This is a genomic window from Odoribacter lunatus (assembly GCF_943193135.1).
In the GTDB taxonomy this organism is placed as follows: Bacteria; Bacteroidota; Bacteroidia; order Bacteroidales; family Marinifilaceae; genus Culturomica; species Culturomica lunata.
In genome coordinates, this window is the sequence record NZ_CALPCZ010000002.1 from 57,672 (window position 1) to 115,342 (window position 57,671).

A 57,671-nucleotide genomic window follows, 5' to 3' on the forward strand; every position below is an offset into this window, starting at 1 on the left:
ACATTGTCCAGGGAAAAACGCCCGATGTCGATTTGTCCCGCCTGGCAATTGCTGACGGCGATTCCGTCATACGCCACTGCCGTGTGATGCGCTCCCAGACTGCGCACCGATACTGTTTTCAATCCGCCGATGCCGCCATAGTCCTTCACGGTCACTCCACTGAAACGCCGTACGGCATCCGCCAGGCTCTGATAACCCAGGCGTTCTATTTCCGCACCGCTTACTACCTGTAACGGTGCCACGGAACGCACCACCGAAGGGCGTCGTACTCCCGACACATCCACCTGCTGTAATTGATGTACCCGAGCCGTATCTGCCGTCTGCGCGGCACTCCGGCAAAAAATGCCGACCAGTCCCCAAACGCAAAGTCCACACCGATAAAAAAACAAACGCATCAAACTCGTTTCCTTTAAACAATTATTACTATGCTTTGAAGAAAACGGGAAGGAAACCTATACCCGAAAACACGACGGAAACACTTTCCGTATGTCCTGTAAAACCCAAAATGTAAAACGTGCTAAAAACGCATACCTGATGTTTTCTACAGCTAATTCCTCGAAAGCCATTGAAAAAAATCGTTTTGCAGGTCTTCTGACTTACCCGGTCCAGGCGCCTTCTCATCTCCGGAGAGACAATGGCTAAAGTATGCCTGACCCATTATAGGCTTACAGCAGCGGGACTGTTCAGGATTCTCACCTGATTCCCATTTAATCCTTGCCGTCGAAGAACGGTTCGGAACAAAACGAAGGCAAATATACGCTTTATTTGAAAAACACAACTTCAAAACCCAAAAAATATATTCCGGAATATAAAAATACGGTCCGGGTACTCTTTGAAAGAGCCCGGACCGTATCTTATTTTCTCTATTTTATAACTACTTCTTCAATTCAAATCCCAACAACAGACCGTCGTAGTTTCCGGCCAGTGAAGCTATCGCAGAAGACTCTTTTGAAGTTACGCTCGTCAATATTTTCAAAGCTGCCATCAGTTTATCTGCCTTAAACAACAGATACATCGTCTTGCCTGTCACAATGACATTGGCTTTCATCGACAAACCCAATTTATTCGTCATGGTAAGTGTCTTTTCCTCCTTATCGAATACATACGTACCGTTTGAAGTTTTCTTTTTTAATGTCAGGCTGTATGTGCCATCTTCATTAAATACAAACACACTGTTTTCCAAGCCGAGTTTCTGATATATCGGCTCCATTTTACTTTCAATCCGGGAAGAAATTGTCTCGCTACCCGCTTGTGCCAAAAAATTTTCACTTTCAAAACGACATTCGGGCGCCGAATAATTCCATGTTCCGATAATTGTTTCGGCTGTCGTTATTTTATCTCCAAGCGCTGATTTCACGACTCCGGTCAAAACCGATTTCAAATCTTGTGCGGAAAGCGTCAAAGAGAATGCATACACAACCGCAACCAATAGTAATTTTTTCATAAACTTTTTTTCAGACTTACCTGCTCCAAGCGCCTTCCTATCTCTACTGCCGAAAAGCGAATCGGAACAAAATACAAACAAAAGTATAATTTATTTTAAAACTACGGAATTTGTTGAAAATTTTTTCCCGTGTTATTTGGATACACCAGTTCTGTGCAATCTTTCATTGAGACGGAGACGGATGGTGTTGATGGCGTTTTTTTGCTTAATCCAAAAAAGAATTTCTTCTGTGTCTCCGTTTTTCTGGAGTTCCAGAATTTTATCGTCGGCTTCCTGGGTGAGGATGTCTACCCGCCTCATTTTGTAATTGTCCAGGATTTTAGGAAGTAATTCGGACAATATTTTTTCCTCTGAAGCGATGGTGTCTTCCTGGGATTTCCACATTTTGCTCAGTTCATAAGGTTCGCTCAGGATGTTGGCAGCGATGCTGCTGATGGCAGGGTCGATGTGTCCAATAAAAAATTTAGCAGGGATAAAACCTGTGGTTTTATAGTTTTGTTGATATTCGTGCAGTATTTTGTTGAATTCCGGATGAAGCAGGTCTAAATCGTCATCGTTTAATTCGTGTATGATATATTCTCCGACGCTTACGGAACAAGTTCCGCTTTCGTTTTCTTCTTCGTAGAGCTCCGTGTCACCGAATAGCAATAGATAACGGATAATGACCATTTCTTCTATTTCGCACAGTTTTTCACTATTGTAAGTCGCATCAGGTTCATGGACTACTTTTACCGGAGGCGTTTCAGGGTGTTTCTTGTATTCGTTCTGAGGTGCTTTTTCATGGCGGATGCGGGCGATTTCATTGTAGAGTATGTTTTCCTCTACTTTCATCGTATTAGCGGTTTCCCTTACATATACCGAGCGGGTAATGGCGTCGGGAATCAGTGAAATGCTGTGAACGATGTCGCTGATTAATTTGGCTTTTTCGATGGGGTCATCTCCGGCTTGCCCCAACAGCAGCTTCGTCTTAAAATTAATGAAGTCTGTTTCGTGTTCCTGTATATATGCAAGAAGTTCTTCCGGAGTATGTGCCAAGGCAAAGGAATCGGGGTCTTCTCCGTCGGGTAGGGAAACAACCCGGACGTTTAAGCCTTCTTCCAGGACTAAATCTATTCCCCGCAAAGAGGCTTTTATACCTGCGGCATCGCCGTCATATATAATCGTGACGTTAGGAGTAAGTCTTCGGATTAACCGGATTTGTTCTATAGTCAATGAGGTGCCCGAAGAGGCAACGGTGTTTTCGATTCCTTTGCGATGAAAGGAAATGACATCCAGGTAGCCTTCGACCAAATAGCAGCGGTTTTGCTGGATAATGCTTTTTTTAGCGAAGTATATGCCGTAAAGGGTGCGGCTTTTATGATATATTTCCGATTCGGGTGAATTCAGGTATTTGGCACTTTTCTTATCATTAGTCATGATACGTCCGCCGAAAGCGATGATTTTTCCGGCAATGTCCCGTATCGGAAATATGACTCTTGCCCGAAACCGGTCGAAAAGTCCTCTGTCAGACTCGATGGTGAGTCCCGTTTTTATCAGAAATTCTTTTTTGTATCCTTTTTCAAGGGCGGATTTGGTGAAAGCGTCCCAGGCTTCGGGATTGTATCCTAAGCCAAATTTGCGGATAGTTTCTTCATCCAGCCCGCGTCGTTTGAAATAGCTTATTCCCACGGATTTTCCTTCGTCGGTATTGAATAGTTGGTCTACAAAGAAATCTTCCGCATAGTTGGTGACAATCAACATACTTTCCCGCTCGCTTTTCTCTTTTTTCTCCTCTTCGCTGAGTTCTTTTTCTTCAATCAGTATGTTATAACGGGCAGCGAGATAACGCAGGGCTTCAACATAAGACATTTGTTCGTGTTCCATGATGAAATTCACGACATTTCCCCCTTTGCCGCATCCGAAACATTTATATATGCCTTTGGCGGGAGATACGGTGAAAGAACCGGTCTTTTCATTGTGGAAAGGGCAGCAACCGACATAGTTAATGCCTCTTTTTTTCAGACTGACAAAGTCGGAGACAACTTCATAGATGTCTGCCGTATCAAATATCTTTTGTATGGTAGCCTGATCAATCATGTCACAAAGATAGATATTTTTCCGTATAGATAGCGGCTCGTGTTTTTTTACATCGTGATAAAACCATGATATAAAATTTTTTATATATTTGCGCCGCATTAAAGGAAACGATTTAAACAATAAACGTTTCCGTGTGATAAAGTTTTTCACAGACGATTATGAATGAAAATACTCATTTAAACGAAGAATTGGTATCGGCAATCTCGGAATTGTTTTTGACGTACGGTTTGAGGAGTACTTCAATGGATGATATTGCCACTCATTTGAAGATGTCGAAGAAGACGCTTTATCAGTTTTTTGAAAATAAGGACGATGTAGTAGAGCAGGTGGTTACGTATCGTATTGAAAAAGGCAGGGAGAAGCATACTTCCGATGAACTTTTGAAGATGACGCCGATACAGTTTCTATACAATATCAAGACACATATTTTAGAGAGTCTGAATACGCAATTGCCAGCGAACTATTTCGATATAAAGAAATATCATCCGGATGTGCATCAGCGGGTTTTAGCGGAGGAATCGACATTTATGGAGACCCTAATGGATACTGTGTTACAGAGAGGAGTTGCCGAAGGCTTCTTGCGGGAAGATACCGATATGAAATTGCAGGTGTATTTGCTGACGAGGCAGTTTTGTTTTTTCAGGGAGCAGGAATTTGAGAACAGCGGGGAGTATCCGATAGGGGATGTTATGTCGATGATTATAGAAAATTTCATTTTGGCTTTGGTAACGGAGAAAGGACGGCAGGAGTTTGAAAGAATAAAAAAAGAAATGATTAATAAATAAGTATATGAAAAAAGGAATAGGAGTAACTTTAAGTGCATTACTTTTTCCTTTGCTTTTGACAGCACAGACGAAAACACATGAATTGACGTTGTCAAAAGCGGTGGAATTTGCTATTGAGAACAATAAGCAATTACAAGTGTCCCGAAAAGACATTGATTTGTATAAGCAGAAAGTGCGGGAGTCTGTTTCACAGGGATTGCCTCAAGTGAACGGTAAACTGGATTATAGTACTAATTTCGGCTATAAGATGAATTTCGGAGGGAATGCGATTCAGATGAAAGACCAGTCGAATGTAGGAGTAACGGTGTCGCAATTGATTTTTAGCGGACAATGGATTTTGGGAGTGCAGACCAGTCGGATTGCGGAGAAAATTGCCAATCAGCAGGTGGATATCACGGAATTGGATATAAGGGAGAATGTGTGTAATACATATTATACCATTTTGGTGAGCGAGCGGTTACAGGGTATTGTTCGTCAGAATATGGATAATATGGAGGAGATTTATAAGCATACGCAAAATATGTATGATGCCGGGACGGTGGAATTGACGGATGTTGATCAGATTCGTATCAATGTCGGTCAGTTGAAAAATAGTTTGCTGGCATTGGAGCGGACGATAGAAGTAAGTTATAATTTACTGCGCCTTCAATTGGGCTTGCAGGCGGAAGATGGGGTGAAACTTACGGAGTCTCTGGAGTATTTTTTGGGACAGGAGGATTATGTGAAATTGTCGGTAAAACAATTTGAGATTAACAACAACGCCGAATTCCAATTGATGCAGACCCAAGAAGAGTTGAGCAAGAAAATGGTTGGTTTGCAGCGTTGGACGTATGCTCCGACAATAACAGGCAGTTACGGATATAATTATAAGATATTGAAACCGGCGTTTGATATGAGTCCGAAACATTCGGCGTCTTTAACTATGAATATTCCTATTTTTTCCGGTTTGCAGCGGAAATCTCTATTGGAACAGGCGAAGATAGAATTGGAACAAACCTCTCTTAATAAGAGTTTGCTGGAAGACCAATTGAATGTAAACGAGAGGCAGTATAAGTATGAGTTGAAGAATGCGACGGAAAACTATCTTTTGCAGAAAGAAAACATTGAAGTGGCAAAGCGGGTACTTGCCAATGCACAACGTAAATATGAATTCGGAGCCATGTCCAGTTTGGATTTGACACAAGCGAACAATAATTATTTAGAGGCGGAGAATAATTACACAAATGCTTGTTTGACATTGTTGCAGGCGGAAACGCAGCTTGAAAGATTATATAATGAAATTAGTTACTAAACGGAATAACGACAAATAATAATAAAATGGTAAGGAATATTGTTTTAACCGGACTGACAATAGCGTTATTAACGGGTTGTTCGTCAAAAAAAGAGGATAGTCAGAATACGGAAGTGGTAGAGGCTATTCCGGTAAAAGTAATGGTATTGGAGAAACGAAATATTGCCAAGACATTGGACTATACAGCGACACTTCAGGCCGATGAACAGGTTTATTATGCTCCGGCAGCAGCAGGCAGAATCGGCAAGATTTATGTAGAAGTGGGCGATAGAATAAAGAAAGGACAGTTGCTGGTGGAAATGGACCCGACTAATTTCCAACAGGCGAAAGTACAGTTAAAAAATTTGGAAACGGAATACAACCGGGCTGTGAAGTTGAATGAAACCGGAAGTATTTCAAAGCAGGCATACGATGCGGCTGTAACGAATTACGAGGTGGCCAAATCCAATTATGATTTCTTGAATGAAAATACTAAGATGTTGGCCCCCTTTAACGGTATTGTTACGGGCAAGTATTTTGAAAACGGGGAGTTGTATACGGGAGTTGCCGCAGGCGGAGCAGCCAAACCTTCTATTATCGCCATCGAGAAAATCAATCCGTTGAAAGCTTACGTGAATCTTTCGGAACAGTATTTCCTGGCGGTGAAGAAAGGGACGAAGGTAGAATTGAAGTGCAGTATTTACCCGGACCGTGTTTTTGAGGGCACTGTAAGTATAGTATATCCTACCATTGATCCGGCATCGCGTACATTTACCGTTGAGGTGAAGATTCCGAATAACGACGAGGCGTTGCGTCCCGGCATGTACGGTACGATAAATTTCTTTATCGGAGAGACCGAAACGCTTGTGGTGCCTGCGTTGGCAGTATTGAAATTACAGGGAGCCAATAACCGTTATGTATTTTTGAACAAGGACGGTAAGGCCAAGCGGGTGGAAGTTACCCTGGGACGCCGTTTTGAGGATCAGGTGGAAATCATCAGCGATGAAATTCACGAAGGGGACGAGCTGGTGGTTGTCGGCCAGGGAAAACTGGTCGACGGCAAAGCGATGGATATAAAGCAGTAATGCCGATATGTTTAATTTAATATGCAATTTGAGGAATGAGTATATACAATACAGCGGTAAATAAGCCGATTTCCACCCTGATGGTCTTTTTGGCCATTCTGGTACTGGGAATTTTCTCCTACGTACAGTTGCCGGTGGACCAATACCCGAAGATGGACCCGCCTTACATAACGGTAATGGCGACGTATCCGGGGGCCAATGCCTCGGATATTGAGGAGAATGTGACGAAGATTCTGGAGAATCAGTTGAACTCTGTGGACGATCTGAAGGAACTGACTTCTACTTCTTACGACAATCTGGCGGTCGTAGCTTTGGAATTTGAATGGGAAGCAAATCTGGACGAGGCTTCCAATGACGTGCGTGACGCAGTGGATAAGGCCATGCAGAATTTGCCGGACGACATCGACCGTCCCACGATTATGCGCTTCAATACTTCCATGATGCCGATTCTGATTTATGCGGTGACGGCGAAAGAATCTTATCCGGGTCTGGATAAAATTCTGGACGATAAGCTGGTTACCCGTCTGAACCGGGTGGACGGAGTGGCCTCCGTAACTTTGGCGGGCGCTCCGGAGCGGGTGGTTTATGTGGAAGTCGATCCCAACAAATTGGATGCTTATAATCTGACATTAGAGCAGATTGGGAATACGATTTTAGCAGAGAATAAGGATGTGCCTTCCGGTAATGTCAAAATGGGATTAGCGGATTATACATTCCGTGTTGAAGGTGAATTTGATGAGAGTGATGAGATAAAAGACATCGTGCTGGGTACCCGGAATAACAAGACGATTTTCTTGCACGATGTAGCTAAGGTCCGGGATACATTAAAGGATATAACGTTAGAGCAATCAATAAACCGGGGCAGGGGCGGAGTTTTGTTGGTAACGAAACAGACGGATGCCAATGCGGTGGCTATCGCCAAGCAGGTAAAGAAAGAGCTGGCAGCCGCGCAGAAAGATTTGCCTACGGATATTAATTTTGAGATTATTGTCGATAATTCCGATTTTATCGTGAAGTCTATCAATAATCTTCAAGATTCACTGAAATATGCTTTAATATTTGTGGTGTTGGTGGTATTCCTGTTTTTGGGACGCTGGCGTGCTACATTTATTATCGCATTGACAATACCGATTTCATTGATTGTAGCATTCATTTACCTATTTGCGACGGGTGAGTCTTTGAATGTAATTTCACTTTCTTCGCTTTCTATTGCCATTGGCATGGTCGTTGATGATGCGATTGTGGTATTGGAAAACATCACGAAACACATTGACCGGGGAAGCCGTCCGCGAGAAGCAGCCAAATATGGAACGAATGAAGTATGGTTGTCGGTAATTGTAACGACTTTGGTAACAGTGGCCGTATTTTTCCCGTTGACCTTGGTGACGGGAATGACCGGGATATTGTTTAAGCAGTTGGGATGGATTGTATGTATTACGGTTTGTACCTCTACAGCAACGGCAATCTCTTTGACGCCGATGCTGTGTTCGCAATTGTTGAAAATACAAGAGGCGCAGAAAGAGGGGAAATTCAGTTTTTATCATTTTGTAACCGCAACCTTGGACCGTTTGGACAATTGGTATGAACATTTGGTTCGGTGGTCATTGAGACACAAAACATTCATTATATGCTGTATGTTTGGTGTATTCTTGGGGTCTTGCAGTATGATGAAATATATCAAGACGGACTTTATGCCCCAGAATGATGAAGGTTCCATGAGCGTATATGTGAAGATGCAGACCGGACAACGCGTGGAAGAAACGAAGCGGGTGGCTTTGGAGATTGATTCCGTAATGCGGGCTGAAATTCCGGAATTGAAGATTATAAATTTGTCTTACGGTAGTGAGGAAGAAGCGTCGTTTGCTTCTATGATGAATAGTACGGGAAATAATATTCTGAATATGCGTGTGAGGGTGAAAGATTTGAAAGAACGTGACAGAAGCATATTTGAGATTGCAGACCAATTGCGCGGCATCTTAAAGCGTTTTCCGGATGTATTGGAATACACGGTTTCTACTTCATCCAATTCGATGAGCAGTAATACGGTGGATATTGAGATTATGGGGCATGATTTCGATATGACCAGTCGTCTGGCTAATGAGATAGCCAATAAAGCCAAAGGAATCCGGGGAGCGGAGGATATTAAAATCAGCCGGGATAATGACAAGCCGGAGTTAAGGTTGTTTTTGAATAAAGACAAACTTGCCCAGCACGCTTTGACAACTTCGGAGGTAGGACAAGCGTTGCGTAATCGTATTTATGGTTATAGAAACAGTAAATTTAAGGAAGACGGTGAAGAATATGATATTATAGTCCGTTTTGAAGAAGAATTCCGGTCATCCATTACGGAATTGGAAAATATTCTGATTACGGATGGAAAAGGAGAGAAAGTTCGTTTGAAGGAATTAGGAGAAATTCGGGAATATTATTCTCCGCCTAATATTGAGAGAAAGAGTAAGCAGCGTATGCTGAAAGTCTCCATTACCCCTGCTGCCGGATTTGCTATGGGAGAAATTGCAACGGAAGCACAGAAACTGATAAATGAAATGGATAATGTTCCTCAAGAGGTAACGATGTATATTGGTGGAGGTTATGAGGACCAGCAGGAATCGTTCAGTTCATTAATGGTATTGTTGTTACTCTCCTTGATGTTGGTATATATCGTGATGGCAGCGCAGTTTGAGTCATTCAAGATGCCGTTTATCATCATGCTGGCCATCCCGTTTGCATTTACTGGGGTAATATTGGCATTGTTGCTGACAAATACAACTTTGAGCGTAATTGCAGCATTGGGAGCAATTATGTTGGTCGGAATTGTGACGAAAAACGGTATTGTATTGATAGACTTTATCAACTTAATGCGCGAGAGGGGCGTTCGTTTGTATGACGCCATCGCTCAAGCCTGCCGTTCCCGTCTGCGTCCGGTATTGATGACCTCTTTGACAACCATATTGGGTATGGTACCGATGGCATTAAGTGTGGGGGAGGGTTCTGAAACATGGCGTCCGATGGGGGTTGCCGTTATCGGTGGTATGGTGTTCTCAACAATCATTACATTGGTAATTGTACCGGTTGTATATGCAGCAATGGATAAGAGCGGAAGCCGTAATAAGAAAAAGGCACTTGCCAAACAGTTTAAGTTTATGAGTGATTTTGATCCGGAACGCGATTTGCCGAGGGAATAATCTAAAATTATGACGTATGAAAGCAGTATTTATAACTTATAATCAAGCTTTGACAGAACGGGTGTCTTTTATCTTGGAGCAATTACAGATAAAGGGCTTCACACAGTGGCCTTTGGTCAATGGGGCCGGGACGGAAACAGGAGAACCGCGTATGGGTTCCCATACGTGGCCTGAAATGAATTCCGCCACAATTACCATTGTGAAAGATGAAATGGTTCCGTTGATACTTAAATATGTGGAAAAACTGGATAACGTAAACAAAGAAAATGGCATCCGGGCATTCGTTTGGGATATTACGGATATGTATTGATAGTTGAGGAGAATCTTTGATGAGGAGAGGCTGCCTGACGGTTAAACGTTATGCAGCCTCTTTGATTATAAATAAGTTGCAGGGTAAAGAGTTTTAATTATTTTTGCCTTGAATTTGAAAAAATATGACAGGTAGTAGGTTTTGTTAAATTTTTAACTCCGGTGTGGAGTACGCACGTACTCCGCATCGGAGTCAATGCCTTCTCCGTACCGGCGTACGAGCCTACTCCATACCGGAGTAAGGAACTACTCCGAAAAGGTGGCTGTATACCGCTTATAATAATTTAAAGTAGATATTGGATATGCGAACAAATCGAGGATTTCATTTATTTTTCTTGGCAGTTGTCTGTTTCTTTACATTTTTTATTCATAATGAGGTCATATATCCGGACATTATGGAAGCCCGCAATCTGACGACAGCAAGAGAAATGGTGGAATACGACAATTGGTTGGTACCTACCATGAACGGGACTCTCCGGCTGGAAAAGCCTCCTTTGCCGACTTGGGTAGCAGGGATGATAGAATGGGTGGCTCCGGATAATATTGGTCTTCAAAGAGCGGCAGCGGGATTGATGGCGTCATTGTTAGTATTTTTCATGTACTTCTTAGGAGCAAGAACGACTAAAAAGTCTCTTTATGGCTTGATTTCTGCTTTGGTCTTGTGTACTTCTTTCAATATCATTTTGATGGGGAGAACAGCGACATGGGATATTTATTGCCACAGTTTTATGTTGGGAGCCATCTACTTTTTCTATCGGGCTTTTGAATCGGAAGGTGCACATTGGCGTGATTTTTTATGGGCGGGAGTCTTTATGGGATTATCGTTTTTGGGAAAAGGTCCGGTGTCGTTTTATGCCCTGCTTTTACCTTTTTTACTTTGTTATTTTCCGATATACCGTCCCTCCGTTAAAGGGAAAATCTTTCCTTTACTGATAATGGTATTGGTTTGTTTGGCAATAAGTTTGTGGTGGCCTATTTATCTTTATTTATATCATAAAGACATGGCCATGTTTGTAGCAGCGAAGGAATCTACCGCATGGTTGGAGCGAAATGTGCGGCCCTGGTATTATTACTGGAAATTTTTTCTTGAATCCGGAATTTGGTCATTATTTTTAGTGACGGCTCTTATATGGCCCTATTGGAAAAAAAGAATAGCCTTACGGAAAGAATATATTTTAATGGTGAGTTGGACGTTTGCCATATTGATTTTGTTGTCATTGCTGCCTGAAAAGAAAACCCGTTATTTATTGCCGATACTTATTCCTTCAGCCTTGGTGATAGCTCATGTTATTCTCTATTGGCATGAAAAAGCAAAAAATGCAGGATGGTTATTGGGTTGGGATAAACTGTTTTTTCGGATTAATACGTTACTAATAGCTTTGATAGCGTGTTGTTTGCCTATAGGAATTGGGGTGTATTGTTTTATGTTAATGGGGGGGGGTATAGGAGTAATTATGTTTATTCTGACCGCTTTGTTATTTCTGTTGTCTGCCATTATTCTATTCCGTGCTGCATTAAAAATATGTCCGTTGTACTTTTTGGGAGGCGTGGTGTTTCTGTTTTTTATTGTAGAGGCATTTATGATGCCTTCCATCGCCGGGCTCTTTAATAATCCGGAAATGAAAAGTATAAGGGAAGTTAGAAATATGGAAATATTGAAGGAAATACCCTTTTATTATCCCGAAAATGAAGAATTGAGAATAGAATTGGTATATGAAGCCGGAAGGAGAATATTGCCATGGAATATAACAAGTGATACCTTGCCTGTTCTATCGATGGTATTGGTTTCAGCCGAAAGTGCGGAAGAAATCTTATCCGATACGCTCAAGTCCCAGGTGAATATGAAATTTATCGGGAAATTTGATGATAATCGCCGGAAAGCGAATACAAAGCGGTATTCGGATATATTTGTACGCTATGTTACACTGCTTGAAATGAAAAAAGTCCCGTAATACGGGACTTTTTAGTTGAAACTCCAATGAAATTGATTTAGTCATTCAGAGTGAATCTTACGAATGAAGTAACCGTCAAGTCTTTATCATGGCTTTGCATGTAAGATTTAACTGTTTCTTTCGGTTCTTTTACAAATGCTTGATTCAAGAGTGTAGATTCTTGGAAAAATTTGTTCAAGCGACCTTGAGCAATTTTCTCAAGCATATTTTCCGGTTTTCCTTCTTCACGGGCTTTTTCTTTACCGATTTCCAATTCGTGAGCGATTACATTTTCCGGAACATCGGTTTTATCAACGGCAATAGGAGCCATAGCTGCAGCTTGCATTGCAACATCTTTTTTAACCTGCGTTTCGGCAGCTTTGTTGAAAGCAACAATCGTAGCCAATTTATTACCCGGGTGGATATAAGCAATAGTATCTTCGCCTTCCACTTTGCCATAAAAGCTTAATTCCAATTTTTCACCGATAACACCGGTTTGTTCTGCAATCTGATCAGCAATAGTTCTTCCGTCAATTTTTAATGCCAATAAAGCATTCAAATCGGCCGGCATATTGGCGAATGCAGTATCCAGAATACTCTGGGTGAACTTGATAAAGTTTTCGTTTTTAGCGACGAAATCCGTTTCACAGTTCAAACTTACCAAAGCGGCTTTTTTACCTTCTGCGTGTGCTAATACACAACCTTCTTTTGCTTCGCGGTCAGCGCGTTTGCTGGCAACGATAAGACCTTTCTTACGGATGATGTCGACTGCTTTGTCAAAATCACCTTCAGCTTCCTGAAGGGCATGTTTACAGTCCATCATTCCTGCGTTTGTTGCGTGACGCAACTTCATCACATCAGCTGCTTTTATTTCCATCTTAATTCATTTTGAATTTTAAAATTTCAGATTCCGATGTAAACCGGAATCTGAAATCATACTTAATTATTCTTCCGTTACTTCGGTCTCTTCAACTTCAACCTCTTCTTCCTCTACGTCTTCTTCTTCGGAGTTTGCTTTCTCGGCTTTTTTAGTAACCGGTTTTTTATCTCCTTCCTTTTCCCGTTCTGCTTTTCTTTCATTCAAACCTTCTTTAATAGCATCGGCAACATTGTCGATAATTAAAGAAATTGAAGTGGAAGCGTCATCATTACACGGGATAACGAAATCAATATTATCCGGATTTGAATTGGTATCAACCATAGCAAATACCGGAATACCCAACGTTTTGGCTTCTTTCACGGCGATGTATTCTTTCATTACATCAACAACGAAAAGAGCTGCCGGAAGACGGCTCAAATCTGCGATACTTCCCAGGTTCTTCTCCAATTTGGCACGTTGGCGTGCGATTTGGAGTTTTTCTCTTTTTGACAAGTGATCGAAAGTGCCGTCTTTTTCCATCTTGTCGATGGTCGTCATTTTTTTCACAGCTTTCCGAATCGTCGGGAAGTTGGTCAACATACCGCCCGGCCATCTTTCGGTTACGTACGGCATATTGATATTAGAAATTTTTTCTGCAACAATGTCCTTAGCCTGTTTCTTTGTTGCAACAAACAGAATTTTTCTTCCTGATTTAGCGATTTGTTTTAAAGCTGCAGAAGCTTTATCAAGCATAATCGCTGTTTTATTCAGGTCAATGATGTGGATATCGTTACGCTCCATGAAAATATACGGAGCCATTTTAGGATTCCATTTACGGGTAAGGTGTCCGAAGTGACAACCTGCATTCAATAATTCGTCAAAACTTGCTGACATAAATAATTTTTTAAAAAGTTTACATTCTTAATTTTTAGCAATTGCCGGGTAGTTCTTATCAGAAGTCCCGTCAATTTAGATACTAAACTGCTATTAACGTTTAGAGAACTGGAATCTCTTACGAGCTTTCGGCCGACCTGGTTTTTTACGTTCCACTTCACGGGAATCGCGAGTCAGGAATCCGGCTGCTCTCAATTGAGATTTGTTTTCTGCATTAATTTCAACTAAGGCTCTGGCAATACCTAAGCGTAAAGCTTCTGCTTGTCCTTTAAACCCACCCCCTACAAGATTTACTTTGATGTCATACTGACCGCTTACACCCAGTAATTCAAGAGGTTGTTTTACGATATACTGAAGAGTAGGTAATGTGAAATATTCTTCAACACTTCTTTTCTTGTTGATGACAATATTACCTTTTCCTTCGCTAACATAAACGCGAGCAACTGCTGCTTTTCTTCTGCCGATTGTATTAACTACTTCCATACCTTATTAATTAAGTGAGTTTAAATCAATTTTTTTCGGTTTTTGAGCTTGCATAGTGTGCTCTCCGCCAACAAAAATATGAAGGTTTTTCATGACCGCTCTTCCAAGACGGCTTTTCGGAAGCATACCTTTCACGGCATGTTCAATAACTCTTTCCGGATGAGTAGCCAATACGGCAGCCGGAGTTGTGTGACGTTGTCCGCCGGGGTAGCCGGTGTGACGGGTGTATTGCTTGTCGGTTAATTTGTTACCGGTCAAAGCAACTTTCTCTGCATTGATAATGATCACGTTGTCACCGCAATCAACATGAGGAGTGAAAGACGGTTTGTACTTACCTCTTAAAAGCTTTGCAACCTTAGAAGCAAGACGTCCCAAAACCTCATTCTCTGCGTCAATCAAAACCCATTCTTTTTGAGCTGTGGCTTTGTTGACGTAAGTCGTTTTGTAACTAATTTGATCCACTTTTTTGTTAATTTAAATTATACATCTGTTTGTATTTCAGTGTGTTGTATGCTCGCAATTCAGAGAAGACAAAAACAACGCGGTAGTCGGGCAGACTTAAAATTTTTGCTTCCGGAATGTGCCTGCAAGATAAATGGCTAAGGTTCAATCTTACAGTTTAAAGCATATACCACTCCAAAATGGAGGACAAAAATATATAAAATATTCTTATACTCAAATACTTTGAATAAAAAATGTAAAAACGTTTTTTTTCATAGATTGCTTTTTACTTCTTACTTTTTATTCTATCTTTGCGCCGTTTTACTTCAAGAATTGTGGATAAACTGAAAGAATATAAAGTGGCCTTCAGGGGTTTAGGTGAAGGGAAGCACAATTTTGATTACATATTGGACAGCCGTTTTTTCAATTGTTTTGAAGCTACGAAAGGAACGGAGGCAAATGTAAAAGCTAACGTAGAGATTGTAAAAACTGCGTTATTAATGGAAGTAAAAATAAATATAGATGGAACGGTAAAAGCGATATGTGATCGTTGTTTGGGGATGTTTGATTTATCGGTAAAAGGTGAAATGAACCTTTATGTAAAGCAAACGGAGCGGGATACTGGAAATGATGATGACTATATTGTAGTGACGGCAGATGATGATTACTTGGATTTGAGTTCTTATTTATATGAAACATATATGTTGAATTATCCTATGCGGGTTGTACATAAAGAGGGAGAGTGCGAGGCGGAAATGGAAGAAGTATTGGATAAATATATTGTGGAAGAGGAAAATAAACCGACGGATTCCCGTTGGGATGAATTGAAGAAATTAATTAATAACTAAATAAAAGAGAGAAATGGCACATCCGAAACGAAAAATCTCAAAACAGAGAAGAAACAAAAGAAGAACTCATGATGCATTGACTGTTGCTGCAATAGCTAAGTGTTCAAATTGTGGTGCTGCTGTACAGTATCATACTGTATGCCCGGAATGCGGATATTACAGGGGTAAGTTGGCTATCGAAAAACCGGTAGTTGCATAATTCTGACTATACGGGATGGTATTATCATACACAGCCCCCTATAGGTTAGGGGGCTATGCTTGTTTATAAGGTTTCCGGGAAAAGTATTCGGAAATAATTTATTCAAAAATAAGTTTTATGGAAAGGCCAAAAGCAATAATAACCGGAGTTGGAGCATACTATCCGGATTATATTTTGAACAATGATGAATTAAGTCAGATGGTGGAAACCACTGATGAGTGGATTATGACCCGAGTGGGTATCAAAGAAAGACGAATTTTAAAAGATAAAGATAAAGGAAGCGCTTGGTTAGGGGCGAGGGCGGTAGAGAACTTGTTGGAAAAAACAAACACCAAGCCGGAAGAGGTGGATTTATTAATTTGTGCGACCGTAACTCCTGATATGCATTTTCCTGCCAATGCCCAGATTATAGCCGATATGGTGGGAATAAAAAATGCCTTTGGTTTTGACTTGAATGCAGGATGTTCGGGATTTATTTTCGGATTGGTGACCGCAACTCAATATGTTGAAAGCGGAAGATATAAAAAAGTTGTATTTGTAGGAGCAGAGAAAATGTCAGTAATCACAGACTATACGGATCGTAAAACTTGTCCGTTATTCGGTGATGCTTCGGCAGCTGTCATGTTGGAACCAACTTTTGAAAACTTGGGAGTAATGGATCATATATTACGTTCTGACGGAATCGGTCGTGATCATTTATATATGAAAGCGGGAGGCTCTTTAAATCCACCGACGCTTGAGACTGTTGCAAACCGGGAACATTTCATTTATCAGGACGGGCAGTATGTATTTAAACATGCGGTATCCAAAATGGCAGATGTATCTGTGGAAATTATGGAAAAAAACCATTTGTCGGCAGACGATGTTGCCTACTTGGTTCCTCATCAGGCAAATTTGCGAATCATTGACGCTACGGCGCGTCGTATGGGAGTGGACGAGTCGAAAGTGATGATTAATATACAGAAATACGGAAATACAACCTCCGCAACTATCCCTTTGTGTTTGTATGAATGGGAGAATAAATTGCATAAGGGAGATAATCTTATTTTAGCTGCATTTGGGGCAGGCTTCACGTGGGGCGCCGTTTGGCTGAAATGGGCTTATGATAAAAAATAAAGAAAGTGGAGATTTATTCTCCACTTTTTTTATATATTCGTCTTTCCTTAGCTAAATAGAGAATGGGTGTGGATAACTTAGAGAAAAATACGACTAATTCTTTCTTGTTAGAAGAAGAAAGAATCGAGGGTAACGTCCGGATAGATAATAACTTACTTTTAGAAGGAACAATAAAAGGAGATGTTGTATGCAAGGGCAGGCTTACCGTTGAACAGCATGGAGTTATCGAGGGAAATGTCGTGTGTGGTAGTTTAGTTATGGAGGGATTGATAGTGGGAGACGTAGAAGTAGAAGGACGGGCTCATTTGGCAGAGCAGGCAGAGATAAAAGGAACTTTGACGGCCTCGTGTTTATTAGTGCATCCGGAGGCAGAGATAGAGAATGGACTGAGATTAAAAAATAAATAATAAATAATAAAAAATAAATATGATATGGGTAAAGAATTGAGCAATAACGCTGTAAACTTACTGTGTGAAGGAACAATGATTGTCGGAGACGTGAAAACGAAAAATGATATTCGTATCGACGGAATGATTAAAGGAAAAATCATTACATCCAGCAGATTGGTTGTGGGAAATACTGCAACAATAGAAGGCGATGTGGAATGTGCCAATATAGATGTGATGGGAGTTGTATCGGGAAATATTACGGCAAGCGGAGCCGTTTCATTAAAAGCACCGGCAAAAGTAATGGGAAATATTGTGGCAGCGGTGTTGGCTGTGGAGCCGGGTGTTTTCTTTAACGGAAATTGCCAGATGGTGAAAAAAGAAGTAAAGGAAAACAAAGAACCTGTAAAGTGAAAGTACTGATACTCATCCCGGCACGGTACGCTTCGACTCGTTTCCCCGGAAAGCCGTTGGCGGAAATAGGTGGCAGACCTATGATTCAGCATGTCGTTGAGAAAGCACTTTCTGTTACCGATGATGTGTATGTTGCTACCGATGACAGGCGTATCAGCGAAAAAATAGAGGCTTTCGGCGGAAAGGCAATCATGACTTCCTCCGACCACCGTAGTGGAACGGATCGTTGTTTTGAAGCCTACGAAAAAGTAATCAAGGAAAAGCATGCCGAATATGATGTCGTAGTCAATATACAGGGGGATGAGCCATTTATTGTACCGCAACAAATACGCCAATTAATACAATGCTTTGAAAATCAAGATGTGCAGATAGCAACACTGGCCAAGCCGTTTGAAGACAACGAAGCATTATTTGACTCGAACAAAGTAAAAGTTGTATTTTCTTCCCGCAATACAGCCATTTATTTTTCAAGGTCACCTATTCCTTTCGCCCGTGGATTGGAAAAATCGGAATGGTTGGATGCAACGACCTACTATAAACATATAGGCATGTATGCCTATAGACCTTCTGTTTTGAGAGAAATTACTCTTTTGCCTCCGGGTAAATTGGAAAAAATCGAGTCATTGGAACAATTGCGTTGGTTGGAAAACGGATATACCATAGCAGTAGGTATTACGGAACATGAATCGATAGGAATAGACACCCCTGAAGATTTGGAACGGGCTAAAGCCTTGTTATGATATAAAAAAGCCGCTGATTCAGCGGCTTTTTTTATATGGTCATAATATCCTTTTCCTTTGCGGCGAGAATATCTTCCACCTTCTTGGAATAAGAATCCGTTATTTTTTGAGCTTCAGCTTCCGCGTCTTTAGCGACATCTTCAGGAAGTCCGTCCTTAGTCATCTTTTTAAACTCGTCAATGACATCCCGTCGGGCATTCCTGATACTTACTTTCGCAGTTTCACCTACCCCTCTGGACTGTTTCACCAGCTCTTTTCTTCTCTCTTCCGTTAAAGCGGGAATATTGATACGTATCACCTCGCCGTTATTGTCTGGATTCAAACCTAAATTAGCATTGCGAATAGCCTTTTCAATGGGACCAATCATCTGCTTTTCCCAGGGTTGAACAGAGATAGTACGTGGATCCGGAACCGAAATATTAGCAACCTGTGCGAGAGGAGTCGGTGTTCCGTAATATTCAACCAAGACATCATTCAAAATTTTCGGATTAGCTCTTCCGGCTCTGATTTTAGCCAATTCGGTCTCTAGATGAGTAATTGCATTCTGCATCTGCTCTTTGGCTTCATCCATAAATAATTTTACTTCTTCGCTCATATATGAATCATTTTAACCAAACAAAGATAGGAAAAATTATTTATGGATAAAATCTTACTGAGGTAATACAAAATTAACAGGTAAAGTAAAAGCCGTCTTTACGGTTCGTCCTCGTTGCTTGCCGGGGAGCCAGTTCGGCATGGCTTTCGTTACTCTCAATGCCTCTTCATCCAATGCCTGAGAACCGGAAGAGCGTTCGATTCGGAAATCGGAGAGACTACCGTCTTCATTGACGACAAAATTGACATATACCTTTCCCTGTTCTTTTGTTTCTTGGGCTTTTTTAGGATATTTCAAATTGTCCTTTAACCAGGTATTCATATTTCCATTGAATTCAGGCATAATCTCGACAACTCGGAATACCTGATACTCTAGCGGAAGTTGGAAGTGAATAGGCAGCGTAAAGGCAACCCTTACCGTCTCCCCTCGTTGTTTACCGGGAATCCATTTCGGCATCGCTTTTACCACCCGTACCGCTTCTGTATCCAAAGATGAACTGGCAGGTTGGGAAACTTTTACATTGGAAACACTTCCGTCTTTTTCGATAATAAAGGAAACCAGAACTTTCCCTTCTTCCTGTGCGGCTAAGGCCTTTTGCGGATACTTTAGGTTGGCAGCCAACCATGCCTGCATATCTCCGTCGAATTGAGGCATTTTTTCTACAACCGCAAACACTTCAGAACTGTCTACAGCAATGCTCCCGACTATTGTTGTCGTAACGGGGGCCTCCTCCGAAATGAAAGAAAGTGCCGGAGCTTGTGTCACAATACAAGTGAGAACAACACATAATATACCGCCGATAAAAAGGGCGGGGATATAATTCAAAACATTGAATTTATTCGATTGTTTTTTCGTCATCATAATCATTCGTTTTTTTAAATTTGAACATGAAAAACAGTTAGTAAAGGAAAACATCTTCCCTTTGAGCGCCTGATTCACAAGTAGCTGAAAATACCTACCGGTCTGATATTTCACGGCAACTTCCTTGTCGGCTATATATTCGTGATTTTGAGCAATATTCTTTTTATAAATCCATACCAGAGGATGGAACCAGTAAAAAATGCAGATAATTTCCGAAAGTAATAAATCGAAGCCATGCATATAGCGAACATGGATGATTTCATGTCTTAAAACACTATTCGCTTCTATTTTGTAATCCAAAGAAGTATTGATGAAAATATAATTGAAAAAAGAGAATACGGGATAATTGGAAGAGAGCATAACAATCTTCAAATTACGTACACGTTTACACTCATGGGAATGAATAAGCTGTCGGATTTGAAATAATCCCCTAGCATAACGTAAGAGGAAAAAACAGACACCACCCAGATAAATCCAACTCAAGCAATACAGCCATTCATAATCTGAAACTTCTCTGCCAGACACTGAAATTTCTTCTATCAATCCCGATACGTAATAAAGAGGAGGAAGACTGCCATCCGTTTCCATAATATCCACGGCTAGGGTAAAATGGAAAAAAGGAATGCAGATAGATAGAATCAGTGTGCCGAGCAAATACACCCGATTAAGCGTAAAAAAAGTCTGTTTCTTCAACACGAACGCATAATAAAGCAGAAAAGCGGCAAGTAGTACTGATGATTTAATAATATAGAGCGATGAAAGAGTCATATATCCTTTTATTTTTTCGGGAGATTCTTGATAAACTGCAAAATTTCTTCTAACTCTTTCAAATCAATATTTTCTTCTTTGGCAAAAAATGAAACCATTTGCGGAAAAGAATTATTAAAATAGCTTCCGATAAAATGACGGAGAAACTTTCGTGTATACGTTTCCTTATCTACTACCGGAAAATAACAATGGCTTTTCCCGAAAGCCTCGTGACCCACAAACTTTTTGTCCTGTAAAATGCGGACAATTGTTGAAACAGTATTGTAAGCGGGCTTCGGAGCGGGCAATTGTTCGATAATATCTTTGACAAACCCTTTTTTTATTTCCCAAAGCACCTGCATAATCTGTTCTTCCGCTTTAGTTAATTCTTTCATAGTACATTTTATTAAAATTTTACGGAGGCAAATGTATAACTAATTTTTTAGTTTACAAACTAAATTCGGGCATTTCCTGCCCGGTGAAATGACCTCAAGACGGATTGGAGATTATTCCAAATTTCAATTGAGTGGGGGAGCACTTCAACTGTCGGATGGTTTGTGTGTTTTATCGGAAGAGGCACTGAGCCGCTTGCATTGCGGGAGGATACAACCGCTTTCTTGACTTTGAAAAAAGAAGAAGCGGAACAAATTCACATTTATTTGTTTTTCCGTTCCACTTCCGGTGACATGTTTCCCCTCAAAAGTATTTTTGCCTTTGAGGGAATATGAAACCGTATCATTACAGGTTTAGTTCCGCCAATTGGGCTTGGATGGCCTTGATTTTGGCCTCTGCGTCTGCTTGTTTTTTGCGTTCATTGGCTACAACTTGTTCGGGTGCGCCTTGTACAAAACGCTCGTTATCGAGTTTGGCCATGACGCTTTTAAGAAAGCCTTGTGTATAATTTAACTCTGCTTTTAGTTTGGTTTTTATTTCTTCTGTGTTGATTTGTCTGTTGGCAGGGATGAAATATTCCACGGTATCCACAATGAAACTCCAGCTGCCTTTGGGTGGCTCGTTTATAATTTCTGCGGAGGAAATATTGCCCATTTTCCGGATGATGCTTTCGAGTTTTCGGTCATAACGCTTGCTTTCTTTGATTTTGAGTTCCAACGGGTCTTTGAAAGCAATGTTGTTTTGCTTGCGGAGGTTCCGGATAGCGACAATGACTTCTTTAGCGTATTCTATCTGTTTCAGTAAATTTGCGTCGCTCGGTTTGGCCGGTTTTATGATAGAAATCATGATGCTTTCTCCTGCTTCCCGTTCTTTCAGGTGTTGCCATATTTCTTCCGTGATGAAGGGCATGAAAGGATGAAGGAGTTTCATCAGCTCTTCAAATAAAGATACCGTTTGTTCGTATGTTTTCCTGTCGATGGGTGCTCCGTAAGCGGGTTTGATGATTTCCAGCAACCACGAGGAGAATTCGTCCCGGAAGGTAGTGTATACGGTCATCAAGGCTTCTGATATACGGTATTGTTCAAATTGGGTGGTCAGGGTCTCTTTGGTTTTGTTGAGCAGGTTTTCAAACCATTCCAACGCCAATGCGGAGTGTTCGGGTTGTGTTGTGTCGGCAATATTCCAAGATTGGACTAATTTAAAGGCATTCCATATTTTTGTCGTAAAGTTGCGTCCCTGTTCGGGCAGGCTTTCGTCAAATAATAGGTCTCCTCCTGCGGGGGCACAAAGCAACATGCCTACCCGTACACCGTCAGCCCCGTATTTGTCAATTAAGTCGAGGGGATCGGGAGAATTGCCCAGTGATTTGGACATTTTACGTCCTAATTTATCGCGTACGATGCCGGTGAAGTAAACGTTTTTGAAAGGCATGGCCCCTTTGTATTCATAGCCAGCCATAATCATACGGGCTACCCAGAAGAAAATGATGTCCGGGCCTGTAACCAAATCGGCAGTAGGATAGTAATAGTTGATTTCTTCGTTGTCGGGGTCGTTGATGCCGTTGAATAGGGAGATAGGCCATAACCATGATGAGAACCAGGTGTCCAGGCAATCTTCGTCTTGGCGCAAGTCGGCGAGTGTCAACTTTGGATTACCGCTTTTTTGCCGGGCGGCTTCGAGGGCTTCCATTTCATCGGTGGCAACAACATAACCGCCTTCCGGAAGGAACCATGCAGGTATGCGGTGTCCCCACCAAAGTTGACGGCTTATACACCAATCTTTGATATTTTCCATCCAGTGGCGATAGATGTTTTTGAATTTGGAAGGATAGAAGCGGATGTCGTCTTTCATTACCGGCTCCAAGGCAATTTGTGCCAAATGTCCCATTTTTAGGAACCACTGCATGGAGAGTTTGGGCTCGATGGGTATGTTGGTACGTTCCGAGTATCCGACGTTGTTTGTATAGGCTTCCGTTTTTTCGAGCAATCCTGCTGCTTCCAGGTCTTTCTCTATCTGTTTTCTTACGACAAAGCGATCCATGCCGACGTATAGCCCGGCGGTTTCATTGATGGTGCCGTTATCGTTGAAGATGTCAATGGAAGGGAGGTTGTATTTTTCTCCCAGCATGTAGTCATTTACGTCGTGGGCGGGGGTTACTTTTAAGCATCCTGTTCCGAATTCAATGTCTACGTATTCGTCTTCGATGACCGGAATGACCCGGTTTACTAAGGGAACAATTACTTTTTTCCCTTTCAGATGTTGATTTTTCGGGTCATGGGGGTTGATGCACATGGCGGTGTCTCCCATGATGGTTTCGGGACGGGTGGTGGCTACGATGGCATAGCCGTCTTCTCCTTCGATTTTATAACGCAGGTAATAGAGTTTTCCGTGTTCTTCTTTGTATACGACTTCTTCGTCCGACAGGGCAGTCAAGGCTTGGGGATCCCAATTGACCATTCTGACTCCGCGATAGATGAGTCCTTTTTGATACAGGTTTACAAATACTTTGATGACGCTTTCGCTACGAAGTTCATCCATCGTGAATGCTGTTCTGTCCCAATCACAGGAAGCTCCAAGTTTTCTAAGCTGTTTTAAGATTATGCCTCCGTGTTTTTCTGTCCAGGCCCAGGCATGTTTTAAAAATTCTTCGCGTGTCAGGTCTTTTTTATTGATACCTTCGCTTTGCAGTTTTGCAACGACTTTTGCTTCCGTGGCGATGGAGGCGTGGTCGGTACCCGGTACCCAGCAGGCGTTTTTGCCTTGCAGACGGGCGTGACGAATTAGCGCATCCTGAATAGTGTTGTTCAGCATGTGTCCCATGTGGAGTACGCCGGTGACATTTGGGGGCGGAATGACAATGCAGTACGGTTGTCTGCTTTTATCTACTTCTGAATGGAAAAATTTATGCTCTGTCCAGTATTGGTACCATTTTTCCTCACTCTCTTTGGGATTGTAATTCGTGGCAATCATAAGTGTATTTTATTTCATGGATTAAAAAAAGCTGCCTAAGCAGCCTTTTTTTTATTCTTCAGATTTTTTAATTCTTCTTCCTTTTTTCTTTTGCGCCTCCATGGCTGCTTCGAGGTCTGCTTTCTGCTGGCTGCCGTCGTAGTCGCAGATGTATTTGTCGATGAGGATACGGCCGCAATATTCACAGACGATGATTTTTTTGCGGGAGCGGATATCCAGTTGCCGCTGAGGTGGGATGTTATTGAAACAACCGCCGCAGGCGTCCCGGTCTACGGTGACGACAGCCAGTCCATTGCGTGCATTGGAGCGAATCCGGTTATAGGCGGTCAATAAGCGTTCTTCGATGTTTTGAGCCAACTGTTCCGACTTTTTCATCAGCTCTTCTTCGTCTTTATGCGTTTCGGCTATAATGTCTTCCAATTCGGTTTTTTTGGCATCTAAGTCCGCTTTTTTGTCATTATATTTGTTGGAAGCGGTTGCCAGATATTCTTCTTTTTCCGTTTTGATTTTCTGTGATTCACGGATTCTTTTTTGTTGAAGTTCGATTTCCAATTTCTGGAATTCCACTTCTTTGTTTAGAGCGTCGTATTCACGGTTGTTGCGGACATGATCCAGCTGATCACTGTATTTTTTAATCAATTCTTCCGCTTTGGTGATTTCTTGTTTTTTCTGAACAATATTTTTGTCAGCTTCGCTGATTTCCGTTTTCAGATTTTCCAAACGAGTTTCTAATCCCGCGATTTCGTCTTCCAAATCCTGAACCTCCAAAGGCAATTCCCCTCTTAAAGTCCTGATTTTGTCGATTTGTGTATCGATCTTCTGCAACTCATACAAGTGTTGTAATTTCTCTTCTACTGACAGTTGCTGTTCTTTGTCTTTTTTTGTAGTTGCCATATATTATAAATAATTTATCGGATTTGTATTTATCTTAGAAAATTGGACTGCAAATTTAGATATTTTTTTTGTAACTAACTTATAAAAAATCTCTTTTGTATATTGTTCGCTTTCATAATGCCCGATGTCTGCGAGAATAATCCGGTTTTCGGCTTGGAAAAAATCATGGTATTTGATATCTCCTGTTATATATAGGTCGGCTTTTGCTGAGATTGCATCTTTGATGAGAAAGGCTCCGGAACCTCCGCAGACGGCAATTCGTTTTACGGTAGGAGTGCAGAGGGCAGTATGCCGGATGATTTCGCAATGGAAAATTTCTTTTATTTGTTTTAAGTAGTTGTAGCTGTCCGCCGCTTTTTCCAGTTCTCCGATGATTCCGAAGCCTGTTGTAGTGTTGGAGGAGTTTGGAGATACCTGTAGTATTTCTCTGCTGGTGAGCCCCAGTTTGTCTGCTATTTTCCCACTAACGCCGTTTATGACAGCATCCATATTTGTATGGGCGGCATAAATATTAATGTCGTGTTTTATCGCTTTGATGAGGCTTCGTTTTATACTGTTGTGGGGCAGGAGATTTTTTAACGGCTGTATTGTCAACGGGTGGTGACTGATGATTAAATTGCAGTTTTCTGCGATTGCTTCGTCAATGACACTTTCTGTTACATCGGTGCAAAGAAGTACGGCAGTGACTTCGTTTTCGGTGTCTCCGCAAATTAAACCCGCATTATCGTAGCTTTCCTGTAAATTAAGTGGTGCGTATTGTTCTATGATAGAAGTCAGGTCTTTTACTTGCATGATAATTTACTCGTTGGATAGCTCTGCTTTGATTTGAATTAATTCGTTTTTAACGGCTTGTAACCTTTTAACGATTTCAAAATTTGCTTCGGTTTCGTTTTTCTGTTCGTTGAGTTTTTGTTGGGCGCCTTTGAGTGTCATGCCCTTTTCTTTGACTAAATGAAAAATTAAGTGGAAGTTGTCAATGTCTGCTTTGGTGAATTGACGGTTTCCCTTTTTATTTTTGTGGGGCTTGATGATATCAAATTCTTTTTCCCAAAAGCGAATCAGAGAAGTGTTTACATGAAACATATCGGCGACTTCGCCAATGGAATAGTATACTTTTAACGGTTGGTTTTCTTGTTTCATGTGTTTGTCTATCGAAAGTTAGTCCATGCTTTGTCCCGTATTGTTGGCAATATGGGTAATATTGTCGTATTCATCAGGATTCAGGTCGTTGAAGTAGTAATTAATAGGGTTCATCGGCACTTTGTTTTTTCTTACTTCATAGTGTAAATGTGGGCCGGTGGAGAAGCCGCCGGTGTTTCCCAAATAGGCGATGACATCTCCTCGTTTTACTGTTTGACCTACTTTGACATTGTAGCTGTCTAGGTGTCCGTATAGAGTCTGATAACTGAATCCATGGTCTATCATTACGCATTTTCCGTAGCCTTTAAGTGTACTGACCAGGATTACTTTCCCGTTGCCCGTAGCGTGAATGGGAGTTCCTACGGCTCCGGCGAAGTCCATGCCTGCATGGAATTTGACTGTTTTGTAGAATGGATGCATGCGATAGCCGAAAGAAGAAGATACGCGATTTCTCGGGTTTTTCAGAGAAAGCGGGATGATGGCAGGAATAGAGCCTATCATGTCTACTTTGTTTTTGGCTAATTTTTCGATTTCGTCATATGATTTGCTTTGTACGTATAAGGCTTTTGATAATTCGTCGAGTTTTTTGCTTACCCCGATGATTAAGTCGGCGTCCTTGAGGTCTTTTAGTTTTTCATATTTGTTTACCCCTCCCGTACCGACTCTTCTGATAGCAGCGTCGATGGGTTCCGCTTCAAAGATTACCCTGTAGATGTTGTCATCCCGTTCTTCCAGATTTTTCAGTACGGCATCCAATTTGCCGATTTCGTTGCTCAGTAAATTGTATTGAGCCAGTATTTCTTCTTTTTCCCGTTTTAATGCTTTTTCTTCCGGAGAATCGATGACTGCGGAAATGACGAAAAAGATAACGATTGCCAATGATAAAGAGGAAAAGAATTTTCTGAATAATCTTCCTATTTTAACTCTTAAAGGAGTTTCTATTTTGTCATAAGACAAGGTTTCAGGGTTGAAGCGATATCCTATTTTAGGCATTTGATACTTAAATATTATGATTTTCCGATGCAAAGTTAGAGAAATAATCTAATTTTGCAACCTTGTAAAAAGAAAGGGATGAACAGGAGGGGCAATTTAAACGTAATTAATATTTAGAAGATGAGATCGGCTGAAATCAGACAAAAGTTTCTGGATTATTTTCGGAGTAAAGAGCATACGATTGTGCCTTCGGCACCGATGGTGATAAAAGATGATCCGACGTTGATGTTTACAAATGCGGGGATGAATCAGTTTAAGGATATTATTTTGGGGAATGTGGCAACCAAGTACTGTCGGGCAGCCGATTCACAGAAGTGTCTGAGGGTTTCCGGAAAGCATAATGATTTGGAGGAGGTGGGGCATGATACATATCATCATACGATGTTTGAGATGTTGGGCAATTGGTCTTTCGGGGATTATTTTAAGAAGGAGGCGATAGCTTATGCGTGGGAGTTTTTGACAGAGGTGATGAAGCTGGATAAGGAACGGTTGTATGCTACTGTTTTTGAGGGAAGTAAGGAAGATCGATTGGGGCCGGATAATGAGGCGTATGAGGTGTGGAAAAGTTATTTGCCGGAAGACCGGATTTTATATGGTAATAAGAAGGATAACTTTTGGGAGATGGGAGATATGGGACCCTGCGGTCCCTGTTCCGAGTTGCATATTGATTTGCGTCCGGAGGAGGAGAGACGTTTGAAACCGGGTCGGGAGTTGGTGAATAAAGATAATCCATTGGTGATTGAGATATGGAATTTGGTGTTTATGCAGTTTAATCGGAAGGCGGATGGTTCGTTGGAAAATTTGCCCCATACGAATGTGGATACGGGTATGGGTTTTGAACGGCTTTGTATGGCTGTTCAAGGAAAAACATCGAATTACGATACGGATGTATTTACTCCTATTATAGATAGAATAGCAGAATTGAGCGGGATAAAGTATGGGGCTTCGGCAGAAACGGATGTGGCGATGCGGGTGGTTGCCGATCATTTGAGGACGATTGCTTTTTCTATTACGGACGGGCAGTTGCCGTCTAATGTAAAGGCCGGTTATGTGATTCGCCGGATTTTAAGAAGAGCGGTGCGGTATGCTTATACTTATTTGAATCAAAAGGATGCTTTTATGTATCGGCTGGTGCCTGTATTGATGGAAGGTATGGGTATGCATTATCCGGAGTTGAAATCGCAACTGCAGTTGATAGAGCGAGTAATGAAGGAGGAAGAGAATGCTTTTTTGAAGACGTTGGATAAGGGTATTAAGCTGTTGGATAGAATTATTGAAAAGACAAAGGCGGAAGATTTTCTGACAGTTCCAGGTAATGTCGCGTTTGAGTTATATGATACGTATGGATTCCCGTTGGATTTGACCGAGTTAATTTTACGTGAACATGGTTTGGTTGTGAACAGGAAGGAGTTTAAAGCAGAGTTGGAGGCTCAAAAGGAACGTTCGCGTTCGGCTTCTACGGTGGATACGGATGATTGGGTTGAATTATTGGGAGATGATGAACAGCAGTTTGTCGGATACGATTATACGGAGACGGAAGTGAAGATTGCCCGTTATAGAAGAGTTGTGACGAAAGGGAAGACGCTTTATCATTTAGTGTTTAATATTACTCCGTTTTACGGAGAAGGAGGAGGACAGGTCGGTGATACGGGCTGGCTGGAAGGTGCGGATGAACGGATTCGGATTGTCGATACGAAGAAGGAGAATGGTTTGACTATCCATTTGGCGGAGAAGTTGCCGGTTGATGTGACGCAGGTGTTTCAGGCGAAGGTTGATTTGCATCGCCGAGTGTTGATTGCTAATAATCATTCTGCGACTCATTTGTTGGATTATGCTTTGCGGAAGGTACTCGGAGAGCATGTGGAACAAAAGGGTTCTTATGTGAGCGATGAACATTTGCGTTTTGACTTTTCTCATTTTCAGAAGGTAACGGATGAGGAGTTGGCAGAGGTGGCTGCGATTGTCAATCGTTTGATTCGGAGAAATATTCCTTTGGAGGAGTGTCGCGCTGTTCCGATGTCGAAGGCGAAGGAGATGGGGGCGATTGCTGTTTTCGGTGAGAAGTACGGGGATTTGGTAAGGGTGATTAAGTATGATGATTCCGTTGAGTTGTGTGGGGGTACCCATGTTGCCGCTACCGGACAAATCGGTTTTTTCAAGATTGTGGGCGAGAGTTCTGTTTCTGCCGGGGTGAGAAGAATTGAGGCTATTACGGCAGACAAAGCGGAGGAGTATATCGTCAATTATTTTAATTTAATGAAGGATGTAGAGAGGATGTTTAAGTCTAATAAGGGGGTGATGGAGAATATTACTACGTTGTTGCAGGAGAATGAGGGGTTGAAAAAAGATTTGCAGAAGTTTGAGGCGGAAAGTTTAAGGCTTATGAAGGACAGATTGAAGAATGAAAAAACAGTTGTCCGGGGGATAAATGTCATTTTTAAGCAGGTTGATTTGCCTCAAGCTAAGGTAAAAGATGTGGTATTCCAATTAAAGGGTGAGTTTGAGAAAATGATAGCCGTATTAGGGGGTATTGCAGATAATAAACCTTATTTGATGGTGATGATTAGTAATTCTTTGGTGGAAGAGTATGGACTGAATGCGGGACAAATTGTTAGAGAGGCGGCCAAAGAAATGAATGGCGGCGGTGGAGGACAGGCATTTTTTGCAACTGCCGGAGGTGCGAATCCGGAGGGATTGGAGAAAGCGATGGATGCGGCGCGGAGATTGATTTTACACAAATTTAATGAGGGATAATGGTTGAAAATTTTCACTGTTTTGAAGAAAATATTCAATTATTTTGCAATAATTTGTATTAGAAGCAAATAGTTTGAGATTTTTTTATACATTTGCTTTCCGTATTTAAGACTAATTAATGTTATAAAATAAATTTGTAAACAATTATGAAACGGACAATTAGCGTAGTTACAACTTTAGTGTTGGCAGGGTTGGTAGTAACATCGTGTTCTCCTTTGAATAAAATGAAGAAGAGAGCAGGAGAGTTAAAATACGATGTAACCCCAGAAGTTTTGGAAGAAAAAGGTGAAATGGTTGATGTAAAAATAGATGTGACCATTCCTCCGAAGTTCTTCAATAAAAATGTTACGATTGTGGCAACTCCCGTGTTGAAATATGAGGGAGGTGAGAAGGCTTTTGCATCAAGAACTCTTCAAGGAGAGAATGTTCAGGGAAATAATACGGTTGTTCCTTATGAAACGGGAAAAACTATTTCTTATATGGGACAGCTTCCTTATGAAGATGCAATGAGACTTTCTGAGTTAGTAGTGAAGGTTCAGGCGTCTAAAGGACTTAAGACTGTGGATTTCGATCCGGTGAAAGTGGCAGACGGTATTGTGGCGACGGCTACTTTGGTGAATAATCAGCCGGCTGTTGTATTGGGGAAAGATGCTTTCCAACGGATTACTCCGGAGCAGAACGAATCAGCTATCTATTATTTGATTAATTCCGCACAGGTTAGAAATAATCAAGTGAAGTCGGAAGAGATTAAAGCAATGGAACAATTTTTGAAAGATGCTAAAGCTGACGAAAATCTGAAATTAAAGAATGTAGAAATTCAATCTTATGCATCTCCTGATGGAACTTATAATTGGAATGACAGATTGGCTAATAAGCGTGAAGGTTCTGCTACCGATTTCTTGAAGAATAATATGAAGAAGAATAAGGTTGAGGAATATAAAGATTTGGATTTCTTTAAAAAGTATGTTGTTGCAGAGGATTGGGAAGGTTTCAAGAAAGCTATGGAAGCATCCAGTATTCGTGACAAAGAATTAATTCTTCGTGTATTGGCAATGCATACCGATCCAGAAGTAAGAGAGAGAGAGATTAAGAATATCGCTTCTGCTTATTCTGTTATTGCTGATCAGATTCTTCCGAAGTTAAGACGTTCTAAATTTGTTGTGAATGCAGAACGTATTGGTAAGAGCGATGAGCAAATCAGAGAATTGGCACAAACTAAACCGTCTGAATTGAATGTGGAAGAATTGCTTTATGCTGCTACTTTATTTGAAAGCAATGCTGATAAATTAGCTGTGTATGAAGCTGCTATTTCTCAATTCCCGAATGATTGGAGAGGTTTCAATGATGCCGGAATGGTTTTGTTTGAAACGGGTAAAGTTGCTCAGGCTAAAGCTCACTTTGAAAAAGCTAATGCATTATCTTCTAACAACAAGATTGTTAAAAACAATTTGGGTGCAGTTGAATTGAAAAACGGTAATGTAAAAGAGGCTGAAGTATTATTTGGTGCAGCAACGGGTGCCGGAAATGAAGTAAATTATAATAAAGGTATTGTTGCTATCATCAAAGGTAATTATAAAGATGCTGTTAATTATTTCGGTAGCTGTAACTGTGTGAATGCTGCATTGGCTAATTTGTTGGCAGGTAATACAAGTGTTGCATCGAAGAAATTGGAAGATGGCAAGAATGATACGGCATTAGCTTCTTATTTGAAAGCTGTTATCGGTGCTAAGAATAATGATTCTGCTACCGTGATGTCTAATTTGAAAGACGCTTGCGCTAAGGATTCTTCTATGAAGAAGTTGGCAGAAACGGATATTGAGTTTGCAAAATATTTCCAGAATGCCGATTTTAAGGCGATTGTAAAATAAATTTTTACATAGAATAATAGAGGAGGCGGTCATTTTCGTGACCGCCTCTTTATTTATTAGGTTTTTTTTAACATGAAGTTCGTATTGCTTTTTTTATTTTTGTTTATAATGATTAAGCAGAGGTAAATGAAAATAGCAATTTGGATTGGCTTGTTTTTTATATTGTGTGCCTGCAACAAAAAAGGTTTTGTCTTGATTAGCGGCCGAATTGAAAACGGTGATTCTGTTATAGCGATTTCAACAAAGGATAGTATTTATACTTTTTATTTGGATGAGGATAATTTCTTTTCGGGAAGGATTCCTTTGAAAGAAGGAACTTATGCTTCATTGATACCTCATTCCGTAGATCTTTTTTTGGTTCCAGGGGAAGATGTCGAAATTTATACGAATGGTCAGAATGTGCAGGCTTCTTTGATATGCAAGGGAGTTTTAGGAGGGATTAATACTTATCTGAAAGAGCAGGAGATGATGAATTTTGTTAATAAGGATGATTATTTATTGAATGAGAGTGAGTTTGTACAGAGGATGCAGGAGATAATTAATGAAAGGGTGCAACTTTTAGAAGCAAAGAATTTTAATAAGTTGTTTACGGAATCAGAAAAACAACGAATTTGTTTTTCCATAGGGGAGAAAGCTATTTTTTATCCGATATATCATAAACAGTTTACGGGGGATTCGCTTTATAGGATGGGGGCGGCTTTACGAAATTTTTTGACATCGTTTTCTTTGTCTGCGGAGGATTTGTTTGTAACTAAAGCATATCGCAGGTTTGTTCTTGGTTATGTGTATTTTCAGAATGGGTATGACAGGAAAGTTGATAAAAATTATTCTGATGAACTTGTGGATTATATTTTAGATAATTTTCAGGATAAAGAGATTCGTAATTTTTTGTTGTCGGAAGTTATTTATCGGTATATTTGGGAGAATAATGGTTTGCAAGGGGCTGAATATATGTTGAATATTTTTCGGCGGGAGTGTTCTGATTTGAATAAGTTGGATTTTATCAATAGAATGGTAGAGCAGTGGGAGCGATTGCAGGCAGGAAAACCTGCTCCGGATTTTTCACTGAAGACACAAGAGGGTGGGAACGTGAGTTTATCGAATTATCGCGGTTTTTATCTGTATTTGATGGTGTGGGCTTCGTGGTGTGCTCCCTGTAAAAATGAATTGTCTTATTTGATGGAGCTTGAAAAGAGGTATGCAGGAAGAGCGATTCGTTTTTTAACAGTGTCTATTGACGGACTTAAAAATGAAATGGCTTGGCGCGAGTTATTAGCACAAAAAAGGTATGGTGGGCTTCATGCTTTATCGGAAGAATGTGGTGGTTTTCGCTCGGATTATATGGTTGTCAGTATACCTCGTTTTGTTTTGATAGGCAAGGATGGTCAGATTTTGAATCCTGATGCTCCCCGTCCTTCCGGTAAGATGATTGAAACAGTGCTTGACAGTCTGTTGCAAAATAATGAAAGAGTTATGTATGATTAGATTAAGAATATTATATCTGGGATTGGTGTTGTTTTTGGGAGGATGTGTTTCAAATGATGTAAAAATTGAAGGAGAGATAGCAGATTTGCAGGGTGAGATAAAGTTAATGATGATTGATCCTGTTTCTTTGGATACACTTATTGTTGTTTCACAGACGGAAGATACCCGAATAGCCTGGCATGTTCCTTCTTTGAATTTGCCTGCAAAGGTTTGGCTTGAATTTGAGGGAAGATGTTTGCTTGATTTTATTTTGGATGAGCGGAGCGGTATGCGAATTGGCGGGACTATAGGAAATGACAGTTTGTTTGTAAGCGGGGGGAATCTGGAAAGTGAATATGCGAAGCTGAAAAGTTTTTTTAAGGCTACATATGGGAAACCGATAGAAGAGATTGATAATTCAATCAGCAGGATGGTACGTAGAACAAATCGTACGAGTGGTGACAAAGAGCGTTTAGAACGTTTGATAAAACTAAAAGAGCGTATTCAATGTTATCGGGATGCTTATATTAAAAGATTGATTCAGGCAAATTTATCACATGATTTATCGTTGGTGTTGATTGAAAATGAGTTGCGTGATAGTGTGGATATTCAAAGGGAATTGTTTCATGAGTTGAGTATCGAGAATAAAAATAGTCAGCTTTACAAAGTATTGGAAAAAAGATTGCATAAGCCGTAAAAATCAATGGCATGATAAAGAAAGTGATACTCAGATTGTTATTGGTTATAATGCTGCTCGCTTTTTCTACGGTAGTTGTGGTGCAGTGGCTGTGGATAAAACATGCTTTTGAGGAGCAACGGGATCGCTTTTCTTCTAAGGTATATGATGTTTTGAACCGGGTTGTAAATCGAATAGAGGAGGTTAATTATGTGAGGTATGTCAATCGAATGAATTATCAGATACAGTCCAATAGCCAAGTTACTTATATAACTTCTCAAAGACAAGGAACTTCTCGGCAAGGGGGGATTACATATCTGTCTGTTCAAAATATGTTTCCGGGTCAGAAAAGGGTGGAAGAAGAGATGACTCAAGAATTGGTAATACAAACGATGAATTCTTCTTATGAAGTGCTGAAAGGGAGGATGCAGGAGTTGACTATTCGGCTAATACAGGAGAAAGAGACCGGAAATATTCCCGTAGAGCAAAGATTAAGGCAGGTTGATTTAGAAAATTTGCTAAGCGTGTATTTTCGAGAAAATAAAATAGAGATACCTTTTTCTTATAAGATATTGACGAAGGAGGATGTATTGAATAAGGTAAAAGAAAGGGATGTGCGTAATTTTTATTATGTCGCTTTATTTCCGAATGATTATATTCCTAAGAATTATTATTTGGGGGTGAGTTTTGATTCTGTACAGAAGATTATTTCGGGAAATATGGGATGGCTTTTGTTAGCTTCAGGTTTCTGTGTTTTCGGATTGCTTTTTGTTTTTATCATAACAATTGTTGTGATTATGCGGCAACAGAAATTATCGGTCATTAAGAATGATTTTATTAATAATATGACGCATGAATTCAAAACGCCTATTGCGACGATTTCATTGGCAACTGCGGCGATGGCGAAAGAAAAGGTGTTGGAAGATAAAGAGAGTCTTTTAAGATTTAATGATATTATTCGGAGTGAAAATGATAGGATGAATGTGTATGTGGAACGTATTTTGCAGCAGGCAAAACTTGATTGCGGGGAGTTACCATTGAATAAAACGGAAATAGATATAAATAAATTGATAGAAGCTGCGGCCGAAACTTTTTTGTTGCAGGTACAGAATGCTGGGGGGATATTGACGGTGGAATTTAATGCACAGGATTTCAAGTGGGAGGCTGATGAGGTGCATATGATGAATGTGATTTGTAATCTATTGGATAATGCTGTAAAATATTCAGTCGAAGTCCCAGTCATTGAGGTGTATACTAAAAAAGAGGGTAAGCATTTTGTTATTGGGGTAAGAGATCATGGTATAGGTATTTCTAAAGAATTACAGAAAAAGGTTTTTCAACGTTTTTATCGGGTTTCGTCGGGTAATTTGCATAATGTGAAAGGTTTTGGATTGGGATTAAACTATGTGAAGAATATTGTGGAATTGCATGGAGGAAATGTACGCCTGACATCTAGGAAAAATAAAGGAACGTTAATAGAATTAATTTTTTAATGATAGATATAAAGCATTATTTTAATTATACAGTGTATGGCGCATAAAATACTATTAGTGGAAGACGACCCCTGTTTTGGGTCGGTATTGAAATCTTATCTTGAATTGTCGGAATATGAAGTAACGTTGTGTGTGAATGGAAATGAAGGATTAGAAGCATTTCGTAAAGACAGATATGATATTTGTTTGTTGGATGTGATGATGCCTCAAATGGACGGTTTTACGTTAGGTAAAAAGATTCGGGAGATTGCTCCGGCGATTCCTTTTGTCTATATTACAGCCAAGAGTTTGAAAGAAGACATGAAACTGGGTTATACTATTGGGGCAGATGATTATATTATAAAGCCTTTTGATTCAGAGATGTTGATTTTAAAGATAAAGGCTATTTTGGCTCGTTGCGAAGGTGAGATAGAAGAGCCTAAACCGAAGTTTATACAACTAGGGCAATTTCTTTTTAATACGGAGTTGCGGACAATAACTAAGGATGAAAAGGTGACCAAGTTAACTCCTAAAGAGGCTCATTTATTGGAAATGTTGTATGAGTATCGGGACAGATTATTACATCGGGATAAAGCGCTTACGGAAATTTGGGGGACAAATGATTATTTTACGGCCAGAAGTATGGATGTATACATTACGAAATTACGTAAATATTTTAGGGACGATGAGAAAATCAAGATAGATAATATTCACGGGTCAGGATTCCGGTTGATAATTGAAGAATAAAAAAGAAAGAGAGCACATTCGTGCTCTCTATTATTTTAAAATAAAGAAGATTATTCTTCAAAATTTTTAAAGTCTCCGTATTTTAAGAAGTTGGTTGCAGCATCGATGTCTTTATACATGACCCGGTCTGATTGATTGAATGGGACAATTTTTCGGAATTCTTCTAGAAAATCTTCCAAATAAGGTGACGTTTTAAGGGGGCGTTGTAAGTCAATGGCTTGTGCCGCATTCATTAATTCGATGGCTAAAATTCTTTCGGTATTTTTAATTACTTTTATCGTTTTAGTTGCTGCGTTACCTCCCATACTGACGTGGTCTTCCTGTTCATTGGAGGATGGGATGGAATCTACACAACAAGGAGTGCAGAGTTGTTTATTTTGGCTGACAATGGCAGCAGCTGCATATTGCGGAATCATAAAACCGGAATTGAGGCCGGGATTAGCTACTAAAAATTCGGGAATATTGCCTCTGTCTCCGGAAATCAGACGGTAAGTGCGTCTTTCGGAAATACTCCCTAATTCAGCAACAGCTATACTTAGAAAATCCAATACCATTGCTAAAGGTTCGCCGTGGAAGTTGCCTCCGGAAATAATCATATCATCTTCCATAAAAATGGTCGGATTATCCGTAACGGAATTGATTTCACGTTCGACAACGGAGGCAACATACATAATTGTATCTTTACTAGCTCCATGTACTTGAGGCATACATCTGAAAGAATAAGGATCTTGTACACGGGTTTTGTCTTTCTTTTGAAATTCGGAGCCTTTTAAGAGAGTGCGAATATTTCTGGCAGTCTCAATCTGTCCGGGATGAGGACGTGCCGCATGAATTTGAGGAAGGAACGGGTCGATACGACCATCATAAGCATCCAAAGAAATAGCTCCTATGATGTCTGCGTATTTGATGAGATTGAATGCTTTGAGAAGAGCGTAAACGGCATGTGAACTCATGAATTGAGTCCCGTTCAATAGTGCTAGCCCCTCTTTGGCTCCTAATGTAACGGGGGACCAATTAAGCTCGGCATTTACTTCAGCAGCCGGGCGGATTTCTCCTTTATAATATACTTCTCCTTCGTTGATTAATGGCAGGAATAGATTGGCTAACGGAGCCAAGTCTCCGGAAGCCCCGAGTGAACCAAGTTCGCGTACTACTGGCAGTACGTCGTGATTGAACATATCAATAATTCTTTCTACAGTAGCCAATTGAACCCCAGATTTTCCTAATGAAAGAGCGTGAGCTTTTAGTAGAAGCATCAGTTTTACAATAACGGGCTCAATAGGTGTACCGATACTGCAAGCGTGCGACATGACTAAATTAGCTTGCAATTGGCTCAAGTCTTTTGGGGAAATATTGATTTTACAAAGGGAGCCAAATCCCGTGGTGATACCGTACAACGGTTTACCAGAAGCAGCTATTTTTTGATCTAAATAGTTTTTGCAGTCACAAATAAGTTTTTTACTCTCTTCCGAAAGTGCAAGTTGGAGATGCTCTTTTAAAATGCGGTCGATAGTATCAAATGTTAGTGGAGCTGGAGAAATATAATGTAACATCGTGGTAAAATTGAATTCTTATTTCAAGTTTGCAACTAACTCGTCTATTTTGATATCGGCCTGTTCACCGGTAGTCATGTTTTTTAAACTTACTCTACCTTCTTTGATTTCATTTTCGCCGATTAACGCAACGAAAGGTATTCTTTTCCTGTCGGCATAAGTCATTTGCTTTTTCATTTTGGCAGGTTCTGGATATATTTCTGCATTAATGCCTTCACTCCGAAGTTTTTGAACGAGTGGAAGGCAGAAATGCTCTTCCCGGCTTCCAAAATTTACGAAAAGGATGCGGGTTGTTGCATTGGCATCTTCCGGAAATAGATTTAATTGTGTCATTACATCAAAGATTCGGTCAGCCCCGAATGATATTCCGACGCCAGAGACATTTTTCAGTCCAAAGATGCCGGTCAAATCATCGTATCTTCCACCACCGGTAATACTACCCATTTCAGCATCCAGGGCTTTTACTTCAAATATAGCTCCTGTATAATAACTTAATCCTCGGGCAAGTGTCAAATCTAATTTTATTTCTGTTTGAACAGGTAATGCGGCGAGGTAATCGAAAACTTGTGTTAATTCTTCAATACCTTTTAAACCAATGGGGCTTGTCTGTAAGATTGTGCGTAATTGTTGCAGCTTCTTTTCGTTGTTTCCAGTTAAATTGAGAATCGGTTGTAGCTTGGATATGGCTTCTTCTGTGAGTCCTTTTTCACGCAATTCGGCATTTACATTTTCAATTCCGATTTTTTCCATTTTATCAATGGCAACTGTAATATCTGTGAGTTTGTCGGGATAACCGATGGTTTCTGCAATTCCTGCCAAAATTTTGCGGTTGTTAATAAGCAGGCGTACTCTTAATTTTAGCCGCCGGTATACTTCGTCTACGATCTGAATTAATTCGATTTCATTTAAAAGGGAGTCACTGCCTACGACATCAACATCACATTGATAAAATTCCCTGTAGCGTCCTTTTTGAGGACGATCTGCCCGCCAAACAGGCTGTATCTGATAGCGTTTGAATGGGAAAGTGATTTCAGATTGGTGCTGAACAACAAAGCGGGCAAAAGGAACAGTCAAATCATATCGTAATCCTTTTTCTGAAATTTTGTTCGTTAATTTCAGACTATTTTTTTCATTTAATTCCGCTTCTGAGATATGGGAAAGGAAGTCGCCGGAATTGAGGATTTTGAAAAGCAATTTGTCACCTTCTTCTCCGTATTTCCCCATAAGGGTCGATAAATTTTCCATTGCCGGTGTTTCGAGGGGCATATACCCATATAATTTGAATACGCTTTTAATCGTATCAAAGATATAATTACGCTTCACCATAATTTCCGGTGAATAATCTCTTGTTCCTTTGGGAATGGAAGGTATTTGTGCCATTGATATTGCTATTTTGAGTTTAAGTTAAACAAAGATAAAGACTTTTCATGGAATAAAGAAATCTAAAACTGGGAGGGTATTGTCTTAAGGTGTGAGTGATGTAACAGCAAATAAAAAACGAGAGTCCGATTTTTTTATCAGACTCTCGTTTAATACAAAATACAATCAGAAATTTATTTCTTTCTGTTCTCCATGTGAGTTTTATACCGATTCATAAATTTATCGACACGACCAGCAGTATCAACTAATTTCACTTTACCCGTGTAAAAAGGATGTGAACTATTAGAAATTTCCAATTTTACCAATGGATACTCAACGCCGTCAATCTCTATTGTTTCTTTGGTCGCAGCACATGATTTCGTAATAGTAGTCGTTCCGTTAGACATATCTTTAAACGCTACTAATCTGTAATTCTCCGGATGTATGCCCTCTTTCATATCGTATATAAATTTATTATTATTTCTTTGTAATGGCTTGCAAAGATATGCTATTCGTTGTAAATCACAAAAGAAATGGAAAATTTTTTTATTTCTTCTGCTCGCTTCTATTTTTTTTCTTCTGTTTCTGATTCCAGCTTTTAAATATTATTTTCGCAGAATAATAAGAAAAGATATGGTAATAGCGGTATTGAAAAAATTGTTTTCGGACTATACTGGTGAGCAGGCAAAAGAGGTGACGGAATTTCCTGCTTCCGGTTCTGCCAGACAATATTTTCGTTTAAAAAACACGCGGTATTCGTTTATTGGTGTATGGGGTACTTCTTGCGAAGAAAACGGGGCATTTTTTTATATGTCCCGGCATTTCAAAGAGAAAGGATTGCCGGTGCCTCAGGTATATGCTTGTACGGAAGACGGTAAAGCTTATTTGCAGGAAGATTTAGGAGATGTGCTTTTGTTTGATGCAATGGCAGAATGTCGGAATACGGGTATATGGAGTGAAGAAATAGTTTCTCTATTAAAAAGCACGGTAAAATTGCTTCCGGCATTGCAATGTAAAGGGGCAGAGGGAATGGATTTTTCAAAGTGTTACCCTTTGGCGGAATTCAACAGGCGTTCTATACTTTGGGATTTGAACTACTTCAAATATTGTTTTTTGAAAGCTGCCGGTATTGATTTTCAGGAAAACTATCTGGAAGATGATTTTGAACGGTTGGCAGATTTATTGTTGCAAACGTCAGCAGATACATTTATGTACCGTGATTTTCAGTCTCGTAATGTAATGGTGCGAAAAGGAGAACCGTGGTTTATTGATTTTCAGGGGGGAAGAAAAGGTCCTGTTCATTATGATGTGGTATCTTTTCTATGGCAGGCAAGGGCAAAATTTCCGGACGGGTTGCGGGAGGAATTATTGCAGGAATATCTAACCGAATTAAAACACTATATGCTTGTAGATGAAGGAGTGTTTCGGCAACAATTACATTATTTTGTCTTATTTCGGATATTGCAGGTGTTGGGTGCTTACGGTTTTAGAGGATATTTTGAAAAGAAATCTCATTTCTTACAGAGCGTACCGGCTGCAATAGATAATTTACGGGAGTGGTTGCTGGAAGGCTTGCCGGAATGTTCTTATCTGGAAGAAATCTTACGACAATTGACGACGTTGGAGCAGTATAAACATCCAGTTGAAAGGAAAGAATTAGAGGTTAAAGTATACAGTTTTTCCTATCCGAAAGGTATTCCGGAAGACATATCAGGGAATGGAGGAGGCTTTGTATTTGATTGCCGGGCGATTCATAACCCGGGGAAGTACGAGGAATATAAAACCTTGACCGGTTTAGATGAGGCTGTTATCCGTTTTTTGGATGAAGATGGGGAGATAGAGAAATTCCTTGTACACGTTTACAGCTTGGTGGATGCTTCTGTAGAACGTTATTTGAAGCGGGGATTTACACATTTGATGGTTGCATTCGGGTGTACTGGAGGGCGGCATCGTTCGGTTTACTCCGCACAACACATGGCAGAACATTTGCATAAGAAGTATGGGGTAAGAATTCATTTGATACATAGGGAGCAACATATTGAACGTATTTATCGGGGATTAATATTAGATTAACTTATGGAAGCCATGATTTTTGCCGCAGGCTTGGGTACCCGTTTGCGGCCATTAACAGAAAATATGCCTAAAGCATTAGTGCCGGTCGGAGGGAAAACCATGTTAGAGCGAGTGATACAGCGATTAAAAATAGCCGGTTGTACGCATATTGTTGTTAATATTCATCATTTCGGACAGCAGATTATTGACTTCCTGCAAGAAAATCGGAATTTCGGTTTATCTATCGATATTTCGGATGAACGAGACGGACTTTTGGATACTGGCGGTGGAATCCGGAAAGCTGCTCACTATTTTAGCGGTAAACAGCCGGTATTAATTTATAATGTGGATATATTATCCAATTTGGATTTGACAGCCTTTTATACAATGCATTGTCGTTCAGCGTCGCAGGCTTCTTTATTAGTAGCTGAACGTAATACCTCTCGTTATTTGCTATTTGATGCTCGGAAGCGTTTGTGCGGTTGGGAGAATAAGAAAACAGATGAGGTAAAGTCTCCCTATCCGGAGTTTTCTCCTGAAAAATATACTGCTTATGCTTTTGGGGGAATCCATGTTATTTCTCCTGAACTTTTGCAAGAAATGCAAGAGAGGGAAGAAAGATTTTCAATTATAGATTTTTATCTTTCAGTGGCAGACAAAATGGAAATAAAAGCCTATCCGGCACCGGAAGGGTTATTGTGGATGGATTTAGGCAAGGTGGAATCCTTGAAAAAAGCAGAGGAAATTTTACAAAATTCCTTGTAGACTCTAATTAGGATGCTATGTTGACGGGAGTTTTCATTATATTGTTTTTTTATGCTTTAGGGGAGTTTGTTGCCTGGTTGATATCGGGATTTATTCCGGGAAATGTCGTAGGGATGATGTTGCTTTTCACAGCTTTGTGTCTGAAAATAGTAAAACCGGAGAGAATAAGACCTGTGGTAAAGTTCTTAAGTGAAAACATGGTCTTGTTTTTTATTCCGGCGGGAGTCGGTATAGTGAATGCAATGGATATTTTATCTAAACATTGGCAGGCAATACTGACAGTGTGTGCCCTTAGTACAGTGTTGGTAATAGTGACTGTTGCTTTTATTCAGCAGTGGTTGGAGAAAAGAAAGAAATAGGTATGGAAAGTTTGTTGAATTCCGAAGTATTTATACTGACGTTAGTTGTAGGTGTTTATCTTTGTGCCGTATGGTTATATCGTAAAACCCGTTTGGCATTGCTTCATCCCGTATTGATTTCTATACCTGTTCTGACTGCTATTACCCGAGTGTTGGGAATTTCCTATGAATCTTTTGAACAGGGTAGTCGGATCATTACTTTTTTGTTAGGACCTTCCGTAGTTGTACTGGGTTACTTGTTATATGAACAGGTGGCTTGTTTGAAGGAGAACATGATTTCCATTCTTACGGCAGTATTTGTGGGGAGTGTTGTTGGGATATTGAGTGTGATATATATTGCTGCATTTTTTGATGCCGATAGGATATTGATAGCTTCTCTGCAACCTAAATCCGTTACGACCCCGATAGCTATAAGTATTGCTGCCAAATCGGGAGGAATACCTGCTATTACGGCAATTGTTGTGATAGTTGTCGGCATATTCGGTAGTATCACAGGTCCTTTTGTTTTGAATAAATTGGGGATAACCAGCAAAATAGCCAAAGGTTTGGCTATGGGGGCAGCTGCTCACGGGTTGGGAACGGCGCGAGCAATGGAATTGGGGACGATAGAAGGAGCAATCAGTGGATTGGCCATCGGGTTGATGGGAATGATGACAGCAGTTCTCGTCCCTGTCATTGAAAACATACTAAACTGATTTATCTATTACAATTTGGATATAATAGCTTGGAAAAGAGCAGTCATACGGGGTTGAGCTGTGTTGCCAATGTCTTGTACTTCCTCGTGATTGGTTTTAATTAATTCGGGAGATGCCGTACTATTGGTAATTACTGAAATTCCGAAACATTCTATGCCCATGTGTCTTGCCACGATGATTTCTGGAACAGTGGACATACCAACGGCGTCGCCACCGATAACTCTTATCCAGTGATATTCCGCTGGAGTTTCAAAAGATGGTCCTTGCAATCCTGCATATACACCTTTTTGTAATTTGATGCCCAATTCCTTGCTGCATTCTTCTGCTATCTGGATAATACGAGGACTGTAAGCGTCTGTCATGCCGGGAAAACGAGGGCCCAATTCATTTATGTTCTTGCCTCGAAGCGGGTGTTCGGGGAAAAGATTAATGTGGTCGGTAATAATCATTAAGTCTCCGACCAGAAAATTTGTGTTTACTCCACCTGCTGCATTCGATACGAAAAGTGTTTTTACACCTAACTGACGTAGTACCCTTATCGGGAAAGTTACTTCTTGCATGGAATAGCCTTCGTAGAAATGGAAGCGTCCTTGCATGGCGATGATATTTTTCCCGCCGAATTGTCCGATAAGCAGATTGCCTTTATGTCCTTCGACTGTCGATACGGGGAAATTAGGAATAGCTGAATAAGGAATAGTGTGTCGGATTTCAATGGATTTGCCCAGTTCACCTAATCCGGTGCCTAATATGATACCTATTGAATATTCTTCTTTGTCAAGGAAACTGGAGAGGTAAGCAGCGCTATTTTTTATTTTTTGTAACATAGTTTTTTAAGTCTTGAATGAATAGTTCTTTTTTATTTAAAAATATTGGTTCAATAGGAATATAATAGATTTTTTCCTTTATTTCTTGTGGCAATTGGCATCCTTTTAAACGAGAGGCATCTTTTTCAGTGGTAAAAATATATTTTTCCGTATTAAGAATCTCTTCAAAAGAGGATGTGATATGGCGAATATCCCGTTTTGAAAAATGATGATGGTCTGGATATTCAAGAACTGTAATATTTGAGGTGAATTGTCTTAAATATTGGATATAGGGTGCCGGGTGGGCAATACCTGTAACACAAAGAATAGAACTTTTATTGCTTAGACATGGAGCGGGGAGATCGGCTTTCAGACTTAAGATACTACCATATCGCATTGTCGTAAAAAAGAGTTGCTGATAGGGCTTTATTTTTAAATGTTTATGAAATAATCTTTGCTCAATGGGAGAAAGAGTTTCCGGACATTTGGTCACAATAAGATAATCGGCTCTTTTTAAAGCACTGCATGTTTCCCGTAAGCGCCCTGCGGGTAGCAGATAGTCTTTGTAGCACGGATGATTGTAGTCGATTAATACAATATTTTTATCGGCTTTTACATAGCGGTGCTGAAAAGCATCATCCAATATAATAACTTCCGGTTGAGGAGATAGAGAGAGTAGTTTTTCAATACCTCTTGTTCGTTTAGCGTCGCATGCGACTTGGATATTCGGGAATTTGTTTTTTATTTGCAAAGGTTCGTCTCCGATTTCATCTGCAGTAGAATCCGTTTTAGCCAAAATAAATCCTTTGGTATGACGTTTATAGCCCCGACTGAGGCAGGCAATCTGAAAGTCATTGGATAAGGCGGAGATAATTTGTTCCGTATGGGGGGTTTTGCCTGTACCTCCGACGGAAATGTTGCCGACACAAATAATAGGAATACTGAAACTTTTGGATTTCAGTATTCCATTATTAAAGAAAAAGTTTCTTATACCGACAATAAATCCGTAAAGGCAACTTAGTGGTAATAATATGACTTTCAGAAAGGCCATGTAATTCTATTGTCGTATATCCGTTAATTAAATGTAATGTCGTAAGGAATACGGGAAACAAGACCTTGCTGGCTGTTCATGATGTCCTTTAGCTGGTAGAAAGTAGTGTAATACTCACCCAATTCGTTTTGCAATATTTTGGCTTTCACGGAAGCGGATAGTCCGCTGAAAAGTTCTTCAAAAGGATTCTTTTCTACCGGATATTCCGTAAGGGAATATTTTTCCAAACCGGCTTTTGCTGCAGCAATAACAATGGCATCATCCAATCCGCCGAGGATATCGACCAATCCGACTTTGACAGCTTGTTTGCCTGTCCATACTCGTCCCTGCGCAACTTCATGTACTTCGTCGCGTGTCATGTGGCGACCTTCTGCAACTCGGTTGAGGAATGTTTCATAGCCGTTTTCGATATAATTTTGAAGTACTTGTTTTTCGTAAGCGGTAAGTGGACGGTTGCTTATAGGCAAGGGCAGTGGATAAGCGCCTCCGAAATCACTGTGTTCATTGGTTTTTACGGTACTGCTTGTCAAGCCTAGCTTGTCTTTAATGAGTTTTTCGCCGGTAAAGAATTGACCGAAAATGCCAATAGAACCGGTTAGTGTCATTGGATCTGCGAGAATAGTATCGGCAGCACAAGAAATGTAATACCCGCCGGAAGCGGCTACGTTGCCCATTGATACAATTACCGGTTTCGTTGCCTTTGTTAAAGCAACTTCCCGCCAGATAATATCAGAAGTTAGGGCACTTCCACCTGGAGAATTAACACGCAATACGACTGCTTTTACATTTTTATTTTCTCTAACTTGGCGGATAGTATTTGCCAATTCGGGGCCGATAGCCTTGGCGCTTTGGTTCATACCGATTTCGCCGGAAGCGTAAATAACGGCGATTTTATTTTTCTCGGAAGAATGTTTCGTTAAAGTTTTACCGTAATCTACGAGAGAGATAAGTTTTAACTTTTTATCAGCCGGAATATTACATTTATTTTTTAGCCGAAGAAGCATTTCATCCTCATAACATACCCCGTCATATAGCCCGAATTCTTGTTCTTCTTGAGAGGTACGGTAGCTTAAATGGTTAGCCAGCCAGTTTAATGAATCGATGGAAATATTCCGCTCTTTGGCAATACCTGTTAAGATATTTCCCCATAAAGAATTTAAATAAGAAGAAATTTGCTCTCGGTTGGCTTCGCTTATTTCTCTACGGGTAAATGGTTCTACGGCAGATTTGTATTTTCCTACTTTAATAATCTCTGCCTGTACGCCGATTTTATCCAACAAATCTTTATAAAAAATCAGATTGCTTCCCAAGCCCATCAGCATTAGTGGGGTTTCCGGATTTACGAAAATACTGTCTGCCGCAGTGGCTAAATAATAAGCTGTCTGTGAATATCCCAAGTTGGTATAACTATAAATAAATTTTCCGCTTTCTTTGAACTCAAGTAAAGCATTCCGAATCTCTTCCGTAGTGGCAAACGGAATGAAATAGCTTTGTATATCTGTCAAATTAAGATAGATACCTTTTATTTTAGAATCGTTGGCAGCATGCCGGATACTTTTCAGAATATTATTCAATCCTAAAGGCTGGGAAGGTTTCATGGATATAAAATCCAGGTTATCGAACGGATTGGTGGATGTCCGGTCTGAAATAGTATTGTTCAATGTGATTTCCAGTATACTGTTGTCTTTGACTTCCACTGTTTTGTCTCCCATAGTGGCTACAGCTCCAATAAATCCAAAGAAAACGAATAACATCAATATATTAATAATGATGAATCCGACGATGGTTGCTAGTACATATTTAAAAAAACTTTTCATGTTGTTAGTGTTTTATTTGTTCGAGTGTTATTATTAAGCAAATCTGATAATTTCGGCACCAATGGCATTTAATTTTTCATCAATGTGTTCATAGCCTCGGTCGATTTGGTCAATATTGTGGATAGAGCTTTTCCCATTAGCGGATAAGGCTGCTATCAGTAGAGCAATACCGGCCCGGATATCGGGTGATGTCATCTTGGTAGCCCGTAATTGCGATTCATGATTTTGTCCGATAACCGTAGCCCGATGAGGATCACAAAGAATGATTTTTGCTCCCATGTCGATAAGTTTATCGACAAAGAAAAGGCGGCTTTCAAACATTTTCTGATGTATCAGAACACTGCCTTTGGCTTGAGTGGCTACAACCAAAAATACACTTAACAGGTCGGGGGTTAATCCGGGCCAAGGGGCATCCGCGATGGTTAGGATAGAACCATCGATGAAATCTTCAATCATATAGTGTTCCTGGCGTGGAATATATAAATCGTCGCCTTTTTCCTCTACCCGGATTCCTAATTTTCGGAATGCTTCCGGAATAATACCTAATTGCCGGATATTGACATCTTTTATTGTAATTTCCGAACGGGTCATGGCCGCCAGACCGATATAGCTGCCCACTTCAATCATGTCGGGCAGACAGTGGTGTTTGCAGCCGTGTAATTTCTCTACTCCGTCGATAGTCAGCAGATTGGAAGCAATGCCGGAAATTTTGGCTCCCATGGAATTTAGCATCAGACAAAGCTGTTGTACGTAAGGTTCGCAGGCGGCATTATAGATAGTTGTCGTGCCTTTTGCCAATACGGCAGCCATAATAATGTTGGCGGTTCCGGTAACGGAGGCTTCGTCCAGCAACATGTAATTGCCGTGGAGCTGGTTAGCGGAAGCCTTGAAACAACGGTTCATAGCATCGTATTCAAAAGTCGCGCCTAATTTTTCAAAGCCCAAGAAGTGGGTATCCAATCGTCTTCGTCCAATCTTGTCACCTCCGGGCTTGGGAACCAACCCGCAACCGTGGATTGCCAACAAAGGGCCTAATATCATGATAGAACCGCGTAGACTAACGGCTTTATTATAGAAATCTTCTGTTTCCAAATAATCGAAGTTTATTTCGGCTGCCTGAAATCTGTATTCTCCGTGGGTTGGATGGCTTACTTTTACTCCTAATCCTTGTAATAATTCGATAAGTTTTAATACATCCAGAATTTCGGGGACATTGGAAATTGTTACTTCTTCTTGAGTAAGCAGACAGGCACAAATAACCTGTAATGCTTCATTTTTAGCTCCTTGCGGGCGAAGTTCTCCTTTTAGGCGTCGTCCTCCCGTGATGACGAATCTGCTCATTGTTAGAGGGTATAATCGTATTTATTTCAGTTGGGTAAAATTATCGAAAAAAACAGAACAAATACAAACTTCTTCTTAAATAGTTGTTGTAATGATTTTTACAGATAAAGAATCATTGCATTCGGACAGAAGTTGGGTAATGGTTTTATGAAAAAGGGGGTGAACGAAGTCAGGCATGACTTCGTGGAGAGGTGCTAAAACAAACCGGCGTTCGGCTATCCGGGGATGAGGTAACGTGAGAGTGGGAGTGTGGATAATCTTGTCATCACAGAATAACAAATCAATATCAATAGTGCGGGAAGCATAACGGATTTCTGATGACCGGATTCGCCCCAATGATTTTTCGATAACTAAAGATTGTTGGAGAAAAATTTCCGGTTGGAGTTCTGTTTCAAACTGGAGAACTTGATTCAGAAAAGATTCGTTACATTCAAAGCCCCACGGCGCGGTTTCATATAACGAAGAAGAAACTGTAAGCTGCCCGCATTGTTGTGTTAAAAGTCGGGTTGCTTGTTTGATATATTCCGCTTTATTACCGGAATTGCTCCCTAAAATGACAGTGGTCAGCATGGAAGTTAATTCGGGTTTTTATTATTGCCCTGCTGGTCGTTGTTTTTGAAATTCTTTTTGTGATATGTGTAATTGCCGTTGTCCCTCTTGTTATTTTTACCGTTATTTTTGTTCATGGCAGGCTTGTTGGAACTGGGCTTGCTCTTTTTCTGCAAGAGTTCTTTCGGATTGGATAGAGTCATGCCCTCCGGTAAAATGATAGGGCTGCCGTAATAAGTATTGATATCATCATAAATCTGTTCGTCTTCGACAGAATCTTTATTCCATGTAAGGAATGATTTTTTCATATGATTGGCTGTCAATACAATTAAAGCCCTTTTCTGTTCCGGATTTTCCAGTTCTTTGATTTTATCGATTAGTTTTTCTACTGATTTACCGTAGTGCCGGTATCTGATACGGTTTGTACTGTAATTAATCTTTGCCGGTTTTTCTTTTAATTTATCGATAGAAGGTAACGGATAAGGAGAGTCAATATCCAATTTAAAACCCGCCATAATAGCCAAATGATCCCATAGCTTATGACGGAAGTCAGGTACATCCCGCAAATGGGGATAAAGATTTCCCATGACGTCTATAATAGTTTTGGCTGCACGGGTTCTCTCTTCCCGATTTTCTATGGTCAGAATGTGGTCAACCATTTTTTGTATGTTCCTTCCGTATTCGGGAAGTAACAATTTTTTTCTTTGGGTATTGTATTCCATTCCTGGGATGTTTCTGTTGCCGGTAATTTAACTCCCGGTTAAGTTTATTGAGTCAATAAATATAATTTAAGGGGAAACTTCGGGATTGCTTTCTTCTCGAAGAACTCTTTTCTGATAATTACGGGGACAAATATAGGATATTTTCTGTATTCTTCGATTTAATTTATTCTTGTTGTACGAACAATTTTGCAAATTTTAACAAAAGAGTTTTACTACCTTGCTCTGCAAATATCACTTTAGCTTTTTTATTTACTCCTAACCCTTCTATATTAGTAACTTTTCCGGGACCGAAAATCGGGTGGCAGATAATCATTCCGGGCATAATGGCATCGGGAGATATGGGCTTTAGTTTGCTTTTGTCGATATTCGGGATTTCTACCGTATTTGTGCGATTCAGGGATACGGGTTGAAATTTGCGGGGGGCGGCTGCGGGAGTTTTTAATTTAAAACCGGAAGGAGCATCAAAAGATGCAGTATAGCCTTCTACGAATTGAGGGGCTATTTCACTGATAAAACGGGAAGCCCGGGTTGCAATGATTTGACCGTTGCGGTAGCGGGAAAGGGAATAAGAAATTACCACTCTCTTTTCCGCCCGGGTCAGGGCGACATAAAACAGGCGTCGTTCTTCTTCTAATGCTGCAGGGGTATTTACGCATTGTTGGGCAGGGAAGAGTTCTTCTTCCAGACCGGTCATGAAGACATTGGGAAATTCCAGACCTTTGGCAGCGTGTATCGTCATAAGAGTCACTTTATTGTTGTCTTCCGGTTTGTCACTGTCCTGATCTGTAAGCAGGGCTACACCTTCCAGAAAAGCGGGGAGTTTGTCGTCTTTTCCTTCTTTATAGCTGGTTTCGGAAAAATCTTTGATAGCATTTAATAACTCTTGTATATTTTCTTTCCGGGAAACGCCCTCCGGAGTACTATCATTGGCAAGGTCATCGATAATACCGGATGAATGTGCTATGGTGCAGGCAATATCATAGGCATTTTCGTCCGCAATCTCATAAGAGAACTTTTCAATCAGTCGTTTGAAATTAGTCAGTTTGGTGCACGTGGCGGCATTGATGACACCATTGATTTTGTCCAGATTGCATAAAACCGTCCACATGCTTGTTTGATATTGCGTGGCAAGGTCTCGGATTTTATCGATAGTCGTGTCGCCTATACCTCTTCGGGGATAATTTATGATTCGCTTTAAAGCTTCTTCGTCATTCTGATTGACGGCCAGGCGAAAGTAAGCTAACAAATCTTTGATTTCTTTCCGTTGGTAGAAAGATTGACCGCCGTAAATCTTGTAGGGAATATTCCGTTTGCGCAAGGCTTCTTCCAAAATACGCGATTGGGCATTGGTGCGGTAAAGGATGGCAAAATCGCTGTAAGCCTGTTGTTCGTAATTTGCCAACTTAAATATTTCATGACTGACCATATACCCCTCTTCCTTGTCGGAAAGAGCTTTTAACACCTTGATTTTATCCCCTTCTTCATTTTCAGAAAAAATACGTTTGGGTATTTGCTCTTTGTTTCTGTTGATAATACTGTTGGCCGCATCCACAATCGTAGTCGTCGAACGGTAATTTTGCTCCAGTTTGAAGAGCTTATAGTCCGGATAGTCATTCCTGAAATTCAGAATATTTTCAATACGGGCACCCCGGAATGAATAAATACTTTGGGCGTCGTCTCCGACGACACAAATATTATGGTGTCTTTCAGACAGTTTTTTAATAATCAGGTATTGCGAATAGTTCGTATCCTGGTACTCGTCTACTAAAATGTAATTGAATTTATTTTGGTATTTGTCCAGAATTTCGGGGAAATCACGAAGCAGGATATTGGTTTGCAGCAATAAGTCGTCGAAGTCCATCGCATCCGATTGTTTGCAACGCAGCTGATAATGCTTGTATATCTCATTCAGCATCGGTTTCCGGGCAGCCTTGTCTGCTTCGAGGATGCTGGCGGACTGGGCATAAGCCTGCGGAACAATAAGATTGTTTTTTGCCATGGAAATCCGGCCTAACACATCATTGGGCTTATAGATTTTATCATCTAATTTCAAGTCCTTGATAACGCTTTTAATGACATTTTTGGAATCTTGTGTATCATAGATGGTAAAATTGGGAGTATAGCCTAATTTTTCCGCTTCAAACCGTAGAATCTTTGAAAAAATAGAATGGAAAGTGCCCATCCAAAGGTTGGAGGTATTTTCCGTCCCGACCAATAGGGCAATACGTTTCTGCATTTCCCGGGCCGCTTTATTGGTAAAAGTCAGTGCCAGAATCTTGTACGCAGGAACACCTTTGCTTAGCAGATTTGCTATTCGATAGGTCAAAACACGGGTTTTCCCGGAACCGGCGCCGGCAATGACAAGAGACGGTCCTTCTGTATAAAGGACGGCTTCTTTCTGATTATTGTTTAATTCATTGAAGAAATCCACGGTATTGCTATTTTCAGACAAAAGTAGAAATTTAATTTTAGAATAGAATAGTAAGCTGTCTTTCGACTTTTTTATTAATATTGTGTGTTGAAACAAAAGCATTTGATAAGATGAAATATTTGTGGATATTGTGTATAAGTTGGTTTTGCGTATGGGAATGTAAAGCGCAATTGCCACGGTTGGAAGGTTGTGTGTATACACTTGAAACAGTGAATACACCGGACGGGATGCCTTTTTTTGCAGTAAAAGACGTGTCGGGGAATGCGACAGGGGGGCGGATTCGCTTCGACGCCCCGGATACGGGATGGATTTACAAATGGGTGTTGGACGGAGTAGAATATACGGAGGGAAATTATGCTTCCGATTCATCGTTCTTTACCATTCCCATACAGGGAAATGGAGTATATGCCGTTTATGCGGAGAAAGAAGGAGAAGAGCCGGTACAGTCGGGAGATTTCCGGATTTTTTATGTGCATGTGCCTGAATTCGGATTGAGTATCGTAGAGGAAACCCGTTATGATTGCGAGGGTATCAAGTTGAAAATAGACGATTTTCAACCGGCGGCATACGTATACGGTGAAGATATTCATTTCTATGGGACCCGGGACGTGGAATATCTGATATCAGGACGGACAACGCCTATAACTTCGACTGATTATGAGAAGGAAGATTGGGAAATTTTTCAGACCGTGGATGAAAAGGATACTAAATATACCATTACCATTACGGATAAATTCGGCCTTGCTTGGGAGAGTACGGGGGTGGAATACATCTCTGTAATTCCGAAAGCAAAAATGGATTTTAAATTACTGAATACGGTACAAGTAGACGGATATGGAACCGACATGGGGCAGGCACCTTTGGATGTGGAATTTATGAACGAGAGTGTGAATGCGCAGTCATCCTCATGTGTGTGGTATCTGTATAAGGATACGGCAGATTTGAAAGAACCGTTACCGACCCTGGAAGACAGTTTGATGGATAACAGCATCCGGTACGGATCGGATTTTACATACACCTATGAACATCCCGGATTGTACAGAGTAAGGTTGAAGGCAGTGAATACACTTGGGCCAAATTATTGTTGGGATACAACCGAATTGAGAGATATAAAAGTAATACAGTCGCTGGTAAATGTGCCGAACGTATTTACTCCGAATGGAGACGGAGTAAACGATGTATTCCGGGTGCAGGTACTTTCGTCCTGTTCTTTTCATGCCGTAATTATTAATCGGTGGGGACGCAAAGTATATGAATGGAGCGACCAGTCCGGTGGGTGGGATGGTCGGATTAACGGGAAATATGCGAATCCGGGAACTTACTATTACATTGTAACGGCAAGGGGACTGGAAAAAAATAACCCGCCGAAATACGTGAAAAAAGGAGCCTTGTTGTTAGTGCGTTAGAAAACTTCCGAAATCTATAAGCTATTCAGCATTATGGAGAAGAAAACAGCGTCTTTCGTATTTGAACAGGAACGGGATAAATTACAACGCGGCTTTACGGTAATGATAAAAACCGTCGGGCCGGTATGTAATTTGGATTGTGATTACTGCTATTATATCGAAAAAAACGCACTCTATCCCGATAAAAAATTCAATTTGTCTTCTTTTCGGATGAATGAAGAGGTATTGGAGAAACTTATCCGGGATTATATAATTTCTCAACCGCAAGAAGAAATCGAATTTGTATGGCATGGAGGAGAACCCACTTTATTGGGGCTTGATTATTTCCGGAAAGCTGTGGCCCTGCAAAAAAAATATGCAAACGGGAAGAAGATATTAAATTCACTCCAGACAAACGGAACGCTTATTAACGATGAATGGGCGGAATTCCTTTCTGAAAACGGCTTCCTGTGCGGACTTTCCATCGATGGCCCCCAAAAATTCCACGACCGTTACCGACGTTATCCCAACGGTCAGGGGTCTTGGGAAAAGGTGGTCGAATGCGCCCGGATTTTCTGCAAACACGGGGTGGAATTCAATACCATGTCGGTGGTCAATGCTTCCAACAGTAAGGAACCGGCAGCCGTGTACGAATTTCTGAAAAGTATCGGCAGCCGCTATATGCAATTTACTCCTATCGTTGAACGTATCGCATTGGATGATACGGAGGCACTCTCAATTGTAGACAACCGGTATGCCAAAGCCGCCGCCGTCATGCAGGAAAATGTCAGTGCTGCCGACTGGGGGAACTTCCTCTGCCGGATTTTTGATATATGGGTGAAAAAAGATGTCGGCACTCATTTTGTCAATTATTTCGACAATACATTAGCGGCTTATGCGGGACAAGCGCCCAGCCTTTGCTCCATGGCACCTTATTGCGGCTGTTCGCTTGCCATTGAGCACAACGGAGACGTTTATTGTTGTGACCATTTTGTATTTCCGGAGTATAAATTAGGCAATATCTTTGAAACAAATATTGCCGAAATGGCCAAAAGCGACCGGCAGCTCTTTTTTGAACAAACTAAGCAAGACAGCCTTTCCCGCCAATGCAAAAGCTGTCCTTACCTGCAAGCCTGCGGGGGAGATTGTCCCAAGAACAGGATTGCAGTAAATCGGGATGGGGAATATATCTCCTGCCTTTGCGAAGGTTTTCGGATGTTCTTTGAGCATACCCGTAAACATTTTGAGTTTATGGCAAATGAATTGAAATATCGGCGCCCACCCGCCAATATCATGCATGTAAAACTATAATTTATTGCTCTTATGGAAACCTATCAGGCTGAAACCACCCGTTACGAAAACATGCCTTATTGCCGTTGCGGCCAAAGCGGATTACTGCTTCCGTCGCTTTCACTTGGATTGTGGCACAATTTCGGGAGTGTGGATTCTTTTGAAAATTACAGTCAAATTGCCTTCACTGCTTTTGACAACGGCATTACCCACTTCGATTTAGCCAACAATTACGGACCTTTACCCGGTTCCGCCGAAGAAAATTTCGGGCGTATATTGAAAAAGGGGCTGGCAACTTATAGGGATGAATTGATTATCTCCACCAAGGCGGGGCACGACATGTGGCCGGGACCTTACGGAAGCTGGGGAAGCCGCAAGCATCTCATGGCCAGTATCGACCAGAGTTTAAAGCGGATGGGGGTAGAATATGTTGATATTTTCTATTCACATCGTCCCGACCCCGACACCCCGATGGAAGAGACCATGCAGGCATTGAGCGACATCGTCAGACAAGGAAAAGCCCTTTATATCGGGCTGTCTAAATACAATTCGGAGCAGACACAAACGGCTCTTGCTCTGTTAAAGCAATACGGTACCCCTTGTCTCATTCATCAGGACCGCTATTCCCTTTTTGACCGGAACGTAGAAAACGGGTTATTGGATACCATTGGAGCCAACCATCTCGGGATGATAGCTTTCTCTCCTTTAGCCCAGGGCTTGCTGACCGATCGTTATCTGAACGGCATCCCGGCCGACTCGCGTGCTGCGAAAGCTACCGGATTTTTGAAACCGGAACAAGTCACGGAGGAAAAAATAAACCAAGCGCGCCGACTAAACGCAATCGCTCGGCAGCGGGGGCAAAGTTTGGCAGAGATGGCAATTGCTTGGCTTCTGAAAGACCGTCGGGTATCTAGTGTCATCATCGGCGCTAGTTCTGTCAGGCAGTTACAAAACAATTTGAAAGCACTGAAAAGTCCCGTTTTTACCGATGAAGAACTCAAAGAAATAGATTTAATTACAAAATAGGTTGCTGCAATTTGCAGCAACCTGTCTGTATCTGTTTTTTTGCCGCTATTGGCGGGAACAAATTCTTTTGTGCTTTTTTTCGGCTAATAAATCCCCCTTTTTAAAAACCTATCATTTTCATGTCAAAAACCTATCGTTTTTGAGGTAAAAATGATAGGTTTTCGGTAGCAAAACGATAGGTTTAAAAATAACGTGTTTGGTCATTAAGCCGGATGTATCTAAATGAAGTGCACCCCAAAAGTTAGACAACAAACTTTTGGGGTGCACTTCACAATTTTGACACAGCCCCATTGCGTTATGACGCTATAATATTTCTGGATTATCTTTTTAGTGTATCAGAGCATAAGATATTCCGCAACACATACTCTGACAGTCGACAATAGGAATTTCTTAGAATACTTTATCACCGTTATTTACGGGCATTGACGGTTGAAGTAGAACACATGTTCCGTTTGTTTCTGTTCCGAGGATACGTACTTCGCTTTTCACGGAACCGATGTGCATTGACGGAAGGTTGACACAGCAGATAACCTGTTTGCCTATCAGCGATTCAGGTGTGTATAAGTCGGTTATCTGAGCCGAAGTAGTCTTTACTCCAATCTCTTCGCCAAGGTCAACGGTGACCTTATATGCGGGCTTACGCGCTCGTTTATTTATGTCAACTGCGATGACAGTGCCTGCACGCATTTCAACCTTGTCAAAATCTTCAATTGTTATTTCCATATTATTTCTGAATTATTTAATATTAAACGAGAATGACTAAGTGACTGTTGATCTTCAATTTAATATTTCAAACACCTTAGACAAGAAATGCCGGAATTCAGGACTGTAATGGATATCGCAGGTTGTACAGTGAGTTATATTTCCCTCTTGGGTTCCCATGTCGTAGCGTGTAGTTTCCCCTTGACCGTCTTTATAGAGAGATACAGTGAAAATGGGATAACCGGTGCGTCCTTCGGCATCCTCCTGAGACAGAATTATCTCACGGTTCTTCTCCACAAACAGAGAGTCGGCAAGTCCAATTAATTCTTCTGTTGTCGAAGAGGACAGTGTACTGTCAGGTTTATTTTCAAAACGCGCCACAGCATCGGCGTTCTCTTTCAGAATAATACTACGTGTTCCGCCAACCTTAGTTGACACTTCAACTTTTATGGAATCAACACCATCGCCAAACTTTGTGACTCCGTCATCGGCGACACGGCCTGACGTTTGATTGGAGACATTGCAAGCAGAGAACAGTAAGCCCATCATAGAAGAGAGTACTAATTGAGGTTTTATTTTCATTGTCGTTGTTTTTATATTCTATCAGATTTTAGCTGCCTTTCTTATATGCAGGTTTGCGCGAGTGCTTATTCTATATATATCAACAGTCCTTGATGAATTTCCTACGTTCACAATCACAAGAGAGCATACCGCTTCTTATTTCAAAATGTCGTGAACTGACTTGGATCAACCCGACCACAAAGTTACAAAAAATTTATGGGATTTTAACAATCAAGTTGAGATGAACCGATATACTAACGTCTGGAATTGTTCATCCTAATTTCAGTTCTCCGATGATCATCACGGCGATATCATATCTATTCTGTCAATCTCTCCCGCTTCAATATCGGCACTATACACGGATAGAAAGTTGAATGGGAAGTTGGAAACAAATTCCCTTATAATGACCTTGAGACAAGGTTGTCAGTCACAAGAATGTCTATGTAAGTTATATTTTCAGAATTAACATTTTGAGACAACATTTCCTTTTGAAAGCATTATATATAGTGCGGGAGTAATAAACAGTAATGCGATTGTGCCGAGGAACATGCCACCGATAACACCTATTGCGAGGGATTTTGATCCATTTGAGCCTACTCCGGAAGCAAATATCATTGGAAGTAATCCAAGTATCATTGTCGCTGAAGTCATAATAATTGGTCTCAGACGATGCTTGGCAGCCAATAGTGCTGAAGTTTTTATATCATGACCGTTTCGTCGGGCTTCAACTGCATATTCGGTGATAAGGATTGCTGTTTTTGCAAGAAGACCAATGAGCATAATAACCCCGGTCTGCATATAAATGTTGTTTTCCAACCCAAATATCCAAGCAAGGAGGAAACTACCGGTGAGACCGAAGGGCACTGATAGAATTACAGCAAATGGTATTGTCACACTCTCATAAAGCGCAGCCAGTATAAGGTATATGAATATCACACAGATTATGAACACCCATGTTGAACTGTTACCAGTTTCAGCTTCCTCACGTGTCATTGCTCCGAATTCATATCCGTATCCACTCGGCAATGTTTCCTTTGCAACCTCCTCAATGGCTTTTATGGCTTGTCCGGAACTATATCCATCGGCAGGTGCTCCATTTATGGCAATCGACTGGAACAAATTAAAATGAGTCAGATTTTCAGCTCCATAAATTCTTGTCAATGTAACATAG

Annotated in this window: 53 protein-coding genes and 1 riboswitch (2 of these 54 cut by a window edge); of the genes, 25 read left to right on the forward strand and 28 right to left on the reverse strand. The window is 40.7% G+C overall.

Annotation, left to right across the window (positions count from 1 at the left end):
* The 3 genes from NFR61_RS01720 to dnaG form a co-directional block, all read right to left on the reverse strand.
* Positions 1–395 carry the 5' portion of a TonB-dependent receptor plug domain-containing protein gene (locus NFR61_RS01720; protein ID WP_251620180.1) on the reverse strand. It extends 1,606 nt beyond the left edge of the window, so the window shows 395 of its 2,001 coding nt (coding positions 1–395); it begins with the start codon at positions 393–395; its stop codon lies beyond the left edge, outside the window.
* A gap of 169 nt (positions 396–564) precedes the next feature.
* Positions 565–758: riboswitch (cobalamin riboswitch) on the reverse strand.
* 116 nt (positions 759–874) lie between these two features.
* Positions 875–1,444, reverse strand: coding sequence for a DUF4923 family protein (locus tag NFR61_RS01725; RefSeq protein WP_251620022.1), 570 nt, complete (start codon positions 1,442–1,444; stop codon positions 875–877).
* A gap of 132 nt (positions 1,445–1,576) precedes the next feature.
* A complete protein-coding gene (gene dnaG, locus NFR61_RS01730; RefSeq protein WP_251620023.1) occupies positions 1,577–3,520 on the reverse strand; it encodes a DNA primase in 1,944 nt (647 codons plus the stop codon).
* Positions 3,521–3,678: 158 nt separating this feature from the next.
* On the opposite strand from dnaG, the gene NFR61_RS01735 reads away from it, so the two are divergent.
* From NFR61_RS01735 to NFR61_RS01760, 6 genes are all read left to right on the forward strand, one after another.
* Positions 3,679–4,305, forward strand: a complete 627-nt coding sequence (locus NFR61_RS01735) for a TetR/AcrR family transcriptional regulator (protein ID WP_251620024.1) — start codon at positions 3,679–3,681, stop codon at positions 4,303–4,305.
* A 4-nt stretch (positions 4,306–4,309) separates the two neighbouring features.
* Positions 4,310–5,596, forward strand: coding sequence for a TolC family protein (locus NFR61_RS01740; protein ID WP_251620025.1), 1,287 nt, complete (start codon positions 4,310–4,312; stop codon positions 5,594–5,596).
* A 26-nt stretch (positions 5,597–5,622) separates the two neighbouring features.
* Positions 5,623–6,660, forward strand: a complete 1,038-nt coding sequence (locus NFR61_RS01745; protein WP_251620026.1) for an efflux RND transporter periplasmic adaptor subunit — start codon at positions 5,623–5,625, stop codon at positions 6,658–6,660.
* Positions 6,661–6,695: 35 nt separating this feature from the next.
* A complete protein-coding gene (locus NFR61_RS01750) occupies positions 6,696–9,845 on the forward strand; it encodes an efflux RND transporter permease subunit (protein WP_251620027.1) in 3,150 nt (1,049 codons plus the stop codon).
* 16 nt (positions 9,846–9,861) lie between these two features.
* Complete coding sequence (locus NFR61_RS01755) at positions 9,862–10,155, forward strand: PG0541 family transporter-associated protein (protein WP_251620028.1); 294 nt, start codon at positions 9,862–9,864, stop codon at positions 10,153–10,155.
* 301 nt (positions 10,156–10,456) lie between these two features.
* Positions 10,457–12,106 (forward strand): ArnT family glycosyltransferase, encoded by a 1,650-nt coding sequence (locus NFR61_RS01760; RefSeq protein ID WP_251620029.1) that lies wholly within the window; start codon positions 10,457–10,459, stop codon positions 12,104–12,106.
* Between the two features lie 37 nt (positions 12,107–12,143).
* Here NFR61_RS01760 and tsf read toward each other — a convergent pair whose 3' ends face one another.
* The 4 genes from tsf to rplM form a co-directional block, all read right to left on the reverse strand.
* A complete protein-coding gene (gene tsf / locus NFR61_RS01765; protein ID WP_251620030.1) occupies positions 12,144–12,962 on the reverse strand; it encodes a translation elongation factor Ts in 819 nt (272 codons plus the stop codon).
* Positions 12,963–13,028: 66 nt separating this feature from the next.
* On the reverse strand, positions 13,029–13,838 hold the full coding sequence (rpsB, locus tag NFR61_RS01770; RefSeq protein WP_251620031.1) for a 30S ribosomal protein S2: 810 nt from the start codon (positions 13,836–13,838) through the stop codon (positions 13,029–13,031).
* A 93-nt stretch (positions 13,839–13,931) separates the two neighbouring features.
* A complete protein-coding gene (gene rpsI / locus NFR61_RS01775; RefSeq protein WP_251620032.1) occupies positions 13,932–14,321 on the reverse strand; it encodes a 30S ribosomal protein S9 in 390 nt (129 codons plus the stop codon).
* A 6-nt stretch (positions 14,322–14,327) separates the two neighbouring features.
* Positions 14,328–14,783 carry a 50S ribosomal protein L13 gene (rplM, locus tag NFR61_RS01780; RefSeq protein WP_251620033.1) on the reverse strand — a complete coding sequence of 152 codons (456 nt, stop codon included), beginning with the start codon at positions 14,781–14,783 and terminating at the stop codon, positions 14,328–14,330.
* 314 nt (positions 14,784–15,097) lie between these two features.
* Between rplM and NFR61_RS01785 the strand changes: the two genes are divergently transcribed.
* The 6 genes from NFR61_RS01785 (at position 15,098) to kdsB (ending at position 18,465) form a co-directional block, all read left to right on the forward strand.
* The gene (locus NFR61_RS01785) at positions 15,098–15,610 is read left to right on the forward strand and encodes a YceD family protein (RefSeq protein WP_251620034.1); all 513 of its coding nucleotides are present in this window, start codon (positions 15,098–15,100) and stop codon (positions 15,608–15,610) included.
* Between the two features lie 13 nt (positions 15,611–15,623).
* Entirely contained in the window at positions 15,624–15,809 is a 186-nt protein-coding gene (rpmF, locus tag NFR61_RS01790; RefSeq protein WP_251620035.1) for a 50S ribosomal protein L32, read from the forward strand.
* Between the two features lie 117 nt (positions 15,810–15,926).
* Positions 15,927–16,925 carry a beta-ketoacyl-ACP synthase III gene (locus NFR61_RS01795; RefSeq protein ID WP_251620036.1) on the forward strand — a complete coding sequence of 333 codons (999 nt, stop codon included), beginning with the start codon at positions 15,927–15,929 and terminating at the stop codon, positions 16,923–16,925.
* 68 nt (positions 16,926–16,993) lie between these two features.
* Positions 16,994–17,332: a bactofilin family protein gene (locus NFR61_RS01800; RefSeq protein WP_251620037.1), complete on the forward strand. Its 339-nt coding sequence runs from the start codon at positions 16,994–16,996 to the stop codon at positions 17,330–17,332.
* Positions 17,333–17,356: 24 nt separating this feature from the next.
* The gene (locus tag NFR61_RS01805) at positions 17,357–17,725 is read left to right on the forward strand and encodes a bactofilin family protein (protein WP_251620038.1); all 369 of its coding nucleotides are present in this window, start codon (positions 17,357–17,359) and stop codon (positions 17,723–17,725) included.
* Positions 17,722–18,465, forward strand: a complete 744-nt coding sequence (kdsB, locus tag NFR61_RS01810; protein WP_251620039.1) for a 3-deoxy-manno-octulosonate cytidylyltransferase — start codon at positions 17,722–17,724, stop codon at positions 18,463–18,465. Before NFR61_RS01805 ends, kdsB begins: the two co-directional genes overlap by 4 nt.
* Positions 18,466–18,496: 31 nt before the next feature.
* Here the strand turns inward: kdsB and frr are convergent, their stop codons facing one another.
* From frr to NFR61_RS01850, 8 genes are all read right to left on the reverse strand, one after another.
* Positions 18,497–19,060 (reverse strand): ribosome recycling factor, encoded by a 564-nt coding sequence (frr, locus tag NFR61_RS01815; protein WP_251620040.1) that lies wholly within the window; start codon positions 19,058–19,060, stop codon positions 18,497–18,499.
* 54 nt (positions 19,061–19,114) lie between these two features.
* The gene (locus NFR61_RS01820; protein ID WP_251620041.1) at positions 19,115–20,689 is read right to left on the reverse strand and encodes a M56 family metallopeptidase; all 1,575 of its coding nucleotides are present in this window, start codon (positions 20,687–20,689) and stop codon (positions 19,115–19,117) included.
* A gap of 8 nt (positions 20,690–20,697) precedes the next feature.
* Complete coding sequence (locus NFR61_RS01825; RefSeq protein WP_251620042.1) at positions 20,698–21,063, reverse strand: BlaI/MecI/CopY family transcriptional regulator; 366 nt, start codon at positions 21,061–21,063, stop codon at positions 20,698–20,700.
* Positions 21,064–21,406: 343 nt separating this feature from the next.
* Positions 21,407–24,031: a valine--tRNA ligase gene (locus NFR61_RS01830; protein WP_251620043.1), complete on the reverse strand. Its 2,625-nt coding sequence runs from the start codon at positions 24,029–24,031 to the stop codon at positions 21,407–21,409.
* A 51-nt stretch (positions 24,032–24,082) separates the two neighbouring features.
* Entirely contained in the window at positions 24,083–24,925 is an 843-nt protein-coding gene (locus tag NFR61_RS01835) for a zinc ribbon domain-containing protein (protein WP_251620044.1), read from the reverse strand.
* 3 nt (positions 24,926–24,928) lie between these two features.
* Complete coding sequence (locus NFR61_RS01840; protein WP_251620045.1) at positions 24,929–25,717, reverse strand: Nif3-like dinuclear metal center hexameric protein; 789 nt, start codon at positions 25,715–25,717, stop codon at positions 24,929–24,931.
* Between the two features lie 6 nt (positions 25,718–25,723).
* Positions 25,724–26,065: a MerR family transcriptional regulator gene (locus NFR61_RS01845; RefSeq protein WP_251620046.1), complete on the reverse strand. Its 342-nt coding sequence runs from the start codon at positions 26,063–26,065 to the stop codon at positions 25,724–25,726.
* A gap of 18 nt (positions 26,066–26,083) precedes the next feature.
* On the reverse strand, positions 26,084–27,058 hold the full coding sequence (locus NFR61_RS01850) for a M23 family metallopeptidase (protein ID WP_251620047.1): 975 nt from the start codon (positions 27,056–27,058) through the stop codon (positions 26,084–26,086).
* Between the two features lie 120 nt (positions 27,059–27,178).
* On the opposite strand from NFR61_RS01850, the gene alaS reads away from it, so the two are divergent.
* From alaS to NFR61_RS01880, 6 genes are all read left to right on the forward strand, one after another.
* Positions 27,179–29,812 (forward strand): alanine--tRNA ligase, encoded by a 2,634-nt coding sequence (gene alaS / locus NFR61_RS01855; protein ID WP_251620048.1) that lies wholly within the window; start codon positions 27,179–27,181, stop codon positions 29,810–29,812.
* A 146-nt stretch (positions 29,813–29,958) separates the two neighbouring features.
* Positions 29,959–31,680, forward strand: coding sequence for a tetratricopeptide repeat protein (locus NFR61_RS01860; RefSeq protein ID WP_251620049.1), 1,722 nt, complete (start codon positions 29,959–29,961; stop codon positions 31,678–31,680).
* Positions 31,681–31,806: 126 nt separating this feature from the next.
* Positions 31,807–33,165: a TlpA family protein disulfide reductase gene (locus tag NFR61_RS01865; RefSeq protein ID WP_251620050.1), complete on the forward strand. Its 1,359-nt coding sequence runs from the start codon at positions 31,807–31,809 to the stop codon at positions 33,163–33,165.
* The gene (locus NFR61_RS01870; RefSeq protein ID WP_251620051.1) at positions 33,158–33,841 is read left to right on the forward strand and encodes a hypothetical protein; all 684 of its coding nucleotides are present in this window, start codon (positions 33,158–33,160) and stop codon (positions 33,839–33,841) included. Before NFR61_RS01865 ends, NFR61_RS01870 begins: the two co-directional genes overlap by 8 nt.
* A gap of 11 nt (positions 33,842–33,852) precedes the next feature.
* The gene (locus NFR61_RS01875) at positions 33,853–35,313 is read left to right on the forward strand and encodes a sensor histidine kinase (protein WP_251620052.1); all 1,461 of its coding nucleotides are present in this window, start codon (positions 33,853–33,855) and stop codon (positions 35,311–35,313) included.
* A 36-nt stretch (positions 35,314–35,349) separates the two neighbouring features.
* Positions 35,350–36,039, forward strand: a complete 690-nt coding sequence (locus NFR61_RS01880) for a response regulator transcription factor (protein ID WP_251620053.1) — start codon at positions 35,350–35,352, stop codon at positions 36,037–36,039.
* A gap of 50 nt (positions 36,040–36,089) precedes the next feature.
* Here the strand turns inward: NFR61_RS01880 and hutH are convergent, their stop codons facing one another.
* From hutH to NFR61_RS01895, 3 genes are all read right to left on the reverse strand, one after another.
* Positions 36,090–37,592: a histidine ammonia-lyase gene (hutH, locus tag NFR61_RS01885; RefSeq protein ID WP_251620054.1), complete on the reverse strand. Its 1,503-nt coding sequence runs from the start codon at positions 37,590–37,592 to the stop codon at positions 36,090–36,092.
* 18 nt (positions 37,593–37,610) lie between these two features.
* Positions 37,611–38,972 carry a histidine--tRNA ligase gene (hisS, locus tag NFR61_RS01890; RefSeq protein WP_251620055.1) on the reverse strand — a complete coding sequence of 454 codons (1,362 nt, stop codon included), beginning with the start codon at positions 38,970–38,972 and terminating at the stop codon, positions 37,611–37,613.
* 173 nt (positions 38,973–39,145) lie between these two features.
* Positions 39,146–39,409, reverse strand: a complete 264-nt coding sequence (locus NFR61_RS01895; RefSeq protein ID WP_251620056.1) for a type B 50S ribosomal protein L31 — start codon at positions 39,407–39,409, stop codon at positions 39,146–39,148.
* A gap of 175 nt (positions 39,410–39,584) precedes the next feature.
* Here NFR61_RS01895 and NFR61_RS01900 point away from each other — a divergent pair, with 175 nt between their 5' ends.
* The 4 genes from NFR61_RS01900 to NFR61_RS01915 are packed head-to-tail and all read left to right on the forward strand — an operon-like array spanning position 39,585 to position 42,822.
* Positions 39,585–41,024, forward strand: a complete 1,440-nt coding sequence (locus NFR61_RS01900; RefSeq protein WP_251620057.1) for a RapZ C-terminal domain-containing protein — start codon at positions 39,585–39,587, stop codon at positions 41,022–41,024.
* Positions 41,025–41,027: 3 nt separating this feature from the next.
* Complete coding sequence (locus NFR61_RS01905) at positions 41,028–41,768, forward strand: nucleotidyltransferase family protein (protein ID WP_251620058.1); 741 nt, start codon at positions 41,028–41,030, stop codon at positions 41,766–41,768.
* A 17-nt stretch (positions 41,769–41,785) separates the two neighbouring features.
* On the forward strand, positions 41,786–42,127 hold the full coding sequence (locus tag NFR61_RS01910; RefSeq protein ID WP_251620059.1) for a CidA/LrgA family protein: 342 nt from the start codon (positions 41,786–41,788) through the stop codon (positions 42,125–42,127).
* A gap of 2 nt (positions 42,128–42,129) precedes the next feature.
* Complete coding sequence (locus NFR61_RS01915) at positions 42,130–42,822, forward strand: LrgB family protein (RefSeq protein ID WP_251620060.1); 693 nt, start codon at positions 42,130–42,132, stop codon at positions 42,820–42,822.
* 8 nt (positions 42,823–42,830) lie between these two features.
* On the opposite strand, the gene NFR61_RS01920 is transcribed toward NFR61_RS01915, so the two are convergent.
* From NFR61_RS01920 to NFR61_RS01950, 7 genes are all read right to left on the reverse strand, one after another.
* Positions 42,831–43,646 (reverse strand): purine-nucleoside phosphorylase, encoded by an 816-nt coding sequence (locus NFR61_RS01920; RefSeq protein WP_251620061.1) that lies wholly within the window; start codon positions 43,644–43,646, stop codon positions 42,831–42,833.
* Complete coding sequence (lpxK, locus tag NFR61_RS01925) at positions 43,624–44,676, reverse strand: tetraacyldisaccharide 4'-kinase (protein WP_251620062.1); 1,053 nt, start codon at positions 44,674–44,676, stop codon at positions 43,624–43,626. Before lpxK ends, NFR61_RS01920 begins: the two co-directional genes overlap by 23 nt.
* A 23-nt stretch (positions 44,677–44,699) precedes the next feature.
* Positions 44,700–46,493, reverse strand: coding sequence for a signal peptide peptidase SppA (gene sppA, locus NFR61_RS01930; protein WP_251620063.1), 1,794 nt, complete (start codon positions 46,491–46,493; stop codon positions 44,700–44,702).
* 33 nt (positions 46,494–46,526) lie between these two features.
* Entirely contained in the window at positions 46,527–47,834 is a 1,308-nt protein-coding gene (gene murA, locus NFR61_RS01935; protein WP_251620064.1) for a UDP-N-acetylglucosamine 1-carboxyvinyltransferase, read from the reverse strand.
* Between the two features lie 75 nt (positions 47,835–47,909).
* Positions 47,910–48,404: a 2-amino-4-hydroxy-6-hydroxymethyldihydropteridine diphosphokinase gene (gene folK, locus NFR61_RS01940; protein WP_251620065.1), complete on the reverse strand. Its 495-nt coding sequence runs from the start codon at positions 48,402–48,404 to the stop codon at positions 47,910–47,912.
* 5 nt (positions 48,405–48,409) lie between these two features.
* Positions 48,410–49,105, reverse strand: coding sequence for a DUF4290 domain-containing protein (locus NFR61_RS01945; RefSeq protein WP_251620066.1), 696 nt, complete (start codon positions 49,103–49,105; stop codon positions 48,410–48,412).
* 163 nt (positions 49,106–49,268) lie between these two features.
* Positions 49,269–51,536 carry an ATP-dependent helicase gene (locus tag NFR61_RS01950; protein WP_251620181.1) on the reverse strand — a complete coding sequence of 756 codons (2,268 nt, stop codon included), beginning with the start codon at positions 51,534–51,536 and terminating at the stop codon, positions 49,269–49,271.
* A gap of 110 nt (positions 51,537–51,646) precedes the next feature.
* On the opposite strand from NFR61_RS01950, the gene NFR61_RS01955 reads away from it, so the two are divergent.
* The 3 genes from NFR61_RS01955 to mgrA all read left to right on the forward strand — a co-directional run bounded on the left by NFR61_RS01955 (position 51,647) and on the right by mgrA (position 55,237).
* Entirely contained in the window at positions 51,647–52,942 is a 1,296-nt protein-coding gene (locus NFR61_RS01955) for a T9SS type B sorting domain-containing protein (protein ID WP_251620067.1), read from the forward strand.
* 102 nt (positions 52,943–53,044) lie between these two features.
* Complete coding sequence (locus tag NFR61_RS01960) at positions 53,045–54,232, forward strand: anaerobic sulfatase maturase (RefSeq protein WP_251620183.1); 1,188 nt, start codon at positions 53,045–53,047, stop codon at positions 54,230–54,232.
* A gap of 12 nt (positions 54,233–54,244) precedes the next feature.
* Entirely contained in the window at positions 54,245–55,237 is a 993-nt protein-coding gene (gene mgrA / locus NFR61_RS01965; RefSeq protein WP_251620068.1) for an L-glyceraldehyde 3-phosphate reductase, read from the forward strand.
* Positions 55,238–55,627: 390 nt separating this feature from the next.
* Here the strand turns inward: mgrA and NFR61_RS01970 are convergent, their stop codons facing one another.
* The 3 genes from NFR61_RS01970 to NFR61_RS01980 all read right to left on the reverse strand — a co-directional run.
* Complete coding sequence (locus NFR61_RS01970; RefSeq protein ID WP_251620069.1) at positions 55,628–55,960, reverse strand: tRNA-binding protein; 333 nt, start codon at positions 55,958–55,960, stop codon at positions 55,628–55,630.
* A 54-nt stretch (positions 55,961–56,014) separates the two neighbouring features.
* Positions 56,015–56,521: a hypothetical protein gene (locus tag NFR61_RS01975; RefSeq protein WP_251620070.1), complete on the reverse strand. Its 507-nt coding sequence runs from the start codon at positions 56,519–56,521 to the stop codon at positions 56,015–56,017.
* Between the two features lie 441 nt (positions 56,522–56,962).
* On the reverse strand, positions 56,963–57,671 hold the 3' portion of the coding sequence (locus tag NFR61_RS01980) for an efflux RND transporter permease subunit (RefSeq protein ID WP_251620071.1). Its footprint extends 2,378 nt past the window's final position; the window shows 709 of its 3,087 coding nt (coding positions 2,379–3,087); the start codon falls outside the window, past its right edge; its stop codon occupies positions 56,963–56,965.

What these genes read in the sequence shown, in the direction of transcription:
- NFR61_RS01725 (WP_251620022.1), bottom strand. Translation starts at nt 1,444, where the DNA reads ATGAAAAAATTACTATTGGTTGCGGTTGTGTATGCATTCTCTTTGACG.
- dnaG (WP_251620023.1), bottom strand. Translation starts at nt 3,520, where the DNA reads ATGATTGATCAGGCTACCATACAAAAGATATTTGATACGGCAGACATC.
- NFR61_RS01735 (WP_251620024.1), top strand. Translation starts at nt 3,679, where the DNA reads ATGAATGAAAATACTCATTTAAACGAAGAATTGGTATCGGCAATCTCG.
- NFR61_RS01740 (WP_251620025.1), top strand. Translation starts at nt 4,310, where the DNA reads ATGAAAAAAGGAATAGGAGTAACTTTAAGTGCATTACTTTTTCCTTTG.
- NFR61_RS01745 (WP_251620026.1), top strand. Translation starts at nt 5,623, where the DNA reads ATGGTAAGGAATATTGTTTTAACCGGACTGACAATAGCGTTATTAACG.
- NFR61_RS01750 (WP_251620027.1), top strand. Translation starts at nt 6,696, where the DNA reads ATGAGTATATACAATACAGCGGTAAATAAGCCGATTTCCACCCTGATG.
- NFR61_RS01755 (WP_251620028.1), top strand. Translation starts at nt 9,862, where the DNA reads ATGAAAGCAGTATTTATAACTTATAATCAAGCTTTGACAGAACGGGTG.
- NFR61_RS01760 (WP_251620029.1), top strand. Translation starts at nt 10,457, where the DNA reads ATGCGAACAAATCGAGGATTTCATTTATTTTTCTTGGCAGTTGTCTGT.
- tsf (WP_251620030.1), bottom strand. Translation starts at nt 12,962, where the DNA reads ATGGAAATAAAAGCAGCTGATGTGATGAAGTTGCGTCACGCAACAAAC.
- rpsB (WP_251620031.1), bottom strand. Translation starts at nt 13,838, where the DNA reads ATGTCAGCAAGTTTTGACGAATTATTGAATGCAGGTTGTCACTTCGGA.
- rpsI (WP_251620032.1), bottom strand. Translation starts at nt 14,321, where the DNA reads ATGGAAGTAGTTAATACAATCGGCAGAAGAAAAGCAGCAGTTGCTCGC.
- rpmF (WP_251620035.1), top strand. Translation starts at nt 15,624, where the DNA reads ATGGCACATCCGAAACGAAAAATCTCAAAACAGAGAAGAAACAAAAGA.
- NFR61_RS01795 (WP_251620036.1), top strand. Translation starts at nt 15,927, where the DNA reads ATGGAAAGGCCAAAAGCAATAATAACCGGAGTTGGAGCATACTATCCG.
- NFR61_RS01805 (WP_251620038.1), top strand. Translation starts at nt 17,357, where the DNA reads ATGGGTAAAGAATTGAGCAATAACGCTGTAAACTTACTGTGTGAAGGA.
- frr (WP_251620040.1), bottom strand. Translation starts at nt 19,060, where the DNA reads ATGAGCGAAGAAGTAAAATTATTTATGGATGAAGCCAAAGAGCAGATG.
- NFR61_RS01820 (WP_251620041.1), bottom strand. Translation starts at nt 20,689, where the DNA reads ATGACTCTTTCATCGCTCTATATTATTAAATCATCAGTACTACTTGCC.
- NFR61_RS01825 (WP_251620042.1), bottom strand. Translation starts at nt 21,063, where the DNA reads ATGAAAGAATTAACTAAAGCGGAAGAACAGATTATGCAGGTGCTTTGG.
- NFR61_RS01830 (WP_251620043.1), bottom strand. Translation starts at nt 24,031, where the DNA reads ATGATTGCCACGAATTACAATCCCAAAGAGAGTGAGGAAAAATGGTAC.
- NFR61_RS01835 (WP_251620044.1), bottom strand. Translation starts at nt 24,925, where the DNA reads ATGGCAACTACAAAAAAAGACAAAGAACAGCAACTGTCAGTAGAAGAG.
- NFR61_RS01840 (WP_251620045.1), bottom strand. Translation starts at nt 25,717, where the DNA reads ATGCAAGTAAAAGACCTGACTTCTATCATAGAACAATACGCACCACTT.
- NFR61_RS01845 (WP_251620046.1), bottom strand. Translation starts at nt 26,065, where the DNA reads ATGAAACAAGAAAACCAACCGTTAAAAGTATACTATTCCATTGGCGAA.
- NFR61_RS01850 (WP_251620047.1), bottom strand. Translation starts at nt 27,058, where the DNA reads ATGCCTAAAATAGGATATCGCTTCAACCCTGAAACCTTGTCTTATGAC.
- alaS (WP_251620048.1), top strand. Translation starts at nt 27,179, where the DNA reads ATGAGATCGGCTGAAATCAGACAAAAGTTTCTGGATTATTTTCGGAGT.
- NFR61_RS01860 (WP_251620049.1), top strand. Translation starts at nt 29,959, where the DNA reads ATGAAACGGACAATTAGCGTAGTTACAACTTTAGTGTTGGCAGGGTTG.
- NFR61_RS01865 (WP_251620050.1), top strand. Translation starts at nt 31,807, where the DNA reads ATGAAAATAGCAATTTGGATTGGCTTGTTTTTTATATTGTGTGCCTGC.
- NFR61_RS01870 (WP_251620051.1), top strand. Translation starts at nt 33,158, where the DNA reads ATGATTAGATTAAGAATATTATATCTGGGATTGGTGTTGTTTTTGGGA.
- NFR61_RS01875 (WP_251620052.1), top strand. Translation starts at nt 33,853, where the DNA reads ATGATAAAGAAAGTGATACTCAGATTGTTATTGGTTATAATGCTGCTC.
- NFR61_RS01880 (WP_251620053.1), top strand. Translation starts at nt 35,350, where the DNA reads ATGGCGCATAAAATACTATTAGTGGAAGACGACCCCTGTTTTGGGTCG.
- hutH (WP_251620054.1), bottom strand. Translation starts at nt 37,592, where the DNA reads ATGTTACATTATATTTCTCCAGCTCCACTAACATTTGATACTATCGAC.
- hisS (WP_251620055.1), bottom strand. Translation starts at nt 38,972, where the DNA reads ATGGCACAAATACCTTCCATTCCCAAAGGAACAAGAGATTATTCACCG.
- NFR61_RS01895 (WP_251620056.1), bottom strand. Translation starts at nt 39,409, where the DNA reads ATGAAAGAGGGCATACATCCGGAGAATTACAGATTAGTAGCGTTTAAA.
- NFR61_RS01900 (WP_251620057.1), top strand. Translation starts at nt 39,585, where the DNA reads ATGGTAATAGCGGTATTGAAAAAATTGTTTTCGGACTATACTGGTGAG.
- NFR61_RS01905 (WP_251620058.1), top strand. Translation starts at nt 41,028, where the DNA reads ATGGAAGCCATGATTTTTGCCGCAGGCTTGGGTACCCGTTTGCGGCCA.
- NFR61_RS01910 (WP_251620059.1), top strand. Translation starts at nt 41,786, where the DNA reads ATGTTGACGGGAGTTTTCATTATATTGTTTTTTTATGCTTTAGGGGAG.
- NFR61_RS01915 (WP_251620060.1), top strand. Translation starts at nt 42,130, where the DNA reads ATGGAAAGTTTGTTGAATTCCGAAGTATTTATACTGACGTTAGTTGTA.
- NFR61_RS01920 (WP_251620061.1), bottom strand. Translation starts at nt 43,646, where the DNA reads ATGTTACAAAAAATAAAAAATAGCGCTGCTTACCTCTCCAGTTTCCTT.
- lpxK (WP_251620062.1), bottom strand. Translation starts at nt 44,676, where the DNA reads ATGGCCTTTCTGAAAGTCATATTATTACCACTAAGTTGCCTTTACGGA.
- sppA (WP_251620063.1), bottom strand. Translation starts at nt 46,493, where the DNA reads ATGAAAAGTTTTTTTAAATATGTACTAGCAACCATCGTCGGATTCATC.
- murA (WP_251620064.1), bottom strand. Translation starts at nt 47,834, where the DNA reads ATGAGCAGATTCGTCATCACGGGAGGACGACGCCTAAAAGGAGAACTT.
- folK (WP_251620065.1), bottom strand. Translation starts at nt 48,404, where the DNA reads ATGCTGACCACTGTCATTTTAGGGAGCAATTCCGGTAATAAAGCGGAA.
- NFR61_RS01945 (WP_251620066.1), bottom strand. Translation starts at nt 49,105, where the DNA reads ATGGAATACAATACCCAAAGAAAAAAATTGTTACTTCCCGAATACGGA.
- NFR61_RS01955 (WP_251620067.1), top strand. Translation starts at nt 51,647, where the DNA reads ATGAAATATTTGTGGATATTGTGTATAAGTTGGTTTTGCGTATGGGAA.
- NFR61_RS01960 (WP_251620183.1), top strand. Translation starts at nt 53,045, where the DNA reads ATGATAAAAACCGTCGGGCCGGTATGTAATTTGGATTGTGATTACTGC.
- mgrA (WP_251620068.1), top strand. Translation starts at nt 54,245, where the DNA reads ATGGAAACCTATCAGGCTGAAACCACCCGTTACGAAAACATGCCTTAT.
- NFR61_RS01970 (WP_251620069.1), bottom strand. Translation starts at nt 55,960, where the DNA reads ATGGAAATAACAATTGAAGATTTTGACAAGGTTGAAATGCGTGCAGGC.
- NFR61_RS01975 (WP_251620070.1), bottom strand. Translation starts at nt 56,521, where the DNA reads ATGAAAATAAAACCTCAATTAGTACTCTCTTCTATGATGGGCTTACTG.